Annotated in this window: 51 protein-coding genes and 2 pseudogenes (1 of these 53 running past the window's edge); 13 read left to right on the forward strand and 40 right to left on the reverse strand. The window is 72.0% G+C overall.

Features of this window, described 5'->3' with window-relative positions:
• From Asi03nite_RS04805 to pyrR, 13 genes and pseudogenes are all read right to left on the reverse strand, one after another.
• The coding region (locus Asi03nite_RS04805) for an S-adenosylmethionine synthetase N-terminal domain-containing protein (protein WP_275409323.1) at window positions 1-377 on the reverse strand (377 nt) is incomplete at its 3' end.
• 42 nt (window positions 378-419) lie between these two features.
• Window positions 420-1,640, reverse strand: coding sequence for a bifunctional phosphopantothenoylcysteine decarboxylase/phosphopantothenate--cysteine ligase CoaBC (gene coaBC, locus Asi03nite_RS04810; protein ID WP_203677183.1), 1,221 nt, complete (start codon window positions 1,638-1,640; stop codon window positions 420-422).
• 116 nt (window positions 1,641-1,756) lie between these two features.
• Window positions 1,757-2,020: a DNA-directed RNA polymerase subunit omega gene (rpoZ, locus tag Asi03nite_RS04815; protein ID WP_067705078.1), complete on the reverse strand. Its 264-nt coding sequence runs from the start codon at window positions 2,018-2,020 to the stop codon at window positions 1,757-1,759.
• A 1-nt stretch (window position 2,021) separates the two neighbouring features.
• Window positions 2,022-2,621, reverse strand: coding sequence for a guanylate kinase (gene gmk, locus Asi03nite_RS04820; RefSeq protein ID WP_203677184.1), 600 nt, complete (start codon window positions 2,619-2,621; stop codon window positions 2,022-2,024).
• A 32-nt stretch (window positions 2,622-2,653) separates the two neighbouring features.
• On the reverse strand, window positions 2,654-2,971 hold the full coding sequence (gene mihF / locus Asi03nite_RS04825) for an integration host factor, actinobacterial type (protein WP_014693418.1): 318 nt from the start codon (window positions 2,969-2,971) through the stop codon (window positions 2,654-2,656).
• 174 nt (window positions 2,972-3,145) lie between these two features.
• On the reverse strand, window positions 3,146-3,976 hold the full coding sequence (gene pyrF / locus Asi03nite_RS04830; RefSeq protein ID WP_203677185.1) for an orotidine-5'-phosphate decarboxylase: 831 nt from the start codon (window positions 3,974-3,976) through the stop codon (window positions 3,146-3,148).
• 21 nt (window positions 3,977-3,997) lie between these two features.
• A pseudogene (locus Asi03nite_RS37665) lies at window positions 3,998-4,300 on the reverse strand (adenosylmethionine--8-amino-7-oxononanoate aminotransferase BioA); the annotation flags it as partial.
• Between the two features lie 163 nt (window positions 4,301-4,463).
• Entirely contained in the window at window positions 4,464-5,492 is a 1,029-nt protein-coding gene (locus tag Asi03nite_RS04835) for a quinone-dependent dihydroorotate dehydrogenase (RefSeq protein WP_203677186.1), read from the reverse strand.
• Window positions 5,492-8,806 (reverse strand): carbamoyl-phosphate synthase large subunit, encoded by a 3,315-nt coding sequence (gene carB / locus Asi03nite_RS04840; RefSeq protein ID WP_203677187.1) that lies wholly within the window; start codon window positions 8,804-8,806, stop codon window positions 5,492-5,494. The genes Asi03nite_RS04835 and carB overlap by 1 nt, the downstream gene beginning before the upstream one ends.
• A 6-nt stretch (window positions 8,807-8,812) precedes the next feature.
• Window positions 8,813-9,937: a glutamine-hydrolyzing carbamoyl-phosphate synthase small subunit gene (gene carA / locus Asi03nite_RS04845; RefSeq protein WP_239102388.1), complete on the reverse strand. Its 1,125-nt coding sequence runs from the start codon at window positions 9,935-9,937 to the stop codon at window positions 8,813-8,815.
• Window positions 9,938-9,960: 23 nt separating this feature from the next.
• Complete coding sequence (locus tag Asi03nite_RS04850; RefSeq protein ID WP_203677189.1) at window positions 9,961-11,229, reverse strand: dihydroorotase; 1,269 nt, start codon at window positions 11,227-11,229, stop codon at window positions 9,961-9,963.
• Window positions 11,226-12,134: an aspartate carbamoyltransferase catalytic subunit gene (locus Asi03nite_RS04855; protein WP_203677190.1), complete on the reverse strand. Its 909-nt coding sequence runs from the start codon at window positions 12,132-12,134 to the stop codon at window positions 11,226-11,228. Before Asi03nite_RS04855 ends, Asi03nite_RS04850 begins: the two co-directional genes overlap by 4 nt.
• Complete coding sequence (pyrR, locus tag Asi03nite_RS04860) at window positions 12,131-12,691, reverse strand: bifunctional pyr operon transcriptional regulator/uracil phosphoribosyltransferase PyrR (RefSeq protein ID WP_203677191.1); 561 nt, start codon at window positions 12,689-12,691, stop codon at window positions 12,131-12,133. Before pyrR ends, Asi03nite_RS04855 begins: the two co-directional genes overlap by 4 nt.
• A gap of 313 nt (window positions 12,692-13,004) precedes the next feature.
• Between pyrR and bldD the strand changes: the two genes are divergently transcribed.
• Entirely contained in the window at window positions 13,005-13,493 is a 489-nt protein-coding gene (gene bldD, locus Asi03nite_RS04865) for a transcriptional regulator BldD (RefSeq protein WP_014446326.1), read from the forward strand.
• A gap of 127 nt (window positions 13,494-13,620) precedes the next feature.
• On the opposite strand, the gene nusB is transcribed toward bldD, so the two are convergent.
• The 18 genes from nusB to Asi03nite_RS04955 form a co-directional block, all read right to left on the reverse strand.
• Window positions 13,621-14,055 carry a transcription antitermination factor NusB gene (gene nusB, locus Asi03nite_RS04870; protein ID WP_203677192.1) on the reverse strand — a complete coding sequence of 145 codons (435 nt, stop codon included), beginning with the start codon at window positions 14,053-14,055 and terminating at the stop codon, window positions 13,621-13,623.
• The gene (gene efp, locus Asi03nite_RS04875) at window positions 14,055-14,612 is read right to left on the reverse strand and encodes an elongation factor P (RefSeq protein WP_203677193.1); all 558 of its coding nucleotides are present in this window, start codon (window positions 14,610-14,612) and stop codon (window positions 14,055-14,057) included. Before efp ends, nusB begins: the two co-directional genes overlap by 1 nt.
• A gap of 86 nt (window positions 14,613-14,698) precedes the next feature.
• Window positions 14,699-15,118, reverse strand: coding sequence for a type II 3-dehydroquinate dehydratase (gene aroQ / locus Asi03nite_RS04880; protein WP_203677194.1), 420 nt, complete (start codon window positions 15,116-15,118; stop codon window positions 14,699-14,701).
• A complete protein-coding gene (gene aroB / locus Asi03nite_RS04885) occupies window positions 15,115-16,179 on the reverse strand; it encodes a 3-dehydroquinate synthase (RefSeq protein WP_373872088.1) in 1,065 nt (354 codons plus the stop codon). Before aroB ends, aroQ begins: the two co-directional genes overlap by 4 nt.
• Before the next feature lie 181 nt (window positions 16,180-16,360).
• Complete coding sequence (locus Asi03nite_RS04890) at window positions 16,361-16,864, reverse strand: shikimate kinase (RefSeq protein ID WP_203677196.1); 504 nt, start codon at window positions 16,862-16,864, stop codon at window positions 16,361-16,363.
• On the reverse strand, window positions 16,864-18,042 hold the full coding sequence (aroC, locus tag Asi03nite_RS04895; protein ID WP_203677197.1) for a chorismate synthase: 1,179 nt from the start codon (window positions 18,040-18,042) through the stop codon (window positions 16,864-16,866). Before aroC ends, Asi03nite_RS04890 begins: the two co-directional genes overlap by 1 nt.
• Before the next feature lie 144 nt (window positions 18,043-18,186).
• Complete coding sequence (locus Asi03nite_RS04900) at window positions 18,187-19,056, reverse strand: shikimate dehydrogenase (protein WP_203677198.1); 870 nt, start codon at window positions 19,054-19,056, stop codon at window positions 18,187-18,189.
• A gap of 24 nt (window positions 19,057-19,080) precedes the next feature.
• Window positions 19,081-20,265: an endolytic transglycosylase MltG gene (mltG, locus tag Asi03nite_RS04905; protein ID WP_203677199.1), complete on the reverse strand. Its 1,185-nt coding sequence runs from the start codon at window positions 20,263-20,265 to the stop codon at window positions 19,081-19,083.
• Window positions 20,266-20,410: 145 nt separating this feature from the next.
• The gene (gene mltG / locus Asi03nite_RS04910) at window positions 20,411-21,496 is read right to left on the reverse strand and encodes an endolytic transglycosylase MltG (protein WP_239102389.1); all 1,086 of its coding nucleotides are present in this window, start codon (window positions 21,494-21,496) and stop codon (window positions 20,411-20,413) included.
• Between the two features lie 96 nt (window positions 21,497-21,592).
• Window positions 21,593-22,054, reverse strand: coding sequence for a Holliday junction resolvase RuvX (ruvX, locus tag Asi03nite_RS04915; RefSeq protein WP_239102390.1), 462 nt, complete (start codon window positions 22,052-22,054; stop codon window positions 21,593-21,595).
• 225 nt (window positions 22,055-22,279) lie between these two features.
• Window positions 22,280-24,961: an alanine--tRNA ligase gene (gene alaS / locus Asi03nite_RS04920; RefSeq protein WP_203677202.1), complete on the reverse strand. Its 2,682-nt coding sequence runs from the start codon at window positions 24,959-24,961 to the stop codon at window positions 22,280-22,282.
• Complete coding sequence (locus Asi03nite_RS04925) at window positions 24,958-25,248, reverse strand: hypothetical protein (protein WP_203677203.1); 291 nt, start codon at window positions 25,246-25,248, stop codon at window positions 24,958-24,960. The genes alaS and Asi03nite_RS04925 overlap by 4 nt, the downstream gene beginning before the upstream one ends.
• A gap of 27 nt (window positions 25,249-25,275) precedes the next feature.
• Window positions 25,276-25,725 carry a DUF948 domain-containing protein gene (locus tag Asi03nite_RS04930; RefSeq protein ID WP_203677204.1) on the reverse strand — a complete coding sequence of 150 codons (450 nt, stop codon included), beginning with the start codon at window positions 25,723-25,725 and terminating at the stop codon, window positions 25,276-25,278.
• A gap of 81 nt (window positions 25,726-25,806) precedes the next feature.
• The gene (locus Asi03nite_RS38425) at window positions 25,807-26,784 is read right to left on the reverse strand and encodes a hypothetical protein (protein ID WP_275409324.1); all 978 of its coding nucleotides are present in this window, start codon (window positions 26,782-26,784) and stop codon (window positions 25,807-25,809) included.
• A gap of 3,221 nt (window positions 26,785-30,005) precedes the next feature.
• On the reverse strand, window positions 30,006-31,790 hold the full coding sequence (locus tag Asi03nite_RS04940) for a replication-associated recombination protein A (protein ID WP_203677205.1): 1,785 nt from the start codon (window positions 31,788-31,790) through the stop codon (window positions 30,006-30,008).
• A 128-nt stretch (window positions 31,791-31,918) separates the two neighbouring features.
• On the reverse strand, window positions 31,919-32,134 hold the full coding sequence (locus Asi03nite_RS04945; protein WP_203677206.1) for a hypothetical protein: 216 nt from the start codon (window positions 32,132-32,134) through the stop codon (window positions 31,919-31,921).
• Window positions 32,134-33,408 (reverse strand): MFS transporter, encoded by a 1,275-nt coding sequence (locus Asi03nite_RS04950; protein ID WP_203677417.1) that lies wholly within the window; start codon window positions 33,406-33,408, stop codon window positions 32,134-32,136. Before Asi03nite_RS04950 ends, Asi03nite_RS04945 begins: the two co-directional genes overlap by 1 nt.
• Window positions 33,409-33,413: 5 nt before the next feature.
• Window positions 33,414-34,013 (reverse strand): winged helix-turn-helix domain-containing protein, encoded by a 600-nt coding sequence (locus tag Asi03nite_RS04955; protein ID WP_203677207.1) that lies wholly within the window; start codon window positions 34,011-34,013, stop codon window positions 33,414-33,416.
• A gap of 125 nt (window positions 34,014-34,138) precedes the next feature.
• Here Asi03nite_RS04955 and Asi03nite_RS04960 point away from each other — a divergent pair.
• Window positions 34,139-35,011, forward strand: a pseudogene (locus Asi03nite_RS04960) (questin oxidase family protein); the annotation flags it as partial.
• 491 nt (window positions 35,012-35,502) lie between these two features.
• Here Asi03nite_RS04960 and Asi03nite_RS04965 read toward each other — a convergent pair.
• The 6 genes from Asi03nite_RS04965 to Asi03nite_RS04990 form a co-directional block, all read right to left on the reverse strand.
• Window positions 35,503-35,991, reverse strand: a complete 489-nt coding sequence (locus Asi03nite_RS04965; protein ID WP_239102393.1) for a GyrI-like domain-containing protein — start codon at window positions 35,989-35,991, stop codon at window positions 35,503-35,505.
• Window positions 35,992-36,123: 132 nt separating this feature from the next.
• On the reverse strand, window positions 36,124-37,926 hold the full coding sequence (aspS, locus tag Asi03nite_RS04970; protein ID WP_203677210.1) for an aspartate--tRNA ligase: 1,803 nt from the start codon (window positions 37,924-37,926) through the stop codon (window positions 36,124-36,126).
• Window positions 37,927-38,237: 311 nt separating this feature from the next.
• The gene (locus Asi03nite_RS04975) at window positions 38,238-38,894 is read right to left on the reverse strand and encodes a hypothetical protein (protein WP_203677211.1); all 657 of its coding nucleotides are present in this window, start codon (window positions 38,892-38,894) and stop codon (window positions 38,238-38,240) included.
• 880 nt (window positions 38,895-39,774) lie between these two features.
• Window positions 39,775-40,119: a hypothetical protein gene (locus Asi03nite_RS04980; RefSeq protein WP_203677212.1), complete on the reverse strand. Its 345-nt coding sequence runs from the start codon at window positions 40,117-40,119 to the stop codon at window positions 39,775-39,777.
• Between the two features lie 303 nt (window positions 40,120-40,422).
• A complete protein-coding gene (locus tag Asi03nite_RS04985; protein WP_203677213.1) occupies window positions 40,423-41,613 on the reverse strand; it encodes an alanine racemase in 1,191 nt (396 codons plus the stop codon).
• A gap of 373 nt (window positions 41,614-41,986) precedes the next feature.
• Window positions 41,987-43,615 carry a beta-N-acetylhexosaminidase gene (locus Asi03nite_RS04990; RefSeq protein WP_203677214.1) on the reverse strand — a complete coding sequence of 543 codons (1,629 nt, stop codon included), beginning with the start codon at window positions 43,613-43,615 and terminating at the stop codon, window positions 41,987-41,989.
• A 74-nt stretch (window positions 43,616-43,689) separates the two neighbouring features.
• Between Asi03nite_RS04990 and Asi03nite_RS37675 the strand changes: the two genes are divergently transcribed.
• The 11 genes from Asi03nite_RS37675 (at window position 43,690) to Asi03nite_RS05045 (ending at window position 55,488) form a co-directional block, all read left to right on the forward strand.
• Entirely contained in the window at window positions 43,690-45,354 is a 1,665-nt protein-coding gene (locus Asi03nite_RS37675; protein WP_239102394.1) for a winged helix-turn-helix domain-containing protein, read from the forward strand.
• Window positions 45,351-46,604: an amidohydrolase family protein gene (locus Asi03nite_RS05000; protein WP_203677215.1), complete on the forward strand. Its 1,254-nt coding sequence runs from the start codon at window positions 45,351-45,353 to the stop codon at window positions 46,602-46,604. Before Asi03nite_RS37675 ends, Asi03nite_RS05000 begins: the two co-directional genes overlap by 4 nt.
• Window positions 46,604-46,984 (forward strand): RidA family protein, encoded by a 381-nt coding sequence (locus tag Asi03nite_RS05005; RefSeq protein ID WP_203677216.1) that lies wholly within the window; start codon window positions 46,604-46,606, stop codon window positions 46,982-46,984. The genes Asi03nite_RS05000 and Asi03nite_RS05005 overlap by 1 nt, the downstream gene beginning before the upstream one ends.
• Before the next feature lie 361 nt (window positions 46,985-47,345).
• Window positions 47,346-49,367, forward strand: a complete 2,022-nt coding sequence (locus Asi03nite_RS38430; RefSeq protein WP_275409325.1) for a serine/threonine-protein kinase — start codon at window positions 47,346-47,348, stop codon at window positions 49,365-49,367.
• Between the two features lie 79 nt (window positions 49,368-49,446).
• A complete protein-coding gene (locus tag Asi03nite_RS05015) occupies window positions 49,447-50,748 on the forward strand; it encodes a serine/threonine-protein kinase (RefSeq protein WP_203677217.1) in 1,302 nt (433 codons plus the stop codon).
• A 161-nt stretch (window positions 50,749-50,909) separates the two neighbouring features.
• Window positions 50,910-51,212, forward strand: a complete 303-nt coding sequence (locus Asi03nite_RS05020; RefSeq protein WP_203677218.1) for an urease subunit gamma — start codon at window positions 50,910-50,912, stop codon at window positions 51,210-51,212.
• On the forward strand, window positions 51,209-51,616 hold the full coding sequence (locus tag Asi03nite_RS05025) for an urease subunit beta (protein ID WP_203677219.1): 408 nt from the start codon (window positions 51,209-51,211) through the stop codon (window positions 51,614-51,616). Before Asi03nite_RS05020 ends, Asi03nite_RS05025 begins: the two co-directional genes overlap by 4 nt.
• Window positions 51,613-53,331 (forward strand): urease subunit alpha, encoded by a 1,719-nt coding sequence (locus tag Asi03nite_RS05030; protein WP_203677220.1) that lies wholly within the window; start codon window positions 51,613-51,615, stop codon window positions 53,329-53,331. The genes Asi03nite_RS05025 and Asi03nite_RS05030 overlap by 4 nt, the downstream gene beginning before the upstream one ends.
• Window positions 53,331-53,975, forward strand: coding sequence for an urease accessory protein UreF (locus Asi03nite_RS05035; RefSeq protein ID WP_203677221.1), 645 nt, complete (start codon window positions 53,331-53,333; stop codon window positions 53,973-53,975). The genes Asi03nite_RS05030 and Asi03nite_RS05035 overlap by 1 nt, the downstream gene beginning before the upstream one ends.
• A 43-nt stretch (window positions 53,976-54,018) precedes the next feature.
• On the forward strand, window positions 54,019-54,660 hold the full coding sequence (gene ureG, locus Asi03nite_RS05040) for an urease accessory protein UreG (protein WP_203677222.1): 642 nt from the start codon (window positions 54,019-54,021) through the stop codon (window positions 54,658-54,660).
• Window positions 54,661-54,678: 18 nt separating this feature from the next.
• Window positions 54,679-55,488, forward strand: a complete 810-nt coding sequence (locus Asi03nite_RS05045) for an urease accessory protein UreD (RefSeq protein ID WP_203677223.1) — start codon at window positions 54,679-54,681, stop codon at window positions 55,486-55,488.
• On the opposite strand, the gene Asi03nite_RS05050 is transcribed toward Asi03nite_RS05045, so the two are convergent.
• The 3 genes from Asi03nite_RS05050 to Asi03nite_RS05060 form a co-directional block, all read right to left on the reverse strand.
• The gene (locus tag Asi03nite_RS05050) at window positions 55,448-56,350 is read right to left on the reverse strand and encodes a sigma-70 family RNA polymerase sigma factor (RefSeq protein WP_203677224.1); all 903 of its coding nucleotides are present in this window, start codon (window positions 56,348-56,350) and stop codon (window positions 55,448-55,450) included. The genes Asi03nite_RS05045 and Asi03nite_RS05050 overlap by 41 nt on opposite strands.
• A 210-nt stretch (window positions 56,351-56,560) precedes the next feature.
• A complete protein-coding gene (locus tag Asi03nite_RS05055; RefSeq protein ID WP_203677225.1) occupies window positions 56,561-56,812 on the reverse strand; it encodes a hypothetical protein in 252 nt (83 codons plus the stop codon).
• 316 nt (window positions 56,813-57,128) lie between these two features.
• Window positions 57,129-57,671 carry the end of a serine/threonine-protein kinase gene (locus Asi03nite_RS05060; protein WP_203677226.1) on the reverse strand. The gene runs 1,377 nt beyond the window's last position, so the window shows 543 of its 1,920 coding nt (coding positions 1,378-1,920); its start codon lies beyond the right edge, outside the window; its stop codon occupies window positions 57,129-57,131.

Raw genomic sequence — 57,671 nt, forward strand, 5'->3', positions numbered from 1 at the left:
CCCTGCTGGTCCAGGATGTGCTCGGAGTCACCCTCACGCAGCTCGATCGCGCTGTCCACACCCTGCGCGATGTCCGGCGACTGCGACCCGATGGAGACGCTCACGCCGCAGGACGCGCCGTCGAAGCCCTTCTTCGACGAGTCGTAACCGATCCGCAGGATGGTGTCGCGCACGATGCTGGGGATGTCGGCGTAGGCCTGGGTGGTGACCTCACCGGCTACGTGCACCTGGCCGGTGGTGATCAGGGTCTCGACCGCGACACGGCTGCGCGGGTCCTGCGCGAGCAGGGCGTCGAGAATCCCGTCGCTGATCTGGTCAGCGATCTTGTCCGGGTGGCCTTCCGTGACCGACTCGGAAGTGAACAGGCGGCGTGCCACGGTGCTCCTCAGTTGTCGAATACAGGTAACGCGGAAGTCTAATCAGAGCGGCCGACCGCCGCCGACCTGCCCATCGAGCCGGTCCACGACGTGGTCGAAGATCCTACCGGCCACATCGTCTTTGGAGAGTTCGTCGAGCGCGTCGGTGAGACCATCCACGCCCAGCACAGTAACGGTGTTTCGATCCTCACCGAAAACCCTGTCGACCCCTACTTCGTTGACGATGATCAGATCCGCCCGTTTTTTCACCATTTTGACCCGGGCGTGTTCCAACGCGTCGTGCGTCTCGGCGGCGAACGCCACCAGCACCTGGCCGGGCCGCTTGGCGGCGCCCAGTTCGGCGGCGATGTCCGGGTTCGTGACGAGGGCGATCGGGGCGGGGAGCCCGTCGTCGGTCTTCTTGATCTTCTGCTCGGCGACGGTCGCGGGCCGGAAGTCGGCGGGCGCGGCGGCCATCACCGCGACGTCCGCCGACGCGAACGCCTCGACCGTGGCCTTGCGCAGTTCCTCCGTGGTGCCCACCCGGATCAGATCGGCGCCGGCCGGATCGGGCAGAGCGACGTTCGCTGCGATCAGCGTCACCCGGGCGCCCCGGGCCAGCGCGGCGCGGGCCAGCGCGTAACCCTGCTTGCCGGAGGACCGGTTGCCGAGGAAGCGCACCGGGTCGAGCGGCTCGCGGGTCCCACCGGCGGTCACCACCACGTGCCGGCCTTGAAGATCATTTTTAGGACCACGACTGCGGAGTACGCCCATGGCGTACTCGAAAATCGCCGCGGGCTCCGGAAGCCGGCCCTTGCCGGTGTCCTTGCCGGTGAGACGGCCGACGGCCGGCTCGATGACGAGCGCGCCCCGCGAGCGCAGCGTCGCCACGTTGGCCCGGGTCGCCGGGTTCTCCCACATCTCGGTGTGCATGGCCGGCGCGTAGACCACCGGGCAGGTGGCCGTCAGCAGGGTGTTGGTGAGCAGGTCGTCGGCGATCCCGTGGGCGGCCCTGGCCAGGATGTCGGCGGTGGCCGGCGCGACCACGACCAGCTCGGCGGCCCGGCCGATCCGCACGTGCGGCACCTCGTGGGCGTCGTCCCAGACCCGCGTGCCGACCGGGCGGCCGGAGAGCGCGGCCCAGGTCGGCTCGCCGACGAACTTCAGCGCCGAGGCGGTTGGCACCACCCGCACCCCGTGCCCGGACTCGGTGAACAGCCGCAGCAGCTCACACGCCTTGTACGCGGCGATCCCGCCGCACACGCCCAGGACCACCTCGACCACGTCACGACTCCGGGTTCATTCGCGGGGTGTCCGGGGCTCGTCCCCCGGACCGGATATGCCGAGTGCCCCCGGCTCGCGCTTTCCGCGAACAGAGGGCACTGGTAGGACACTCGGCCTTACGGGTGGTCGGTCGGCTCAGCGGTCAGGAGGCCGGCGTTGATCTCGCGCATCGCGATCGACAGCGGCTTCTCCTGCGGCGTGGTCTCGACCAGGGGCCCCACATACTCCAGGAGACCCTCGCCGAGCTGGCTGTAGTAGGCGTTGACCTGGCGGGCGCGCTTGGCCGCGAAGATCACCAGCGAGTACTTCGACGAGGTCTTGTCCAGCAGTTCGTCGATCGGGGGGTTGGTGATGCCCTCGGGGTTGGCGACAGTTCCCACTTCAGAATTCCTTAATGCTAGCTGGCGCTAAGAATGACGAACCGAGCAATCTTACCAGCTCGTCCGCGGCCCGCTCGACGAAGTCGTTGACCACGGTGACGTCGAACTCGGACTCGGCGGCCAGCTCCTCGTCCGCGTGGGCCAGGCGGCGGCGGATGGTCTCCTCGTCGTCGGTCCCCCGGCCGATGAGCCGCCGCTGCAGCTCCTCCTTGCTGGGCGGGGCGAGGAACACCAGCTGGGCGTCCGCCATGGCGGCCCGCACCTGGCGGGCGCCCTGCAGATCGATCTTCAACAAAACGGGCCGGCCCTGCTGGAGCCAGCCCTCGACCTGCGCTCGGGGCGTCCCGTAGAGGTTGCCCGCGAACTCCGCCCACTCCAGCAGCTGTCCGCCATCGATCAGCCGCTGGAACTCCGGGCGGGTCACGAAGTGATAGTGCTCGCCATCGGTCTCGTAGTCACGTTTCTTGCGTGTCGTGACCGACACCGACAACTTGATCCAAGGCGAGCGCGCCCGGATCAGCTCGATCACGCTGTCCTTGCCGACCCCGGAGGGGCCGGACAGGACGGTGAGGCGGGCTGCCGGGCGCGCGTCGTCATCCATGCTCACGGCTCATTCCTACACGAGCCGATGAGTCAGTTCGCAGCGAACTCCCCCAGGAGGGCCTTGCGCTGCTGGTCGCCGAGACCCCGGAGCCGGCGGCTCTCGGCGATCTTCAGCTTCTCCATGATCTGGGTCGCGCGGATCTTGCCGATGCCCGGCAGCGCCTGCAGCACGGCCGAGACCTTCAGCTTGCCGACGACCTCGTCGGCCTCCGCGCGGTCCAGCACGGCGGCGAGGGTGGTCTTGCCGGACTTGAGCTGTTCCTTCAGCTCGGCCCGAGCCTTGCGAACTTCGGCGGCCTTCTCCAGCGCGGCAGCGCGCTGCTCGGGGCTCAGTGACGGGAGCGGCACCAGTTCTCCTCAGGTCCCTATCGCGGCGGTAGTCCAATACCGGCGCTTCTGTGAAACGTGGTGTGCCAGGGAACCAAAGGGGCATGTGGTTCCCGGCGCCGGGAAAACTAGCGGTCAACGGCGCATTCGGCAACGTGGGGGTACCCCGGCACGCGGGCCGTTACGCAGCGGGTTTCACCCGAGCGCGGTCCGACAGTCTGTCAGAACGCGGTCCACGGCGGCCCGCAGACCGGCGATCCCGGGGCCCGCCGAGAGAACTTCCCGTGAATACGACGGCAACACGTTGTGCAGGCTTTCGCCGAAGACGGCACGCAGGTCATCGGGCGTCGCGCCCTGCGCTCCGAGCCCCGGCGCGAGCAGCGGGCCGTTGACCTTCGACAGGTCGTGGCCGGTCCTCCCGATCGTCGCGCCGACCACCAGACCGAAACTTCCGAGCGGGCTCGCACCAGCGTTGAGCTGGGAAATCTCGTCGATCACGGTTTGCGCGACGGTCGCCCCACCAGGCGCGACGGCATGCTGGACGGAAGCGCCCTCGGGGTTCGAGGTCAGCGCGAGAACGAAAATTCCGGCGCCGCTCGTGGCCGCGAGATCGAACGCCGGCCGCAACGAGCCGACCCCGAGGTAGGGACTCACAGTAATCGCGTCGGAGCGTAGAGTGCTGGCTGGATCGAGATACGCGGAGGCGTACGCGGCCATCGTCGAGCCGATGTCGCCGCGCTTCACGTCGAGCAGGACGAGCGCGCCAGCCTCTCTGGACTGTCGGATAGTTGACTCAAGAATAGCGATGCCACGTGACCCAAATCTCTCAAAAAACGCGGACTGGGGCTTCAGGACAGCCACCCGATCGGCCAGCGCCTCGACCACCGTACGGGCGAAGCGCTCCAGGCCGGCGACATCGTCGGGGAGCCCCCACCGGGCGAGCAGAGCGGCGTGCGGATCGATGCCGACGCACAGCGGGCCCCTTTGCCCGATAGCCGCGTGCAGCCGTTCGCCGAACGATTCCATGGCGTATCTACCTCTTCCGTGTCAGCTGGCCGCCACCGCGGCGGCGATCCCCTCGGCAATGCGGGCCACGTCTGTCGCCTCGTCACATACGGCGGCCCGGTGTCGCTCAGATCGCGGAACGGGCGCGGCCAGGCCCCCTCGGCGATCGCCGCCGGCACGTCCACCGGCCGGTCCGGCTGGACGGCGCCGATCGCGCCCAGGACGCGGAGGTCGGCGGCGCCGGGGCCGCGCAGCGGCTCCAGACTGCTCCTCCAGACCGTTTTCGATCATCCGTACGCGATCCCCCCACCCCCCGTCGCGCAACAGCTCCAGCGAGGCCTTGGCGGGCGGGCGGATTGCCGGGCACTTGATGTCCGGGCTCACCCCGGCGTGCTCGACCGCGAAGAACCGCCCGGTCCGGCCGAACCCGCGAGGTGTCCCGTAATCGGGCCGTCCGGCTGCCGGACGCGCGCCCGGTCGAGCGCAAGCGGATCGCGCCCGGCCGGGGTCATCGCGCCGCGTGCGCCCGGGCCGGCCGGGCGCCCTGCGCCACCGCCCGCACCAGGTCCGGGCCCTTGTAGATGAACCCGGAGTAGAGCTGCACCAGCGTGGCGCCGGCGTCCAGGAGCCGGGCCGCGTCGTCGGCCGACATGATCCCGCCCACCCCGACGATCGGCAGCCGGCCGCCGGTCTCCCGGTGCACGAACTCCACCACCGCGCGGGACCGCTCGGTGAGCGGCCGCCCGGAGAGTCCGCCGGCCTCGGTGGCCAGGTGCTGGTCACCCGGAGCCAGACCGTCCCGGGCCAGCGTGGTGTTGGTGGCGATCAGGCCGGCCGCGCCGTGCTCCAGGCAGACCTCCAGCAGCTCGGCGACGGCCGGCTCGGTCAGGTCCGGGGCGATCTTCACGAGCACCGGGACGTCGCCGCCGAGCTCGCGCAGCAGGGTGGTCAGGAAGTCGCGGTCCTGGAGGGTACGCAGGCCCGGTGTGTTCGGCGAGGAGACGTTCACCGCGATGTAGTCCGCGTACGGGTGCAGCAGCCGGTACGACTGCAGGTAGTCCCCGACCGCCTCGTCCAGCGGGGTGACCTTGGACTTGCCCAGCGAGACGCCGAGCGGCACGCCGATCGGTCCCAGCTCCCGCAGGCGCTCGGCCAGGGCGGCCGCGCCGGCGTTGTTGAAGCCCATCCGGTTGATGATCGCCTCGCTGTCCCGGAGCCGGAACAGCCGTGGCCGGTCGTTGCCCGGCTGCGCCTTGGCGGTGACCGTGCCCACCTCCACGAAGCCGAACCCGAGAGCCGGCCAGGCGGGCAGCGCCACGCCGTTCTTGTCCATCCCGGCGGCCAGGCCGACCCGGTTGGGGAAGCGCACCCCGAACGCCTCCACCGGGGCGGAGAAGGCGTACCGGCGACGCATCACCTCACGGGCGGCCGGCGGCATCGAGGCGAGCCGGTGCAGCGTCCACTCGTGCGCGGTCTCGGCGTCGCCGCCGCCCAGCCGGAACAGGACCGGCCGGACGGCGTTGCGGAACAGGTTCATCAGCTGTCGCCCCGGAGGGCCTTGTGCAGCTCCTGCAGCGGCCGCACGGCCATGTCCCCGCGCATCAGGGCCTCGATGCCCATCACCGCGGCGGCCGCGCCGGGCACCGTGGTGATGCACGGGATGTCGGCGGTGACCGCGGCGCTGCGGATCTCGTACCCGTCCTGGCGGGCGCTGGCGCCGGAGCCCTGCGGGGTGTTGATGATCAGGGCGATCTCGCCGGCCAGGATCAGCTCGACGGCGTTCTTGGCGGGGCTCTCGTAGTGCTTCGGCACGACCTCGCACTCGATGCCGTACCGGGACAGCACGTCGCCGGTGCCGGCCGTGGTGACGATGGTGAAGCCCAGGTCGGCGAGCCGCTTGACCGGGAAGATCATCGACCGCTTGTCCCGGTTGGCCACCGAGACGAAGACCTTGCCACTGGTGGGGAGCGAGCCGTACGCCGCGGCCTGGGACTTGGCGAACGCCTGGCCGAAGCCGGTGTCGATGCCCATCACCTCGCCCGTCGACTTCATCTCCGGGCTGAGCAGGTTGTCCACGCTCTTGCCGGCCGGCGTGCGGAACCGTTTGAACGGCAGCACCGCCTCCTTGATCGCGATCGGCGCGTGCGGCGGGAAGGAGCCGCCGTCCCGGTCGGCGATCAGCACGCCCTCGGCGCGCAGCTCGGCGATGGTGGCGCCGAGCATGATCCGGGCGGCCGCCTTGGCCAGCTGCACGCCTGTCGCCTTGGACACGAACGGCACGGTCCGCGACGCCCGCGGGTTGGCCTCCAGCACGTAGAGGACCTCGTCCTTGAGCGCGTACTGGACGTTCATCAGGCCGCGCACCCCGATGCCCCGCGCCAGGGCCTCGGTGTAGCGGCGCACCTGCGCCAGGTGCGAGGCGGCGAGCGTGATCGGCGGCAGCGAGCAGGCCGAGTCGCCGGAGTGGATGCCGGCCTCCTCGATGTGCTCCATCACGCCGCCCAGGTAGACCTCGCCGGTGGCGTCGCAGAGCGCGTCCACGTCGATCTCGATGGCGTCGTCCAGGAACCGGTCGACAAGCACCGGGTGGTCCGGGGAGATCTCGGTGGCCCGCTCGATGTAGCCCTTCAGGGTGGGCTCGTCGTAGACGATCTCCATGCCCCGGCCGCCCAGCACGTAGGACGGGCGGACCAGCACCGGGTAGCCGATCGAGTCGGCGATCGCCTTGGCCTCGTCGAACGAGGTGGCGGTGCCGTGGTCCGGCGAGCGCAGCCCGTTCTCGGCCAGCAGCGTCCCGAACAGGCCGCGGTCCTCGGCCAGGTCGATCGACTCGGGCGTGGTGCCCACGATCGGGACGCCCGCCGCCTTGAGCCGGTTCGCCAGCCCGAGCGGGGTCTGCCCGCCGAGCTGCACGATCACGCCGATCACGCCGGGGCCGCCGGCCGCTTTGCCGGAGCTGTCCTCGGCGTGGAACACCTCGAGGACGTCCTCGAACGTGAGCGGCTCGAAGTAGAGCCGGTCGGCGGTGTCGTAGTCGGTGGAGACGGTCTCCGGGTTGCAGTTGATCATCACAGTTTCCAGATCAACACCACGGAGCGCCTGTACGGCGTGGACACACGAGTAGTCGAACTCGATGCCCTGGCCGATCCGGTTCGGGCCGGAGCCGAGGATCAGCACCTTGGGCCGGTCGCTCGGCGCCACCTCGGTCTCCTCGTCGTAGGACGAGTAGTGGTACGGGGTGTTCGCCGCGAACTCGGCGGCGCAGGTGTCCACGGTCTTGTAGACCGGGCGCACCCCCATCCGGTGCCGCAGCGCGCGGACCCCGTCCTCGCCGGCCAGCTCCGGGCGCAGCGCGGCCAGCTGCTTGTCGGAGAGCCCGGACCGCTTCGCCCGGCGCAGCAGCTCCTCGTCGAGCGCCGGCGCGGCCAGGATCTCGGCGCGCAGGTCGACCAGCGCCTTGATCTCGTCCAGGAACCACGGGTCGATCCGGCCGCTGGCCGCGTGCACCTGCTCGACGGTGGCGCCCAGCCGCAGCGCCCGCTCCACGGTGTAGAGGCGGCCGTCGTGCGGCGTCCGCAGCGCCTCGAGGACCTCCTGCAGGTCGTCGGTCTCGTCGGCGTGGGTCCAGAAACCGGCGTACGACGTCTCCATCGAGCGCAGCGCCTTGTTCAACGCCTCGGCGAAGTTGCGGCCCAGGCTCATCGCCTCGCCGACCGACTTCATCGTGGTGGTGAGCTCCTTGTCCGCGCCCGGGAACTTCTCGAACGCGAACCGCGGGATCTTCACGACCACGTAGTCCAGGGCGGGCTCGAACGCGGCAGGCGTCTTGAGCGTGATGTCGTTCGGGATCTCGTCGAGCGTGTAGCCGATGGCCAGCTTGGCCGCGATCTTGGCGATCGGGAAGCCGGTGGCCTTGGACGCGAGCGCCGAGGACCGGGAGACCCGCGGGTTCATCTCGATCACGATCATCCGGCCGTCGTCCGGGTTGATCGCGAACTGGATGTTGCAGCCGCCGGTGTCCACACCGACCTCGCGGAGCACCGCGATGCCCAGGTCGCGCAGCTTCTGGTACTCCCGGTCGGTGAGCGTCATGGCCGGGGCCACGGTGACGCTGTCGCCGGTGTGCACGCCCATCGGGTCGACGTTCTCGATCGAGCAGACGACCACGACGTTGTCGTGCTTGTCGCGCATCAGCTCGAGCTCGTACTCCTTCCAGCCGAGCACGCTCTCCTCGATGAGCACCTCGTGCACCGGGGAGGCGGCCAGGCCGGCGCCGGCGATGCGGTCCAGGTCCTCGTCGGTGTGCGCCATGCCGGAGCCGAGGCCGCCCATGGTGAACGACGGGCGGATGACGACCGGCAGGCCGATCTCGGCGACCGTCTCGCGGACCTCGTCCATCGAGTGGCAGACCCGCGAGCGCGGGGTCTCGCCGCCGGCCTTGGCGACGATGTCCTTGAACAGCTGGCGGTCCTCGCCCTTGCGGATGGCGTCGACGTTGGCGCCGATCAGCTCGACGCCGTACTTCTCCAGCACGCCGCTCTCGTGCAGCGCGATCGCGGTGTTCAGCGCGGTCTGGCCGCCCAGGGTGGGCAGGATCGCGTCCGGGCGCTCCTTGGCGATGACCAGCTCGACGAACTCCGGGGTGATCGGCTCGACGTAGGTGGCGTCGGCGTACTCCGGGTCGGTCATGATCGTGGCCGGGTTCGAGTTGACCAGCGAGACGCGCAGCCCCTCGGCGCGCAGCACCCGGCACGCCTGGGTGCCGGAGTAGTCGAACTCGCAGGCCTGACCGATGACGATCGGGCCGGACCCGATCACCATCACATGCTTGAGATCCTCACGCTTCGGCACGTGAACTCAGCCCTTCTTCTCGACGAGTTCGACGAAGCGGTCGAACAGGTAGTCCGCGTCGTGCGGGCCGGCAGCGGCCTCGGGGTGGTACTGGACGGTGAAGGCGGGCACCTCGATGCCACGCAGCCCTTCGACCACGTCGTCGTTGAGGCAGACGTGCGAGACCTCGACGCCGCCGAAATCGGTGTCGATCACCTGGTTCAGCGGGGCGTCCACCGCGAACCCGTGGTTGTGGCTGGTCACCTCGACCTTGCCGGTGGTCTTGTCGAGCACCGGCTGGTTGATGCCGCGGTGGCCGTAGCCGAGCTTGTACGTCCCGAAGCCGAGCGCGCGGCCCAGGATCTGGCTGCCGAAGCAGATGCCGAACAGCGGCACCTGGCGGCGCATCACCTCCCGCGCCAACGCGACCGGGCCGTCGGCGGTGGCCGGGTCACCCGGGCCGGGCGAGAGGAACACCGCGTCCGGGCTGACCGCGAGCAGGTCCTCGATGCTCGACGAGGCCGGGAAGATGTGCGTGGTCACGCCGCGGGCGGCGAGCCGGCGGGCGACGTTGCGCTTGATGCCCAGGTCCAGCGCGGCGACCGTGTACCGGTGCTCGCCCTGCGCCGTGACGGTGTACCGGGCGCCGGTGCTGACCTGCGCGGACAGGTCGGCGCCGAGCATCTGCGGCTGGGCCAGGACCCGCTCGCGCAGCTTGCCGGCATCGAGGTCGAGGGAGGAGATGCCGACCCGCATCGCGCCGCGCTCGCGCAGGTGCCGGGTCAGGGCGCGGGTGTCGACGCCGCTGATCCCGACCACGCCCTCGGCGGCCAGCCGGTCGCCCAGGTCGCCCTTCGCGCGCCAGTTCGACGGGCGGCGGGCCGGGTCGCGGACCACGTAGCCGGAGACCCAGATCCGGTCCGACTCGTCGTCCTCGTCGTTGACGCCGGTGTTGCCGATCTGCGGCGCGGTCTGCACCACGACCTGCTTGTGGAAGGAGGGGTCGGTCAGCACTTCCTGGTAACCGGTCATGCCGGTGGTGAAGACCGCCTCGCCGAACGTCTCCCCCACCGCGCCGTACGCGGTGCCGGAGAACGTCCGCCCGTCCTCCAGAACGAGAATCGCAGGGCTGCCAAGGCGGCTTCGCCGCAATCCCGAAAAATCGTCAGCGAGAGTCACTTAACTACCTTCCCGTCCAGAACCGTCGCTTCCCCCCGCAGGAAGGTCGCCACGATGCGACCGGGCAGGGTCATACCCGCGTACGGCGTGTTCCTGCTGCGGCTCGCCAGCTGGCCCGGGTCCACGACCCAGCGCGCCGACGGGTCCACCAGCGTGAGGTTGGCCGGCGTGCCGGCCCGCGTCAGGTCGCCGCCGTGCCCGGCCAGCCCGGCGATGCGGGCCGGCGCGACGGACATCCGGTCGGCGATCAGGTCCCATTTCTCGCCGAAGACGCTCAGCAGGATCGGCAGGGCCGTCTCCAGGCCGAGCATGCCGGGGCGGGCGTACGCCCACTCGCACTCCTTGTCCTGCACGGCGTGCGGGGCGTGGTCGGTGGCGACCACGTCGATCACCCCGTCCAGCAGCGCCTGACGCAGGGCGGCGACGTCCTCCGCCGTACGCAGCGGCGGGTTGACCTTGAAGACCGGGTCGTAACCGCTCGCCTTCTCGTCGGTCAGCAGCAGGTGGTGCGGGGTGACCTCGGCGGTCACCCGGACGCCGCGGGCCTTGGCCTGGCGCAGCACCTCGACCGAGCCGGCCGTGGAGACGTGGCAGACGTGCAGGCGGCTGCCGACGTGCTCGGCCAGCAGCACGTCCCGGGCGATGATCGCCTCCTCGGCGACCGCGGGCCAGCCGGTCAGGCCCAGCCGGGTGCTGACCTCGCCCTCGTGCATCTGCGCGCCCTCGGTGAGCCGGTGCTCCTCGGCGTGCTGGGCGATCACGCCGTCGAACGCCTTCACGTACTCCAGGGCCCGGCGCATCATCTTCGGGTCGGCGACGCAGAAACCGTCGTCGGAGAAGATCCGTACGCGGGCGGCGGAGGTGGCCATCGCGCCCAGCTCGGCCATCTGCTTGCCGGCCAGGCCGACCGTGACCGCGCCGATCGGCTGCACGTCGACCAGCCCGGCCTCCCGGCCCAGGCGCCAGACCTGCTCGACCACGCCGGCGGTGTCGGCGACCGGCGAGGTGTTCGCCATCGCGCAGACCGCGGTGTAGCCGCCCAGGGCCGCGGCGCGGGAGCCGGTCTGGACGGTCTCGGCGTCCTCGCGTCCCGGCTCGCGCAGGTGGGTGTGCACGTCGACGAGGCCGGGCAGCGCCACGAGCCCGTGCGCGTCGATCACTTCGGCATTGCCGTCTGTTTTGTCGGAGATGACGCCATCGTGAATGAGCAGATCGGTCGGCGAGCCGCCGAGGATCGAGACGCCCTTGAGCAGGTACGCCATCACTTGCCTCCCAGGAGCAGGTAGAGGACGGCCATCCGGACGCTGACGCCGTTGGCGACCTGTTCGACGATCGTGGAGCGGGGCGAGTCGGCCACCTCGGGCGCGATCTCCATCCCGCGGTTCATCGGGCCGGGGTGCATGACGATCGCGTGCTCCGGCAGCTTCGTGAGCCGCGGCACGTCGAGCCCGTAGCGGCGGCTGTACTCGCGCGCGGACGGGAAGTACGAGTCCTGCATCCGCTCGGTCTGCACGCGGAGCATCATCACCACGTCGCTGTCCGGCAGGACGCTGTCGAGGTCGTAGGAGACCTGCAGCTTCTCCGGCAGGTCCACAGGGATCAGGGTGGGCGGGCCGACCAGGGTGACCTGCGCGCCGAGCGTGCTCAGCAGCAGCACGTTGGAGCGGGCCACCCGGCTGTGCAGCACGTCGCCGACGATCGCCACCCGCAGGCCCTCCAGGCGGCCCAGGCGGGAGCGCATCGTGTACGCGTCCAGCAGGGCCTGGGTGGGGTGCTCGTGGGTGCCGTCGCCGGCGTTCACCACCGAGCCGTCCACCCACTCGGCCAGCCGGTGCGGCGCCCCGCTGGCCGAGTGCCGGATCACCACGGCGTCGGCGCCCATCGCCTGCAGGGTCAGCGCGGTGTCCTTGAGGCTCTCGCCCTTGGAGACGCTGGAGCCCTTGGCGGAAAAGTTGATCACGTCGGCGGAGAGCCGCTTGGCGGCCGCCTCGAAGGAGATCCGGGTGCGGGTGGAGTCCTCGTAGAACAGGTTCACCACGGTGCGGCCGCGCAGCGCCGGCAGCTTCTTCACCTCGCGACCGGCGAGCGCGGCCATCTCGGCGGCGGTGTCCAGGATCAGCGTGGCGGTGGCGGCGTCCAGGTCCGCGGCGGAGCGCAGGTGTTTGATCACTGGAGTCCTCCGATCAGCCGGACCTCGTCGGCGCCGTCCACCTCGGTGACCGCGACCCGGACGCTCTCGCTGAGCGCGGTCGGGATGTTCTTGCCGACGTAGTCGGCGCGGATCGGCAATTGCCGGTGGCCGCGGTCGACAAGCACCGCCAGCTGCACCGAGCTGGGCCGGCCGAGGTCCTTGAGCGCGTCCAGCGCGGCGCGCACCGAGCGGCCGGAGAAGAGCACGTCGTCGACCAGGATCACCCGCAGGCCGTCGATGCCGCCGGGCGGCAGCTCGGTCCGGCCGAGCGCGCGGGTGGCCTGCAGCCGCAGGTCGTCGCGGTAGAGCGTGATGTCCAGGGAGCCGACCGGCACCTCGACGCCCTCGAACGCCTGGATCCGGGCGGCGAGCCGGTGCGCGAGCGGGACGCCGCGGGTGGGAATGCCGAGCAGCGCGGTGCCGGTGGCCCCGGAGGTCTTCTCCAGGATCTGGTGGGCGATCCGGTCCACTACCCGGGACAGGTCGGCCCCTTCAAGAATGATCTTGCTGGGCGCGTCTGCGCGTGGCTGCGCCACGGCGGACCTCCTTCCCCGCCTCACGGGACGGGTCGTTAAAGGACGTCTGAACGGGCGGCCTCCGCAGGTGACCGGCCCGATGGCTGACGCTACGTTACCAGCGCACACGGTGTTGACCAGGGTGACCTGTCCAACCCAAGGACATTTCCGACAAACCGAGCAAGTAGGGATACAGCCGGTAACTTTGGTGCTCGCCGCACGACTCATCGGTAACCAACACTTGACCGGCGGTCGCAAACTCCGTACCGTCACGCAGCGTAGCGATCCGTGAGGAAGAACCCTCCGGGCCGAGCACAGTACTGGGAGTGTCCGAATGCCGTCTGAGTACGCGAAGTCGCTGGGCGCTCGCCTGCGCTCCATTCGCCAGCAGCAGGGCCTGTCCCTGCAGGGCGTCGAAGAGAAGTCGAACGGCCGCTGGAAGGCCGTCGTGGTCGGCTCCTACGAGCGCGGCGACCGTGCGGTCACCGTGTCCCGTCTGGCCGAACTGGCCGACTTCTACCGTGTTCCCGTCTCCGAGCTGCTGCCCGACGGCAGCGGCATCCGTCTCGAGGCGACCAACAAGATCGTGCTGGACCTCGAGAAGCTCTACGACACCACCGGTGAGGACCTCGCCTACGTGGCGCGGTACGCCCGGGCCATCCAGCAGCAGCGTGGTGACTACAACGGCCGGGTCCTCTCGATCCGCGCCGACGACCTGCGCGCCCTCGCGATCGTCTACGACATCTCGCCCTCGGGCCTGATCGAGCGACTGACCGAGCAGGGCGTCCTGGTGGCCGACCCCCGGGCCTTCTTCGCCAGCTGAACCAGTTCAGTCAAGAAAGCCCGCGTCGGCCCCCCAGATCGACGCGGGCTTACTTTGTTCCAAAAGAAAACGGCCCGGACCGAGCGGTCCAGGCCGTTTTGCGTATCTGACGGACTTCTATCGCTTTCTATCGCGTGGCAAACGCCGCGATCCGGTCCAGCAGGCCGTTGAGGAAGCGCGGGCTGTCGTCCGTCGACATCTCCTTGGCCAGCTCCACCGCCTCGGTGATCGCCACCGGGTCGTCCACCTCGGGCTCGTGGAGCAACTCGTAGACGGCGATCCGGGCCAGGTTGCGGTCGACCACCGGCATGCGGTCGATCGTCCAGCCCTCCGCGTAGCTGGCGATCAGCTCGTCGATCCGATCCAGGTGCTTGGCGACGCCCTCGATCAGGGTGATCGCGTAGGCCAGGTGCTCCGGGTGCGGTTTCGCGATCCGGTCGAGATAGGTGAGCAACACCTGGCCCGGCGGCAGATCACGCAGGTCGGCCTCGAAAAGGACGTCCAGCGCCCGCTTGCGCGCCTTGCGGCGCGCCAGCCGTTCCTTCTTGGGACCTTCCGCCATCAGCTGCGGCCGAGGTAGCGGCCGTCGCGGGTGTCGACCTTGATCTTCTCACCGGTGGTGATGAACAGCGGAACCTGGACCGTGGCGCCGGTCTCGATCGTCGCCGGCTTGGTGCCACCGGTCGAGCGGTCGCCCTGCAGACCCGGCTCGGTGTAGGTGACCTCGACGAAGACGCTGGTCGGCAGCTCGACGTAGAGCGGGACGCCCTCGTGCAGAGCGACCGTGACCTCGGCCTCGGGCAGCAGGTAGTTGGCGTTGTCACCGACGGTGGCGCCGGAGACGTGGATCTGCTCGTAGGTGTCCAGGTCCATGAAGACATAGTCCTCGCCGTCCTGGTACAGATACTGCATCGTGCGCTTGTCGACGGTCGCGGTCTCGACCTTCGTCCCCGCGTTGAAGGTCTTGTCGACGACCTTGCCGGAAAGCACGTGCTTCAGCGTGGTCCGCACGAACGCGGGGCCCTTACCCGGCTTGACGTGCTGGAACTCAACGACGGACCACAGCTCCTTGTCGAGGTTGAGAACCAGGCCGTTCTTCAGGTCGTTGGTGGAAGCCATGTCCTGCCTTGATCTTGACGCGAATCGTTGACCGAACCACTTTACCGGCGATGTGCTGGTGAGAGCGAATCGGGTATCCGTGCTCTTTAGCGTGCAATGTGTTCGAGGGCCAGCCGGTACCCGTCGAACCCGAGACCGACTATCACACCGGTCGCCACGCCCGAGATCACCGAATGGTGCCGGAACGTCTCACGGGTGTGGATGTTGGAGATGTGCACCTCCACCAGCTTGCCGCGGAGCATCGCGCAGGCGTCCCGGAGCGCGATGTTGTAGTGCGTCCAGGCGCCGGCGTTGAGCACCACGTCGGCGCCCTCGTCGGCGGCCTCGTGCAGCCACTCGATCATCTCGTGCTCGGCGTTGGTCTGCAGGATCCGGACCCGCACGCCCAGGTCGTCGGCCACCGTCCGGCACAGGTCGACCAGGTCCTGGTACGTCGCGCTGCCGTAGACGTCCGGCTCGCGGGTGCCCAGCCGGTTCAGGTTCGGCCCGTTCAGCACGTAGATCACCGCGCCACCTCCGCGTAGGCCCGCCGCAGCAGCTCGTCGTCCGGCCCGGCCAGGATGCCCGGCTTCGCCAGGCCGTCCAGGACGACGAACCGCAAGGTGGCGGCCCTCGTCTTCTTGTCCACGCGCATGCCGGCGAGCAGGTCGGTCCAGGCGTCCCGGGCGTACGTCGTGGGCAGGCCCAGGAGCTCCAGGATCCGCCGGTGGCGGGCCGCTGTCGCGCCGTCCAGCCGCCCGGAGAGCCGCCCCAGCTCAGCCGCGAAGATCATGCCGACCGCCACCGCGTGCCCGTGCTTCCAGGAGTACCTCTCGCGGCGCTCGATCGCGTGGCCGAGGGTGTGCCCGTAGTTCAGGATCTCCCGCGGCCCGGACTCCTCGAGGTCCACCCCTACCACGTCGGCCTTCACCCGGATCTTGCGCTCGATCAGCTCGCGCAGCACGTCGCCGTGCGGGTCGAGGGCCCCCTCCGGACTCTCCTCGACCAGCTCCAGGATCCGCGGATCGGCGATGAACCCGCCCTTGACCACCTCGGCCAGCCCGGCGGCGATGTCCTCGCGCGGCAGGGTGTCCAGCGCGTCCAGGTCGCACAGCACCCCGGCGGGCGGGTGGAACGCGCCTACCAGGTTCTTGCCGGCGGCGATGTTCACAGCGGTCTTGCCCCCGACCGCGGCGTCCACCATGCCGGCCACCGAGGTGGACACCGGCACCCAGCGGACCCCGCGCAGCCAGGCGGCGGCGACGTACCCGGCCAGGTCGGTGGTGGCCCCGCCGCCGACCCCGACCACCACATCGGTCCGGGTGAAGCCGGCCGCGCCCAGCTCGTCCCAGCACCGGGCGGCGACCTCCACGGTCTTGCCCCGCTCGGCGTCCGGCACCTCGATCGGCACCACGGTGCCCGCGCCGGCCGCCTTCGCCACCGCCTCGGCCCGCTCCCGCAGCGTGGGCGGGTGGATCACGGCCACCCGCGCCGCGCCGTCCACCAGGGCGGGCAGTTCGTCGTGCAGACCACGTCCGACGATCACGTCGTACGGGCGGTCGCCGTTCACCGGAATTCGCGTCACCACGGCCGTCACCCTATCCGGGCCCCGCTGACCGGGTGGTGACGCTCGCCGGAGTTCCGCCACGTGGGCAGTCGCGCGCGGCGCGCACCCCACCCCGCAAACCACCACCCCCGGCCGAGCCACCCGAGCCGGGCCGCGCCGTGGTCATTCCAGCCCGGGCCGGGTTGGTGGTCGTCATTCGGGGTCAGGGGCGGAGCCGGGCGACGACCTCGCGGGCGATCTCCTCGGGCTCCCGCCCGTCCGTCACGACGGTGTGGGTGGCGACCTCCAGGTACAGCGGCCGCCGCTGTTCCAGCAGAAACTTCAGGGTCGCTCGCGGGTTCATCGCCAGCAGCGGCCGCCCGGCGCCCAGCCCCACGCGCTTCAGCGAGTCGGCGAGCTCCACCGAAAGGTAGACCACGGTGTGCCCGGCGAGCAGCTCACGGGTCCCGTCGTCGAGGATCGCGCCGCCGCCCAGGGCCAGCACCCCGTCGAAGCCGGACAACGCCGACGCGACGACCGCACGCTCCATGGCGCGGAACGCCGCCTCCCCCTCGTCCACGAAGATGTCCGGGATGGGTTTGCCGGCCCGCTCCTCGATGATCGTGTCGGTGTCGGCGAAGGCCAGGCCGAGCGACTCGGCGACCGCCGCGCCGACGGTGGTCTTGCCGGCGCCCATCACGCCGACCAGGACGGCGACCGGCGCCATCAGCGGATCACCAGGTTTTCCAGGTACGAATCGAGGTTGCGGCGGATCTCGGCGACCGAGTCGCCGCCGAACTTCTCGGTCGCGGCCTCGGCCAGGACCAGGGCGACCATGGCCTCGGCGACGACCGCGCCGGCCGGGACCGCGCAGACGTCCGAGCGCTGGTTGATCGCCGTGGCCGGCTCGCCGGTGGTGACGTCGACGGTCTGCAGCGCCCGGTTCAGCGAGGAGATCGGCTTGAGCGCGGCGCGCACGCGCAACGGCTCGCCGTTGGTGATGCCGCCCTCCAGGCCGCCGGCGCGGCCGGTGACCCGCCTGACCCCGTCCGGGGTGGGGACGATCTCGTCGTGGGCGACCGAGCCGCGGGACCGGGCCTGGGTGAAGCCGTCACCGATCTCGACGCCCTTGACCGACTGGATGGACATCAACGCGGTGGCCAGGCGGGCGTCCAGCTTGCGGTCCCACTGCACGTGCGAGCCGAGGCCGGGCGGGAGGTGGTAGGCCAGCACCTCGACGATGCCGCCGAGCGTGTCGGCGTCCTTCTTCGCGGCGTCGACCTCGGCCACCATCCGGGCGCTGGCCTCCGGGTCGAGGCAGCGCAGCGGGTCCGCGTCGATGCGGTCGAAGTCGTCCGGGGTGGGGATCAGGCCGGGCTTGGCGGCGACCGAGCCCAGCTCGGTCACGTGCGAGACGATCTCGACACCGAGCGCCTGCTTGATCAGCTGCTTGGCGACCACGCCGACGGCGACCCGGGCGGCGGTCTCCCGGGCGCTGGCGCGCTCCAGGATCGGGCGGGCGTCGGTGTGCCCGTACTTCTGCATGCCGGCCAGGTCGGCGTGGCCGGGGCGCGGGCGGGTGAGCGGGGCGTTGCGGGACTGCTCGGCCAGCACCTGCGGGTCGACCGGGTCGGCCGACATCACCGTCTCCCACTTGGGCCACTCGGTGTTGCCCACCCGGATGGCGACCGGGCTGCCCAGGGTGCGGCCGTGCCGGACGCCCCCGATGAACTCGACCTCGTCCTGCTCGAACTTCATCCGGGCGCCCCGCCCGTAGCCCAGGCGGCGGCGCACGAGGTCACGGGTGATGTCCGCGCTCGTCACCTCCACCCCGGCGGGAACACCCTCCAGCAGCGCGACGAGAGCCGGGCCGTGCGATTCACCTGCGGTAAGCCAGCGCAACACGGTTGACAGTCTGGCACGACAGGCCTGCGGTCCGGCCGGTGGTACGCCGCGTCCCGCGTTCCGGACAACCACGGCAGGGCTTCCGCGGGGTCGGGGGCCCGGCTACGGGCGTACCACCAATCGATCTCGATGGTGATCCAGCGTCTAGGCGCGGTCGCGGACCGCTTCGCCAAGAGCGGCCCGCATGGCCTCCTCGGGCGCCTCGGTCACCCCGGTGAACTGCTCGAACTGGCTGAGCGCCTGGGCCAGCAACAGATCCAGCCCGGAGACCACAGGCGCGCCGGCGGCGGCCGCCGCGGCCGCGATCGGCGTCGGCCACGGGTCGTAGATCGCGTCGAACAGCACCGTCGCGGGGCGCCAGGCGACCTCGGCGGCCAGGTGGTCGGCCGCGCCCCGGGGAACCGTGGAGATCACCGCGTCGGCGTCGAAGGCGGCCGGCGCGTCCGCCCACGCGACGCCCTCCATCTTCAGGCCGAGCGTTCCGGCGACCGGTTCCAGCTCGGCCAGCGCCTCCGGGCGGCGGGCCACCACGGTGATCGCCTCGGCGCCCAGCTCGGCCGCCGCGGCCAGGGCGGCCCGGGCGGTGCCGCCGCCGCCGAGCACGGTGATCCGCGGCGGCGCCTCCTTGGCGGCGTGCCGGCCGGTGCCGGCGCCGAGGCCGGCCTCGCGCAGCACCCGGATCATGCCGCCGATGTCGCTGTTGTCGGCGTGCCAGCCGCCGTCCGCCTGGCGGACCAAGGTGTTCGCCACGCCGGCGGCGATCGCGACCGGGCTGGCCGAGGTCGCCAGCCTGAGCGCGGCCTCCTTGAGCGGCATGGTGACCGACAGGCCGGCCCATTCCGGGCCGAGGCCGGCCAGCAGGGCCGGCAGCTCGGCCTCGGCGCACTCGATCGCGTCGTAGGTCCAGCCGGTCAGCCCGGCGGCGGCGAAGCCGGCCCGGTGGATCACCGGGGAGAGCGAGTGGGCGATCGGCTTGCCGAGCACGGCCGCCCGTCGAGGGGTGGTGGTCTGCACGCGCCGTATTCTACGAACCCGGCCTCAGCACAGCGGGATGCCGTTCTGACAGGCGAGCTGCCGGTTCTTCTCGTGGTCGGCCCCGGTCCTGCCGTAGGCCATGGTCCCCTTCGTGTCGACGCTGATGAAGAAGTAGTAGGGGAAGTTGTTGGTCGGGCTCATCGCGCCCTTGAGCGCCGCCTTGCCCGGGTTCCCGATCGGCCCCGGCGGCAGCCCCGGCTTGTCGTGCGTGTTGTAGGGGTTCTTCGGGTCGTGCAGTTCCGCGTTGGTCAGGTGCTCCGACGCCTTGGTCCCCTTGCCGGTGATCCGCAGCCAGTAGTTGACAGTGCTGTCCAGCCCCAGGCAGTGGCAGTCGAAGTCGCCGTACGCCCGGTTGTAGACCACCCGCGACACCTTGGGCATGTCCTCCTCCAGGAGCGCCTCGGCCTGGGCGATGGACGCCACGATCAGCGCCTGGTACGGAGAGATGCCGCCGCGGGTCTTCTCCACCGTCGGGATGAACTCCAGCTGCTCCATCTCGGCGTTGAAGTTCGCGACGATCGTCTTGAGCACCTCGGCGGCGTCCGCCTTCGGCGACAGCTCGTAGGTCGCCGGGTACAGGAAGCCCTCGATGTCGCTCTTGTCGGCCTTCTTGCCGTCGCCGCGCCGGAACCAGGACTCGTCCACCCCGAGCGCGACCGGGTTCTTCGCCGCCTTCGCGAAGTCCGCCACCGGGATCTTGGTGGCTTCCGACAGCTTCTGGAACGTCTGCTGGTACGACAGCCCCTCGGGCAGGGTGACCTTGGTGACCCAGCGCGCGTTCGGGTCGAGCAGCCGGCCGAGCGCGTCGCCGGCCTTCATCCCGACCTGGAGCTTGTACCACCCGGCCTGGATGTTCTTGCTGCGGTTGTTGTCCTTGGCGGCGTCGACGAACGCGTCCACCGAGGCGACCACCTTCTGGTGGTACAGCGTGGTGCCGATGTCGGTGGCCGACTGACCGGTCTTCACCTCGACGATCGCCTCGGCGCCACCCGGTCCGGAGTAGTCGTCGGCGACGAAGACGCCTTTCACCTTGCTGTACGCGAACCAGCCCCCGCCCGCCAGCAGGCCGAGCAGAACCAGGCTGAGGAAGAAGGCGACGGCCGACCGCCCGGCGCGGCTCCGGCGCCGCGAGGTGTCCGATTTCGCCTGCTCTTCTTCCTCCAGTACCGCATCCAGATCGTCGAGCATTACCGCCTCCGCTGCGCGTCCAGCATGTCAAGCCCCCGGCTGGAACTACGTCGCGAAGGGTGTCACGGATCGATCTGCGGCGCTACCTCACAGCGACGGCCGACCCGGAACAACCAGGTCGGCCGTCGATGTCACGCTGGTGCGGTCAGCAGATCGGAATGCCGTTCCTGCAGGCCTTCTGAATGTTCGCCTGGTGCTCCTCGAAGGTCTTGCCGTACCCCATCGCGCCCTTCTGGTCGACCGTCACGAAGAAGAAGTAATCGCTCTTCGGGGGCTCGACGGCACCCTTCAGGGCGACCTCGCCGGGACTGCTGATCGGCCCGACGGCCATGCCCTTGACGTCGTAGTTGTACGGGTTCTTCGGGTCGTGCAGCTCCTGGGCGAGCAGCTTCTCCGACGACTTCGCGTCCTTGCCGCTGATCCGCAGCCAGTAGTTGACGGTGCTGTCCAGCTGCAGGCAGCTGCACGGGAACTTGCCGGTGTACGCCCGGTTGTAGAGCACCCGCGCGACCGGCCCCATGTCCTCCGGCAGCAGCGCCTCGACCTGCGCGATCGACGCGGCCACCAGCGCCTCGTACGGCGAGATGTTCAGCTTGGTCGCCTTGTTCGCGAAGTCCAGCTTCGTCATCTCGTCGTTGAAGTGCTCGATGATGATCTTCAGGACGCCTGTGGCGTCGGTGTCCTTCGGGAACTCGTAGGTGGCCGGGTACAGGAAGCCCTCGATGTCCGCCGCGTTGACCTTCTTCCCGTCGCGGCGCTTGAACCACAGCGACGGCACGCCCAGCTTCTGCGGGCTCTTCGCGGCCTTCTTGAAGTCGTCGACGGGGATGCCGGTCGCCTTCGACAGCCGGTCGAAGATCTGCAGCGAGATCACACCCTCGGGGATGGTGACCTTGTTGACGTTCTTGTTCTTCAGGTCGAGCAGCATCGTCAGCGCGTCGCTGGCCTTCATCTCCTTCCTCAGGAGATACGATCCCACCTGAATGTCCTTGCTCTTCGGATTGTCCTTGGCCGCGTCGACGAACGCCGCGGCGCTCTTCACCACACCCGCCTTGTACAGGGTGTCGGCGATGTCGGTAGCGGTGTTGCCGGACTTCACCTCGATGACCGCCTCACCGGTGCCCGGCCCGGCGAAGTCCTCGGCGCTGAAGAAGCCCTTCACCTTGCCGTAGCCGACGTAGGCGACACCGCCGAGCGCCCCGAAAAGCAGCAGAACCAGGGCGAAGGCCATGACTGTACGGCCCGGTCCACCCTTTTTCCTGCGATGTTTCCAGCGGCCTCGATCCTCTGCGCCCTCGAACGCCAAATCCAGGTCGTCGTCGCTCAATTAAGTCTGCCTCCGCTGTGCGTCCAGCCAGCCCTGCAGGATCTCCACGGCGGCCGCCTGGTCCACGACCGCTCGCTGCCGACGCCCTCGAACGCCCCGCTCGCTCAGCCTACGGCTGGCGACGACTGTCGACATCCGCTCGTCGGAGAGCACAACCGGCCGGGGCGCGAGAATCACTCCCAGCCGCTGCACGTACGCCCGGACGTGGCCGGCCGCCACGCCCTCCCGCCCGTTCAGCGCGACCGGGAGGCCCACGACGACCTCGACGGCCTCGTGCTCCTCCGCCAGCCGGGCCAGCTCGGCCATGTCGGCGGGAACCTCGTCCGCGCCGGCCAGCTGATCCCGCGCCACGGTCGCGACCGGGCTGGCCAGGATCCCGTCCGGATCGCACTTGGCGACCCCGACGCGCACCTGTCCGACGTCCACCCCGAGGCGCACCCCCCGGGTGAAGCCGTGCGTCACGCTCTCTCCCTGCACACCAGCAAACCGCATCTCCGTTGTCCCCGAACGAGCCTTCCGCACGATCGACACCATTATCGACGTACGCCGATAACGGGCTCCTGATCGCGCGCAAAGCTTAACCGCTGCGCGTCCTGATACAACGGCCCCCTGTGCCGAGGCCAGGAATTCTCAAGGAAAAGGAAAGGATCCGTCGCACTGGGCGACGGATCCATTACCTGTCAATTGTCAGCTCGCGCCGGCGAGCGCCTTCTCGATCGACGCCAGCAGGTTCGGCGCCTCGGACGCCGGCACGCCGCCGCCCTGCGCCAGGTCGGCGTTGCCGCCACCCCGGCCGGACAGCGCGCCCTTGACCAGATCACCCGCGGACAGCCCCCGGCTCTTGGCGGCCGCGTTGATCGCCACGATCAGCGTCGCCTTGCCACCCGAACGGGCGGTCACCGCGACCACCGCCGGACGCGCCGGGTCGAACTTGCCGCGGATCTCCTGCGCCAGCGTGCGCACGTCGGTGCCGGCCGCGCCCTCCGGCGCCTCGGTCCCGACGAACGCCACCCCGCGCAGGTCCTTCGCCTGGTCGACCAGCGCGCCCGCGCCGGCCAGCACCATCTGCGCCCGCAGCTTCTCCAGCTCCTTCTCCGCGTCGCGCAGCGCCGTGACGGTCTGCTCGACCCGGTCGGCGACCTGGTCGCCGGGCACCCGGAACAGGTCGGCCAGGCGCGACACCAGCAGGTGCTCCTTGGCCAGGAAGCCGAACGCGTCGATGCCGACCAGCGCCTCGACCCGCCGCACGCCGGAGCCGATCGACGACTCGGTCAGGATCTTCACCAGGCCGAGCTGGCCGGAGCGGGCCACGTGGGTGCCACCGCACAGCTCCCGCGCGTAGTCGCCGACCTCGACGACCCGCACCTCGTCACCGTACTTCTCGCCGAACAGCGCCATCGCGCCGAGCCGGCGCGCCTCCTCCTGGGAGGTGACGAACGCGTTCACCTCGAGGTCGCGCAGCAGCACCTCGTTGATCTGCTGCTCGACGTCGAAGAGCACCGACGGGTTCACCGCGCCCGGGGTGTGGAAGTCGAACCGCAGCCGGCCCGGCGCGTTCAGCGAACCCGCCTGGGTCGCCGACTCGCCGAGGAAGTTGCGCATGGTCTGGTGCACCAGGTGGGTCGCGGTGTGCGACCGGGAGATCGCCTTGCGGCGGGTCACGTCGATCTCCGCCAGGCCGCTCTCGCCGGCCCGCACCTCGCCCTGCACCACCCGCGCCTTGTGCACGATCAGGCCGGGAATCGGCTGCTGCACGTCGAACACCTCGAGGTGGCCGCCGCCGACCTTGATCAGGCCGGTGTCCGCCTGCTGGCCACCGCCCTCGGCGTAGAACGGGGTGGTGTCCAGCACCAGCTCGACGGTCTCGCCCTCGCCGGCCACCTCGACCCGGCCGGAGTCGCCGATCAGCGCCCGGACCCGGGACTCGCGGGAGACCTCCTGGTACCCGGTGAACTGCACCGCGCCGCCGGCGTCGAGCGCCGACCGGTACGACGACAGGTCCGCGTGGCCGGTCTTGCGCGCCGCCGCGTCCGCCTTCGCCGCCGCCTTCTGCTCGGCCATCAGCCGGCGGAAGCCGTCCTGGTCGACCTGCAGCCCCTGCTCCTGCGCGATCTCCAGGGTCAGGTCGATCGGGAAGCCGTACGTGTCGTGCAGCTTGAACGCCTGCGAGCCGGAGAGCAGCTTGGCGCCGGACTGCTTGGTCTCGCTGATCGCGGTGTCCAGGATCGTGGTGCCCGCCTTGAGCGTGGAGAGGAACGCGTCCTCCTCCGCGTACGCGTACGTGGAGATCCGCCCGAACTCCTCGGCCAGCTCCGGGTACGACGGGGACATGCAGTCCCGCGCGATCGGCAGCAGGATCGGCAGCGCCGGCTCCTGCCAGCCGAGCAGGCGGATCGCCCGGATCGCGCGGCGCATGATCCGGCGCAGCACGTAGCCGCGGCCCTCGTTCGACGGGACGATGCCGTCGCCGATCAGCATCAGCGCGGTGCGCACGTGGTCGGCGATCACCCGCAGCCGGACGTCGTCGGGGTGGCTCTGGTTCGCCGCGTGGCCGGAGTGCGCACCGTACGTCCTGCCGGTCATCTCCGCCGCCCGGGCCAGGATCGGGCGGACCTCGTCGATCTCGTACAGGTTGTCGACGCCCTGCAGGATCGACGCGATGCGCTCCAGGCCCATGCCGGTGTCGATGTTCTGCTTCGGGAGCGCGCCGACGATCGTGAAGTCCTCCTTCGACTTCACGTCGGTGATCTCGTTCTGCATGAAGACCAGGTTCCAGAACTCCAGGTACCGGTCCTCGTCGACCTCCGGGCCGCCCTCCCTGCCGTAGGCGGGGCCGCGGTCGTAGTACAGCTCCGAGCACGGGCCGGCCGGGCCGGGGATGCCCATCGACCAGTAGTTGTCCTTCTTGCCGCGGCGCACGATCCGCTCCGCGGGCAGGCCGGTCCGCTTCCAGATCTCGATCGCCTCGTCGTCGTCGAGATACACCGTCGCCCAGATCTTCTCCGGGTCCAGACCGAAACCGCCCTGCTCGACCGGCTTCGTGGACAGCTCCCACGCCAGCGGGATCGCGCCCGCCTTGAAGTAGTCGCCGAACGAGAAGTTACCGTTCATCTGGAAGAACGTGCCGTGCCGGCTGGTCTTGCCGACCTCGTCGATGTCCGGCGTCCGGATGCACTTCTGCACACTCGCCGCCCGCTGGTACGGCGGGGTGCGCTGACCCAGGAAGAACGGCACGAACTGCACCATGCCGGCGTTGATGAACAGCAGGTTCGGGTCGTCGATGGCCGGCAGCGGGGCACTCGGGACGACCGTGTGCCCGTTGGCCTCGAAATGCGCCAGAAAGCGCCGCTTGACTTCCGCCGTCTTCATCGATTTCCCTCCTGCGAACCGGGCTGCGAGTCGTCGCGCAGCTCGGCGAATTTGTCCTCGTACAGAACCCCCTCGGCGAACGCCTCGTGGATCTGTTCCTCCCGCTCGGCCATACCGTCGCGGACGTCTTCCACGAAGCTACGCATCGACTCGACGAGCCCGCCAGCGGATTGCGAGAGCGAGGTGGCGATCCCGGTGGGGGTGAACTCCTCGGCCTTCTGCGTGAGCTTGCGCACCACGAGGGCGCCGACGGCCAGACCGACACCCAGCCAGAGCAGGCGTTTCATAGCAACGTTCCCCTCTTCGCGGCTATTTCAGCGATTGGCCCGGCGACGGCGCTTGATCTCGGTGCGGACCTCACGGTCCTCCTCGGCGTGCCGTCGCGCGGCGGCCGCCTTACGCAGCCCGTACCCGAACGAGGCGACCTTGACCAGCGGGTTCGCCGCGGCGGCGGAGACCACGGTGACCAGGTTGGCGACGTTGGCGGTGACGTTCTGCGCGTGCTCGGTCATCGTGTCGACCTTGGCCAGCTGCAGGTTCACACCGTCCAAAGAGACCTGGACCTGACCGAGAGCGGTGTTCACGTTCTCCACCGTGGTGTTCACGTTGCCGAGCAGCGGGCCGGTGCGATCGGTCACCTCGTTGATCGCCCGGGTCGCGGCGTCCACGGTGCGGCCCAGCTTCAGAATCGGCACGGCGAGCACGAGAACGAGCATCAGGAAGGCGCCCGCCGCGATCAGACCAGCGATTTCTCCGGCGTTCATTTAAGCGCGTCTCCTCTTCGGGTGGTCACGGTAACGGCGGGGACAACGTGCAGACCCTACCGTCCGTGACCACCACGCGCGTCACGACGCCTCTGGTGTCGGCGCCAAGAGGGGATCGTTCTCGTTCAGGACCGGATCCGGAGTCTCGCCCACCGGCCCCGGGCGGGTGTCGGGTTTGCCGCGCTCGTCGGCGATCTCGTTGCGCACCTTGATGCTGACCGTCGATCCCTCGCACTTGCCGGCCCCGGCCTCACCGGCCTCGGCCTCCTCGGTCCCGGCCGCCGGCAGCGCGTCCTGCGCCACCTGGTCGACCGCGCACCCGGGCAGCCCCACCGCGAGATCCAGAGTGAACTCGTCCCGCCGCCAGCAGGTGTAGGTGCCCTCCTCGGGCCGGACCGGCGTCTCCGGGCACTCGGCCACCTTCCACTGGGTCCAGCCGGCCTTGCTGAGCGCCTTCGTGTACGCCTCGGTGGTCTCCTGGAACTGCCGCTCCGACTGGACCACCCGCTCGCGGAACCGGCAGTCCAGGAAGCACCAGCGGCTCCCGCTGCCCTTGTCGTCGGCCTGCTTGTCGGCCCAGGCCGGCACGTCGAGCGCGTTGAGCGAGGCGAACACCGGGTCGTTGCCGACCGCGCGCAGCCCGAAGAAGGCCGGCAGCACCAGCAGCACGACGATCGCCAGCGTGGAGAGCGTGATCAGCCGCAGCCGCCGCTGCGTGCGGAGCTTCTGGCGAAGCTCGGCGAGACCACCCTCCGCGCCGGTCCCGGTCTCCTCGTCGCCGTCGGGCAGCGACGGGCCGCTCTTCCGATTCGGGGGTACGGCAGCGGCCCCGCCCCGCCCGGCGCGGGCCCCCGCGATCGTCCCGGTCCCGTTCCCGGGCCCGTTGCCGAAGCCGTCGGCCGTCCCCGGTCCGGCGCCGAATCCGTCACCGGCGGCGTTTCCCGGCCGCGACCGCGGTCCCTGGCCGTTTCCGGGCCCATCGGGCCGTCCGGGCGCCGAAGCCGCGCCAGTCCCCCGGCCGCTCCCCGGCACAGCGGCGGCGCCGGCATTCCCCGGCACAGACGCCGCACCAGTCCCCCGGCCGCTCCCCGGCACAGACGCCGCACCGGTTCCCCGGCCGTTTCCGGGCACGGCAGCAGCGCCGGCCCGATTGTTCCCGGGCACGGCGACGGACGCCGCGCCACGCGGGGCGCCGCCCGGACCGCCGGCCTCAGGGCCGGTCCCAGTAACCTGGGCGGCTCCGCGACGTGGCGAGCCACCGGCCGCCGGACCGCCGCCGGGCACCTGGGCGGCTCCGCGACGGGACGGGCCGCTCGCCTCGGGGTCACCCGGCGCGCCCTGCCCGGGAACCGCGGCAGACGCCGCGCCGCGCCCTGGAACAGCGTTCCCCGGAACGCTCGCCGCGCCGTTCCCGGGAACCCGCGCGGAGCCATTCCCGGGAACACTCGCCGGACCGTTTCCGGGAACGCTCCCGGGGCCATTTCCAGGAACACTCGCCGAACCGCTGCCCGGCGCCCGAGCCGCACCGGTCCCCGGACCACCCGGACCGGGCACCGCCGCGGCCCCCGCGGCGCCGACCCGCGCGGCACCGGCCACCGGCGCGCCGCCGCGCACCGGTCCAGCGCCGCGTGCCGGCCCGCCGCGCGGCCCAGGCGCCGGTGAGACCGGCCGGCCACGCATCCCACCTGCTCCAGCCGGGAAGCCCTGACTCTGCTCCGGCGAACCCATGCCCGCGGGGAAGCCCTGACTCCGCTGCGGATCCCCCGCGCCGGCCGGGAAGCCCTGGCTCCGCTCCGGGTGTCCGAGGCCGGCCCGGAACCCCTGGCTCCGCTCGGGATGCCCCTGGCCCGCAGGGAAGCCCTGGCTGTGTTCCGGACCACCCGTGCCGGCCGGGAAACCCTGACTCTGCTCCGGCGAACCCATGCCCGCCGGAAAGCCCTGACTCTGCTCCGGACGCCCCATACCAGCCGGAAAGCCCTGACTCTGCTCCGGACGCCCCATACCGGCCGGGAAGCCCTGACTCTGCTCCGGGCCGCCCATGCCGGCCCGGCCCGGCGCCTCGCCACGGGTGCCCTGGGGCTCACCGCGGCCGCGACGTCCCGGACCCGGCTGACCGGGCACCGAAACTCCACCAGCCTGGCCCGGAGCCACCGCACCGGTCTGCCCGCCGTCGGCGGCACGCCGATCCGCGGTGAAACCGTCCTCGTCCGGCTGCAACTGTCCGCCACGAGCCGGGGGACGCTGAATGACCCCGGAGGTACTCTCCGCCATCGCTCCGGCACGCCCGGGCACCGCCGGGGAACGTTTGCCCTGGCGCCCCGGAACCACCGGAGGCGCTACGGCCGCGGCCGCCCGGACCGGCCGCCCGTCACCGGGCCCGATCCGGCGCGGGCCGGGAACCCCAGGCGCCCCTTGCCCAGGAATGCCGGTTCCGCCCTGCCCGGGAACGCCCTGCCCGGGAACGCCCTGCATGCCCCCTTGCCCGGGAACAGCCTGCCCAGGAATGCCCTGCCTGCCGTGGCCGGGAGCGCCCTGCCTGCCGTGCCCGGGAACAGCTTGCCCAGGAACAGCTTGCCCAGGAACGGTCTGCCTGCCCTGCCCCGGAACACCTGCGGAACCAGCGGCATCGGGGGCCTCGTGCCGCCCGGCACCCTGTTCCCGCTGACCAGGTGCCCCCCGGCGGCCGGCGGCACCCTCAGCACCCCCGGCCGGCAGCCCGAACCGGCCCTCCGGAACGGCATGCGCCCCCTGAGCGTGCGCCCCGGACGTCGGCCGCGCGGAACCACCGCGCATGCCGTCCGGAGCGGCATGCGAACCGGGCGCCGAGTGCGCCGGCCCCCCGGACGCCGCATGCGAGGCGGGCGCCCCGGAGACCGGCCGCGGCCCCCGGCCACCGTAGACGCCGGCGGCCGCCGCGGCATGGGACCCGGGTCCACCGCCGTAGGCGCCATCCGGCGCGGAGTGCGAGCCCGCGGCCGTGCCACCGTGGGCGCCCGCCGGGCCGCTCTCCCCTTCGGCACGAGCGCGGCGGCCACGGCTGGTCCGATCCTCGGACTCGGCCGGGAAACCACCCCGCGAACGGCGTCCACCGTCCTCGTCCCCGCCCGGGACCGGCCCGGTCTGGTACACGCTTGGCGGCACGGCGTCACCCGGGAAGCCGGCGCCGCCAGGCGGAACCGGCCCGGTCTGATAGACCGCGGGCGGAATCGGCCCGGACGGCTCCGCGTCCACCCGCGCCGACGCGGCGTCGGCCCGGAAGCGATCACGGGCCGGCGCGGCCGGAGAAGTCGGGCGCACTCCGGGCGAGACCGGGCGCACCCCGGAAGCCACACCCCGGGGATCGGGACCCCCGGGTCGCCCGCCGGGAGTCTCGGGAGCGTTGCCGGACCGCGGCACAACCGGCGGCGTCTGCGGCCCGGACCCACCCGGACCACCGGCGCCCGGGCCGCCCGGACCACGCCGGTCAGGAGCAACCACACCCGGCGGAACGTGACCTGGAGGAACCGCGCCCGGCGGAATCTGGCCGGGGGCAACCGCGCCCGGCGGAACCTGGCCGGGACGGCCGGGCTGCCCACCCGGCGGCATCTGCGGCCGGCCGCCAGGCGCACCGCGCTTCCCAGGCGGAACAGCCCCCGGCGGCACCTGCCCCTGCGGCCCCGGTCGGCCACCCGGCGAAGCCTGACCCGGCATCGGCCCTGGCGGAATCTGTCCGGCGGGCCCGCCGCGCTGGCCGGGACCGACCGGCCCCGGCCGCTGCCCGGGCGGAACCGGTCCGGCCCCGGGATCGACCGGCACAGCCGCGGCGCCAGCCGGTCCACCGGGCCGCTGCCCGGGAGCCGGCGCCACGCCCGGACGCTGTCCAGGAGCCGCAGCCGAGCCGGGCCGCTGCCCCGGACCCGCAGCCGCGCCACCGGGCCGCCCGGCCGCATACTCCCCGGAGGCCGCCTGCCATCCGGGCGCCGGGCCACCGGCCGGACCGTCCCCGGCGGGCTCGTCGAAGCCACCGCCGAAGACCGGCCCGTCGTCGTCGACCGGCTCGTCCGGGCCGGGCGCCAGCCGGCCGGACTTGCTGGTCCGCGCCTCGCCGGGAACCGTGCCGGGGCCGATCGCGCCGCCCCGCTGCTTGGCGGTCTTCAGGTCGTCGAGCCAGCCGGTCTCCTCGCGCGGGATCTCGACCGGCTCGGCCGGCTGCGGCTCGGCGCGGCCACGCCCGAAGCGGCGGCCTTTCTTGCCGCCGCCCTGCCCGGCGTCGTCGTCGGGCCGTTCGGCACCGCGCGGTGTCACGGCTGTTCCTTCCCGGCGGCGTCGCCGCTCACGTCTGACCGTTTCTCGTCACTGCCGGCATCCGGCCCGGCCGCTGCCGGACCCGACCCCGTCTCCGTCCCCAACGGGTCCGCCGCCCCGCCCGGTTCGGCCACCTCGACAACGCCACCCGCCGGACCGGACGCCGCCGGCACCTCCGCACCGACGGAACCGGAAGTCGCGGACACATCCGCGCCCGCCCGGCCGGAGCCCGCCGGCACCTCGGCACCGACCGGCCCGGAGTCGGCCGGCAGCTCCGCACCGGCTGCCGCAGCGGCCACCGGCGAACCCGCGGCCGCCGAAACGGAAGCCGCCGAAGACTGTGACGCATCCGGAGCCGGAGCACCACCCGCCGCGCGGCCGGCGCTTCCCGCCGAAGCGCCACGGGCCCCGAGCCCCCGCACGATTCGGCGCAGGCGCGGCACCCGCTCGCCGACGGCGCGCTCGGCCCCGTGTTCGGTCGGCCGATAGTAGTCGGTGCCGACCAGATCATCCGGAACGTACTGCTGCCGCACGACACCCCGCGAGTCGTCGTGGGGGTACCGGTAACCGCGACCGTGGCCGAGACCACGCGCGCCGGAGTAGTGCGCGTCGCGTAGGTGCACCGGCACCGCCCCACCCCGGCCGGCCCGCACGTCGGCAAGCGCCGCGCCGATCGCCGTGGTGACGCTGTTCGACTTGGGCGCGGTGGCCATGTGCACGACCGCCTGGGCCAGGTTGAGCTGCGCCTCGGGCAGGCCGATCAGTTGTACGGCCTGGGCCGCCGCCGTCGCCACCAGCAGCGCCTGCGGGTCGGCCATCCCGACGTCCTCGCTCGCGAAGATCACGATCCGCCGGGCGATGAACCGCGGGTCCTCGCCGGCCACCAGCATCCGGGCCAGCCAGTGCAGCGCCGCGTCCGGGTCGCTGCCGCGCATGCTCTTGATGAACGCGCTGATCACGTCGTAGTGGGCGTCGCCGTCCCGGTCGTACCGCACGGCCGCGACGTCGACCGCGCGCTCGGCGGTGGCCAGGTCGATCTCCGTGGCGCCCTGCGCCGTCGCGGAACTCGCCGCCGCCTCCAGGGCGGTCAGCGCCTTCCGCACGTCGCCGGACGCCAGCCGTACCAAATGGTCCTCGGCCGCATCGGACAGCGTGACCGCGCCGCCCAGCCCGCGCTGATCGGTGATCGCGCGCCGGATCAACCGGCGCACGTCCTCCTCGCCGAGGGCCTGCAGGGTGAGCAGCACACAGCGGGAGAGCAGGGGCGAGATCACCGAGAAGTACGGGTTCTCCGTGGTCGCCGCGAGCAGCGTGACCGTCCGGTCCTCGACCGCGGCGAGCAGCGAGTCCTGCTGGGTCTTGCTGAAGCGGTGCACCTCGTCGATGAACAGGACGGTCGGCGGCCCACCGGCGCGGCGCTCCCGGCGCGCCGTGTCGATCACCGCGCGCACGTCCTTCACCCCGGCGGTGAGCGCGGACATCGCCACGAACTTGCGGTCGGTGGCGTGCGCGACCAGGTGCGCGATGGTCGTCTTGCCGGTGCCGGGCGGCCCCCAGAGGATCACCGACATCGGGCTGGAACCGGTCACCAACTGCCGTAACGGCGCGCCCGGGGCGAGCAGATGCTCCTGGCCGACCAACTCGTCGATGCCGGCCGGGCGCATCCGCACGGGCAGCGGCGCGTCGGCCGCGGGGGCGCCGAAGCCGGCGGCCGGGACCGGCGCCGGACCCGGCGGCGACAGGTCCGGCTGCGCGAGGGAGAAGAGCCCGTCCGTTTCCATCGCAACCGACAGTACCGGCCTGGCGGGGCCGATCCGAAATGCGATCGGAGCACCTGTGGACACGCTCCCGGCCCGCGAACGCACAGCTACTGAGCGTGCGTACGCGGGCCGGGGAAGAGCGCGGAAACTCAGCCGCGGCCCGGACGGCGGCCGTAGAAGCGGCGGCCACTTCCCGTCCCGGTGGCGGGGCCGCGGCCGACACCCGCCAGGTACAGCGCGATCAACAGCAGGCCGAGCGAGGCCATGGTCTCGAAGTTGATCAGATCGGGCGCTCCGAAGTCGCTGTTCAGCAGGTCGGAGAGCAGGTAGATACCGAAAACGACAGCCGCTGCGATAGCGAGCATCAGGATCCTCCGGGGGTGAGAGCCGATGCCGGGCTGATACCCGTGTCGATGGGTTCCCGAAACTCGGGCTTCACCAGATAGAGCGGCGCCGCTACCGCCAGTACCACCGCACCGACCACGATCGCCGAACTGACGCTCACGCTCTGTGCGAGCGTGGTCAACAGGACCGCGCCGATCGCGAACCCGGGTTGCCCCACCATCGAGTTGAGCGAGAGCAGACTCGTCCGGTACTCCCCCTCCGCCTGCCGGTGCAGCAGTCCCATGTGCACCGGGCTGGACGCGCCGTGCACCGCGTAGGTGAGCAGGAACCCGGTGATCACCCCGGCCGGGCCGGCCAGCAGTCCCATCCCGACGATCGTCAGGCCCAGCAGGATCCGCAGCACGAACCCGGTCCACGGCGCGCCGATCCGCCGGACGAGCACCGGGATCAGGGCGGCGCCGGCCGCCGAGGCGGCCCATCCCGCCGAGCTGACCGGGCCCATCAGGGCGGCGGCCCCCTCCTTGTCGGCGAGGACCTCGCTGAGCCGGACCGGCATCAGCTTCTCGAACGTCACCATGCCGAAGCTCCACAACACCTCCACCATGATCAGCGCGAAGACCACCCGGGACCGCCGGGCCAGCCGCAACGCGGAGCCGATCGCCACCGGCACGCCCCGGACCGAGGCGGCCCAGGCCGTCATTCCACGAGCTGGGCGCTCCTCGGTCATCAGCAGCGCCACGGCCACCGTGCTGAGCAGGCTCAGAGCAAGAGCGACGATCAGCGGTACGGTCAGCGCGCTCAGCGGCCCGATCGGCCCGAGCCAGATCAGGCCGCCGCTGAGCAGGGCGCCGATGGCGATGGCGAGGCTGAGCGCGACCGAGCTGTGGCTCAGGCCGGTCTCGATGTCCGCCTCCTTGTCGGCGGCCAGCGCCTCGTCGACGAACCAGGAGTCGAGCGGCCCGCTGTCCAACGCGCGGAAGATCCCCTGCAGGAACCAGGCCACGGCGAACAGGGTGACCGAATCGGCGAGGCTCATCACGGTGAGCGAGACCAGGTTGACCGCGCCGGCGATCAGCAGCACCGGCCGGCGGCCGAGCGCGTCGGCGAGACCGCCGGTGGGCAGCTCCAGGACCAGGACGGTGACGCCCTGGACCGCGGCGACCAGACCGGCTTGGGCGATGGTGAGCCCCCGGTCCAGCGGGAGCAGGGTGGTCAGCGGGATGGTGAGGCCGACCGGGAGCCAGCGAAGAGAGATCAGGAGAAGATAGCGATGCCGGATCCGGCGTACGGTCATGGCGGTCACCGGTCCTCTCCTTTCTCCGGGACGCCGTCGATGCGCGGCAGGGCGGACACGTACACGGCGACGGACCGCGTGTCGGGCCGGGGATCGTCCAGGCCGGCCCGCCGGTACCGCTCGATCACCTCCTCGATCTCGCGCATCATGGCCTGCGTCTGCTCCGAGCCGAGCCGGAGCATGTAGTCGGAGATCTCCGTGGTGTCCTGCCAGGCCGCCGATTCCCCGGGCAGCGCGCGGCGCCAGTTCTCCGCGAGCTCGGCGAAACGGCTGACCTGCTGGGCCTGCAGCCACTCGGCGGCCGCGGTGGCCTCCGGGTCGCCCTCGTAGTAACTGCGCCGGAAGCTGGACATGTCGTGCGCCGCCCGCCACCAGCGCTGCCGCCCCGAGCCGGCCCGCTGTTGTTCGACGACCAGTCCCGCCTCGGCGAGCTGCCGCAGGTGATAGCTGGTCGCGCCGGTGTTGGTGCCCAGGTCGGCGGCGAGCCTGGTGGCCGTGGCCGGACCGCTGAGACGCAGCTGGCCGAGCAGCCGCAGCCGCAATGGCTGGGCGAGCGCGCGGATCTGCGCGTTGTTGAGGTGTACCTGCCTGAGATCGTCCGCCATGCATACACAGTATCCGTGCACAGAAATTGTGCAAAGATATTGTGCATGGTCGGCACGGATCCCCACCGACCTGGACTTCACCGGGGGTTGAAATAAACAAAGGTTGAGGTTGCAGGCTTGTGAACATGGGAAACGACACGCTTGACGAAGCACTCCTCCGCCTTCACCGAACCGGTCCGGAGTTCGACGGCTGGCTCTCCAACCACGGGCCGATGGCCACCGAGGCACTGGTCCGCAACGGGCACGCGGACGACGTGCCCCGGTGGGTCGACGGTTACCTGGACCGCCTCGAAGAAGTGCCGCGCGGCATCGCGCCGATCGCCGCCGACCAGTGGCGCGAATCGCTCGGGGACGCCCGGCGCACCGGGGACTGGCTGGTCTTCTTCGACCGGGAGACGCGGTCGGCGCCGTGGCGGGAGGTGCTCGCGCGGTGGTGGCCGCGGCTGCTGCCGGGAATCGCCGCCGGGGCGACGCACGGGGTGATCCGGGTCGGTCATGCGGTGCGGGTGCTGCTGGAGGAGGAGACCCCGGCACGGGTGGCCGAGCTGGGGCAGGGACTCGCGTACTGGGCGGCACGCTGGCAGCCGATCGCGCCGGCCGGGCGCGGGCCGTACCCCAGCGCCGACCCGCGGCACGCCCTGGACGCCGTCCCACGCGTGCCGGATCAGCGGGCGGGCGTCCGCGACCGGCTCGCTCAACTCGCCGACCTGTCCGCCTGGCCGCAAGCGGCCGGCGCGGTGCCCGCCGAGAATCTCCCAGCGGCCGACCAGCTCCGCGCGATTGTCGCGGCCGCTGCTCGGAGACACCTCGATTACGGGTACGGCAGCCCGGTCATGCTGGTCCACGCCACCACCGCACCCGCGGCGGTCCTACGCGCCCTCCCCGCGCTGCCGCCCGCACTGGCGGCCCCGAGCGTCGCCGCCGCGTGGGCCGCGACCGCCGCCATCACCGCGGCCTACTCCCCGGCCACCCCGGACCCGGCCCACTCCCCGGACGCCGGCCCCCGGCAGGCGCCGACCAGGTCCGGCTCATCCAACGTCGGCCCCGGGCAAGCGCCGATTAAGCCCGGCTCACCCGGCCCCGGCCTCCGGCAAGCGCCGACCAAGCCCGGCTCACCCGGCCCCTGGGAGGCGCGGAACGCGCCCGGCCGGCCCGCCGGCCCCTCGTCATCCTCCGACCCCGACAGGGACTCCGCCCCGGCGCTCGACCCCGGCGAGGTCTTCGAGCGCGCCGTGTTCTCGGGCGACGAGCACGCCATCAAGTTCGCGGACGCCGCCGTCGAGTCGTGGCGCCTCAACGGCGATCCCGTCCTGTTGCGGGCGGCCGTGCACGCGACGGACCTGATCGGGCCCGTCTGATCTCCCGGACCGCCCACCACGGCCGGCGGTCGCCGGGCGGCCTCGCGCCGGGACCACGGCGCGAGACCGCCACGGGACGGGACTGCTGCGCCTGTCGAGTTTCTCAGCTCGGACGAAATCAGGCTTTTGGATCAGTCGGCCAGCTTGAAGAGCAGCACCGTCTCCCATTTGTGCATGTCTGGTTGTTCGGCGGGGTTGGTCATCAGGATCTCCAGGCGGGCAGTCCACCTCTCACCGGTCGGTGTCGGCGTCATGTCCCAGGTGAGGCCCTTGCGCTGGGCCCAGTCGAGCAGCCGCGCGGTGATCACCATCAACTGGTCGGGGTGACCGACGTGGCTGACCGTGGCATACCGGCCGGCGGGCAGCGTGTCCATGAAGTCCGGTGGCTCGACCGCGACCCGGCCGGAGACCGGGATGCCTGCCTCGACGACCATCTCCGCCGCCATGTCGATCATGCGGTAGCGGAAGAACGGCGCCCCGGTCACCTGGATCCCCCGCTGCGCGAGGCCGGAGAACATGGTGGGCAGGTGGTCGGCGACGCGCGCGAACTCGGTCATGGTGATCGATTCGCGACGGCCGACGTACAGCTGCTCGGCGCATTGGACGATGGTCGGCTCCACGCGGACCAGTCTCACAGGATCGGCGCGTCCCCGCACGCCCGCCTCACCGCACCTGTGGACAACCGCCGCCTGTGGACAACGAACGGCCCCGGCCCGGGATCGTGGGATCCTGGACCGGGGCCGCTTCGGACGTCAGTTCGAGCGCTCGACCGGGAGCGCCTGCCCGTCGGTGCCAGGCGTGCCGGTCGTCGCCTTCGGCTTGGCGTCGACGCCGGCCTCCAGTCGCTGCTGCGCGGTGATCGGCGTGGGCGCGCCGGTCAGCGGGTCGAAGCCACCACGGCTCTTGGGGAAGGAGATGACCTCACGGATGGAGTCGAAACCACCGAGCAGCATGCACGTCCGGTCCCAGCCGAGCGCGATGCCGGCGTGCGGCGGCGGGCCGTACTTGAAGGCCTCGAGCAGGAAGCCGAACTTGTCCTGTGCCTCCTCCGGGGTGATGCCGAGCAGGTCGAAGACCCGGCTCTGCACGTCACCGCGGTGGATACGGACGCTGCCTCCGCCGATCTCGTTGCCGTTGCACACGATGTCGTACGCGTATGCGAGGGCCTGGTCGGGCGCCTCCTCGAAGCGGTCCAGCCACTCGTCGTTCGGCGAGGTGAAGGGGTGGTGCACCGCGGTCCAGCCGCCCTCGTCGGTCTTCTCGAACATCGGCGCGTCCACCACCCAGCAGAACGCCCAGGCATCCTCGTCGATCAGCTTCGCTCGCTTGGCGATCTCGATCCGGGCCGCGCCGAGCAACTCCTGCGCCTCCCGCCGGTCGGTGCCGGCGGCGAAGAAGATCGCGTCGCCGGGCTTGGCGCCGACCGCGTCGGCCAGGCCCGACATGTGCGCGGCCGACAGGTTCTTCGCGACCGGGCCACGAGGCTCGCCGGTCTCCGCGTCCAGGACGACGTAGGCCAGGCCGCGGGCGCCCCGGGCCTTCGCCCAGTCCTGCCAGCCGTCCAGCTCCTTGCGGGTCTGCGCGGCGCCGCCCGGCATGACCACCGCGCCGACGTAGCCACCGGCGTCGATCGCTGCGGCGAACACCCGGAACTCGGTGCCGCGCAGGTAGTCGGTCAGCTCGACCAGCTCGACGCCGTACCGCAGGTCGGGCTTGTCGGAGCCGTAGCGGTTCATCGCGTCGGTCCAGGTGATCCGCGGGATCGGCAGCGGGACCTGGTAGCCGGCCAGCTCGCTCCAGAGCTTGGAGACGATCTCCTCGCCCAGCTCGATGACGTCGTCCTGCGTCACGAACGACATCTCGATGTCGAGCTGGGTGAACTCGGGCTGCCGGTCGGCGCGGAAGTCCTCGTCGCGGTAGCAGCGGGCGATCTGGTAGTAGCGCTCCATGCCGGCCACCATCAGCAGCTGCTTGAACAGCTGCGGCGACTGGGGCAGCGCATACCAGGTGCCGGGCTGCAGGCGGACCGGGACCAGGAAGTCACGGGCGCCCTCGGGCGTCGACCGGGTCAGGGTCGGCGTCTCGATCTCGTTGAAGTCGCGGGCGTGCAGCACCTCGCGGGCGATCTGGTTGGCGCGGCTGCGCAGGCGCAGCGCCTTCGCCGGGCCGGAGCGGCGCAGGTCGAGGTAGCGGTACTTCAGGCGGATGTCGTCGGACGCGGTGATCGTGTCGTCGATCGGCAGCGGCAGTGGGGCGGCCTCGGACAGCACGGTCAGCTCGCTGGCGACGACCTCGATCGCGCCGGTGGCGAGCTCCGGGTTCTCGTTGCCCTCGGGGCGGGCGTTGACCTGACCGACGACCTTCACGCAGAACTCGTTGCGCAGCGCGTGCGCGTCCTCCTCGCGGAAGACCACCTGCACCACGCCGGAGCCGTCCCGCAGGTCGACGAAGATGACACCGCCGTGGTCACGCCGGCGGGCCACCCAACCGGCGAGAGTCACCGTCGTGCCGGCATCCGTCGCACGCAGGCTGCCGGCCTCATGGGTCCTGATCACGGAAACGTCTCCTTATCGAGTTTCGCGGGGCGCACCCGACATTCTGTCAGGAGCGCCCCGCGCCGCGTGTCACGGGCCGGTTCACCGCCTCTTTCACCGGCTCGTGTTCCCGGTCGCCGGGCGGCTCCCGATCAGGTCCCGGCCGTTCTCCGGCGGATCACAGCTGATCGCCGGGCGGCTTGCGCTCTCACTTCGGCGGCCTTGCGGTCATCGTGGGCCGGTTCGCTCGCGGCCGAACCGCTCACCGGACAGCCGTTCCTCAAGGACCCCCGGCCGAATCGCTCACCCGCCGGCACATCCCCTGACCGCTTCTACTCGGCGAACAACCAGGAAGTCGCGCGCAGGCCGGCGGTGCCGGTCACTCCGACGTCGGTGATCTCCACGAGAACCAGCTTGGCCGGCTCGGCCGCGGTCAGCACACACAGCGCGGCGCCCTTCTTGACCGCCACCTCGGCCCCCGGGCCGAGCGGTCCGGTGCGGATCGCCCGCAGGCAGCCCTCGGCGTCCAGGTTCGCGTTGGGCGCGCTGCTGCCGGCGGTGGCGCCGGCCGCGAGGGAGAGCCGGGCCGGCACGGCGCCGCACTTGCTGTCGTACCGCAGGTCGGCGACCTGCCCGGAAACCCCGGCGCGAGGTTCGTCGAGGTCGAGGTAGACCAGCGCGGAGCAGCCGATGCGGATGTCCAGGGCTTCTTTGGCGTACGTCACGGGCCGCCCCGCGTCCGCCTCGGCGGGCCGCGATGGCGGAGTGCTCCGGAGCCGGTAGAGCAGGAAGCCGGCGACCCCTGACGCGCCGAGCGCCAACAGACTGATGACCAGCGCCGTCAGGGCAAGCTTGCGCCCATGCGGCTTGCGGGCCCGGGCACTGTCACGCTCCCGCCGGTCCGGTTCCCGGGAGAAGGCGCCCGTCGGGGCATCCGCCGGTGCGTCGCTCACCGAAGCGGGCAGGTCGACGGGCGACGAGGCAGTCACGGACGCCGGAGCACCCGTCGAAGGTGAGGCCACGGACGCCGGTGTGCCGGTAGCCGGCACACCCGCAGGCGCGGGCACACCCGCAGCCGTGCTCTCCGGCGGCACATCTGCGGCTGAAGGTGTCCGTACAGAGGGCCCACCCGCGGCCGCAGGCGTCTGCGCCGGCCGCATACCCGCGGCCGCGGGCGTGCCCACTGGTCGTGGCACGCTGCCCGGCGGCGGCACGGCCGACGGCGGCACTTCCACGGAAGGCGGCGGGTTCACGGGCACGGGCACGCTCGCCCCCGGCTGGTCCACGACCGGCCGGGGCTCACCCGGTTCATCGCCAACCCGCTGCGGCACCGGAACCTGATGCCGCACAAGCCGCGGCACCGGCGGCCGACCCGCCGCCGGTTGACCCGCCCGATCCCGCGGGGGCTGCTCACCCCGCGCCGCCGCAGCCTGCCCCGCCGGATGCCGTCCGGCCTGTTCCGGCCGATCCGGCCTCTGCGAGCCCGCATGAACCCCGAGCACCGCCTCGACGTCCGGAGAACTCCGCGCCCCCGCGGCAACCGGCGCCTTCCCAGCGAACCGGTCCCCCACGCCAACCCGTCGCTGCGAGATGAACCGTGTCCCCGGAGTTGTCCGCCCCTCCGGCCCAGCCGACGCCTCCGGAACCACCGGAGGATCCTCAGCCCGCCCCGCCCCGCCCCGCGAATCCACGGACCCAGCCCGGCCGGCTTGATCACCCTGTCCGCGGCGACTGGCATGAGCGTCGTAGCTGGCTGCACGAAATACCGGCATACAGGGCTCCGATGGCGAAGTAGGTAGAAACCTCCTCTGAAACCTAAAGACCCATGATCGCCAAGCAACATCCCCCGGCAAGGCGATTCACCCTCACTCATCGAAACTCGCGAACCACCTCGATCAGCCCGACGATGTGGTCGTTGAACTCCTCCAACTCCTCAGCCGGCACCCACAGCTCGAGAATCGTGTCCCCGCCCGCCTGCCGCACCGGGTACCGGGCCGCGAACGCCGCGTCCACCTCGAACCGCGTCACGAACCCGGCCCCCGAGGCGGGCACGTTCCAGTCCCGAGCGATCCGCACCGCGTAGTCCTCGTTCAGCACCGGATAGAAGATCGGCTGATCCGGCAGCCTCGGCGGCCACCGCCGCCACCCCGACGCCCGCACCAGGTCGAGCTCCGTCGGCCCGGTAGGCCGCCAGAGTGTCATCGTCTCCGTCATGCCGCGGAGTCTTCCAACATCAACTCGTCCCGTCGTCCTGTTTTCATCCCGTCCCGCTCCCCGGTCAAACGAACGTCCCGCCCCGCTCCAGATCCGGGAGCGGAGGCGGTCTCCGTGGCGGTCGGCGCTCTCGCCAGGCTCCTGCCCCGATATCAGCGCGCCGTGGCGGATCACGCCCGCCTGCTCATCGAACCGGACTCCCACCGAACCGGAACCGGCCTCGCCCCCTCCGGAGTCAGCAGGTCGAACCGCCAGTCGTTGCAGCGGATCGAACCTCCCCGCGGAAACTCGAGATCTACCGGATCAGAAGTACGTGTGCAGCACGTCCACCACGCGCCGCTCCTCGTCCACCACCGGGATGTCGCGCCATTTGTCGAACGCGGTACACGGGTGCGAGATCCCGAACCGGATCAGATCCCCGGGTACGACCGCGACCCCGTCGGCCACCTCCAGATACGTGTGGTGGTCGTTGAGCCGGGTCACCCGCAGCCCTTCGGCCACCGAGCCGGCCCCGTCGGCCCGCCGCACCTCCAGCGGCACCGGCAGCCCCTCGTCGAACGGCGCGTCCCGCTTGCCCATCCCGGCCAGTGCCAGCCCCGGCTCCGGGACGGACAGCACCTGCGCCCAGATCTCCAGAGCCGCCGCCAGCGGTCCCTCCCCGGGCACCCGCACGAACGGCGTCCGCTCCCGGTAGAACCCGTCGTCGTGGGTGACCGAGGCCCCGCTGCGCAGGATCAACCCGGCCCGCGTGCTCAGCCCGGCGAGGCGATCCGCGACCCGGTCGAACCAGGCACTGCCGCCGGCCGAGACCAGTGGCCGTTCCGGCAGCAGCCCGGCGCTCCGGAGCCTCTCGAAGCCCTCGACCAGCCGGTCCAGATACGCGTCGACCTCGGGCTGATCACCGAGCTGTCCCTCGTATCCGGTGACGCCGGCAAGCTCGGCCCCTGGCGCGTCGGCGACCGCACGGGCGAGCTCTTCCAGTTCGTCGAGCGTGCGCACCCCGGTGCGCCCGCCGGGATGCCCCAGCTCGACGAAGACCCGGGCGCGTCCGGCCCCGGACGCCGCCCGCACCCCGGCCGCCGAGTCGACCTGGAAGTAGACCTCCCACCCGGCGGCGCTCTCGGCGGCCAGCCAGCGCAGCGCGGTGGGATCCAGCACCTGGTTCGCGATCAGGACCCGCGGCACGCCGAGTCGCCGCAGCACCAGGGCCTGGTTGGCGGTCGCGACGGTCAGCCCCCAGGCGCCGGCCCGCAACTGCGCCTCGATGAGGCCGGGCGCCATGGTCGTCTTGGCGTGCGGGGCGAAGTCGAACCCGTGCCGCCGGCAGTAGGCCGCCATGGTCGCGATGTTCGCCTCGACCGCCGGGCGGCGCACCACCAGCAGCGGCCAGGTGAAGCCGCCGCCGAAGATGCTGGGCCGTTCCGCCGCGAGGTGCTCCGGCGTCCGGTGGCCCTCAGGAATCCAGAATCCCTTGCTCCGCCAGTCGATCGTCATCTCGGGTGTCCCTCGCTTCCGGTCTGGTCGCCGACTGCCCGACCGCACGCGCGGTGCGGATCGCTGTCGCGGACGAGGTCGCTCGCCAGCCCTGCCACGCGGACCGGCGCGCCGCGATGCCGCCGCCGCGCGAAGTGCTTCCCCAGCTGCCGCGCGACCCGCTCGCCGCAGTCGCCACATCGCACGAACTGCTTCCCTCGCTGCCCCACGACCCGCTCGCCGCAGTCGCCAGGACGCGCGAACTGCTCAGCCTCATGCGGCGCGACCGGAATGCTCCCCGTGACGCCGGTCGTGGCACGCTGCCGCTGGAGCAACCCCCGCCGGGTCTGCGGGCACACCGTCTCACGGCGTCCGCTGTCGCGGCCGAGGGTGATCATGCCGATGCCCGACCCAGGTCGGCGGTCATCTCACGCAGTTCCGCGAGACGATCATCGGTGGTACGAGGATGGCCGGGCGCGTCCGGCCGCCCGTCCCACGGTCGCGGCCCGGTCGGCGGGCGGTAGTTCACGCCGAGCGCGTCCAGCCTCTCCAGATGGGCCGGCAACCGCGTCGAGAACTCGGCGAAGTCGCGCCCGGCCGGGCCCCAGACCGTCTCGGCGAACGCACAGAGCCGGGGAAACGCCTGGTAGTCGACGCGGCGCGCGGACTCCATGTGCTCGGTCCAGAGGTTCGCCTGCCCGCCCAGGACCAGATCTGCCTCGTCCGTGGTGAGGCCGGGCGGGACCGGATCGAACGCATACACCTCGGCGAGGGTGAGCAGAGTGCCCACCGGGGTCGGCTCGGCCGGATCGTCGGACTGGCGATAGTCCAGGTAGACCGAGGTGTCGGGGCAGGACACGACCTCGTGCGCGGCACGGGCGGCACGGGCGGCGGGGCCGGCGCCCCGCCAGGCGGCGATCACCGCCCCGGGTGGCGCGCCGCCGACCAGGATTTCGTCCCAGCCGAACACCCGCCGGCCGCGGCCGGCGAGATGCTCGGCCATCCGCGCGGTGAACCAGGGCTGCAGCCGCTCCTGGCCGGCCAGGCCCTCCGCCCGGATGCGGGCCTGCGCGACCGGGCTGTCACACCACTCGCCGGGCGGGCACTCGTCGCCGCCGATCCCGATCAGCTCCCCCGGGAACAGGTCGCAGAGATGGTCCAGCACAGCGCGGCAGAAGTCGAGCGCCTGCGGACCCAGGTTGAGCACGTGCGGGGAGACGCCCCAGCCGGCGCGGACCGGACCGGCGTAGCCGTTGCCGAGCTCCGGATAGGCGGCCACGGCGGCCTGCATGTGCCCGGGCATGTCCACCTCGGGAACCACGGTGACGTGCCGCTCGGCGGCGTAGGCGACGATCTCCCGCAGGTCGTCGTCGGAGTAGTAGCCGCCGTGCGGGCGCTGGTCGTAACGCTCGTGTTGCCGGGCGCCGAGCATGGTGGCCGGCCGCCAGGCGCCGACCGAGGTGAGCCGCGGCCAGCCGGGCACCTCGATGCGCCAGCCCTGATCGTCGGTGAGATGCAGATGCAGCACGTTGAGCTTGTGGAAGGCGAGCAGGTCGATCAGGCGCAGCACGTCGGAGACCGGCATGAAGTGCCGCGCCACGTCGAGCAGCACACCTCGCCAACGGAAGCGCGGCGCGTCCCGGATCCGCCCGGCGGGCACCGCCCACGGCCCGCCGGCCAGGCGTGCGCGGCGTAGCGTGACCGGAGGCAGCAGCTGCCGCAGGGTCTGCGCGCCGTAGAAGACGCCGGCCTCGGCGCCACCTCGGATGTCGAGGCCGGCGGGACCGATGACCAGCTCGTATTCCTCAGCGGACAGCTGCGGGTCGAGGCGCAGGCGGATGCCGCCGGGACCGGGCGACAGATGACAGCTGGTGGCCGGGCCCAGCGCGCCGCGCAGCCAGGTGGCCACGCCGGCCAGGCCGGCAGCCGCGTCCAGCGGCGTCGCCGGGCCCAGCTCGAAGGCGCCTTCACCCGAAGCGGCCAGGCCAGGCCTCGGCACAAGGTTCGTAAGTCGCTCGCTCATCCTCACTCCTTGACCTGCCCGGCGTTTTCCCGCACGCTACTACGAGCCACATACGAACCACCAGAGGAGACGCGATGAACATCGGGGTCGTGGTCCACTCCGGTCAGCGTGCCCGTTTCGCCGAGGCGACCCGCACGCTGACCGGCGTCTCCTTCGCCTGGGCGGAATACGAGCGGGAGTCGGAGATCCGCGATCAGGTCGCCGACCTGCTGGCCAGCGGCTCGCTCGACGGCCTGCTCCTCGGCCTGGTCCCGCACGCCCGGGCGAGCGACCTGCTGCCGTCCGGCCTCCCCACGGTGGTCACCCGGTCCGCCGCGCTCGATCTGGCTCTGGCCTGGGCACGAGCCCGGGGCAACGGCTGGCCGGCCACCCCGGTCAGCATCGACACCTTCCCCGACGAGACGGTCGGCGAGGTGGCGGCGGCGCTCGGCCTCGACCGGCCGGCGATCGCCACTCTCCCGTTCCGCCCGGAGCAACCGGTCGCCGAAGTGGTCGCGTTCCACCGGGAGCATCTGGAGCGCACCGGGGCGCCCTATGTGATCTCCGCGCGCACCGGGGTGGCCGCCGCGCTCGACGGGCGGACCGCCGTGCTGCAGGCGCTGGCCACGCCCGGCACGATCCGCGCCGACCTGCACGATCTGGTCTCCCGGGTGCGCGGCCGGCAGGCCGACGAGCAGCGTTTCGCCGCCGCGGTCTTCCGCGCTCCGGAGTCCGGCGCCCGGGCGGCGTTGCAGCGGACCTTGTCCGAGTTGCCCGAGCTGGCCGGCGCCTGGATCGACGAGCACGGTGCCCGTGACGTGATCGCCTTCGCACCGGCCGTTGTCTTCCAGACCATGACCCGGCACTGGGTCAGCCTCCCGCTCGGCGAGGCCGCCGGTTTCCACGGCGCCGGTTCCCCTGCCGACCCCCTCGTGAGCAACGCGGCAACCGGCGAAGCACCGGAACCGCCAGCCGACACCGCAGCCTCGGGCACGCCACCGCGCAGCGGCGCCACTTCGGACCCGACGTCCGGCGGCGGGTCCGCCTCCGACACGACGACCGGCGGCGGGTCCGCCTCCGACACGACGACCGGCCGCACGGCCTCCGCCGACACGCCGCCCGGCCGCACCACCTCCGCCGACACTCCGACGGGGCCCACCACCTCCGCCGACAACGGGCCGGGCTCGACGAACGACACAGCGGCCGCGGACAGAGCGCCGAGCCCGTTCGACGACGGCGCCGCCCTGGGTGATGTGCCGGTAGCGGATGCTGCGCCACGCCCCCTGCCGGGTCCCGGCGCGGCGGTCGGCTTCGGCATCGGCGCGTCGGCCCGCAGCAGTGTGGCGCTGGCCGAGCAGGCGGCTGATCGCGCCGAGCGGGACGGTTACACCACCGGCTACCTGATCACCGAGGACGGCGTGATGATCGGCCCGATCGGCGCGGCCGGCCCACCCCTGGCCTATACCTACCGGGCGCACGGCGGCCTGGAGGAACTGGCCGCCCGATCGGGGTTGAGCGCCGCCACGATGTCCCGGCTCGCGGCGTTGGAGAACTCGCTGGCCGGACGCCCGATCACACCCGGTGAGCTGGCCCGGGCGCTGGGGATCACCGATCCGAGCGGGCGGCGGCTGATCCGCAAACTCAGTGAGGCCGGCCTCGTCGCGGGCGAGGGCAGTGCTCAGCCGCATCACAAGGGCCGCCCCACCCGGCTCTACCGGCTGGCGATCCGGGCCGCCCTGGCTCCTGGCGGTGCCCGGTGACCTTCGACCTGCTCCTGGCCGGTGGCACCGTGCTGACCGGCGACGAGACGACACCTCCGGCCGGGACACCGGCGGACGTCGGGGTCCGCGACGGGCGGATCGCCGCGGTGGGGGCGGGTCTGCCCCGCGACGCGCGCGACGTCGTGGACGTCACCGGCCGGCTGGTCACGCCGGGGTTGATCGACCTGCACACGCACGTCGGGCCGGGCTACTGGGGCATCGACCCCGACCCGATAGCCTGGCATTCCGGGGTGACCACGTGGGTGGACGCCGGCTCGGCCGGGGCGTTCACGCTGGACGGCCTGCGCCGGGTCGCGGCCACCGCCACCGTGCGGGTGCCCGCCCTGCTGAACATTTCGGCGATCGGCCTGGCCGGCCGCACCGGGGAGAACCGGGACCTGGCGAACTGTGACGTAGCTCTGGCGATCGACACCATCCAGGCGAACCGGGAGCTGATCCGGGGCGTCAAGGTGCGTATCGACCGGGAGTCCGTCGGCGACAACGGCGTCGAGCCGTTACGCCGTGGCCTGGCGGCCGCGGAAGCCTGCGGAGTGCCGGTGATGGTCCATATCGGGCTCGCCCCACCCGAACTCGGCGAGGTGCTGGGCCTGCTGCGGCCAGGTGACGTCGTGACGCACTGCGCGAGCGGGATCGCCGTCCCGCTCGGCCCGGACGTACATGCGGCGGCCGCGCGCGGGGTGCTGCTCGACCTGGGGCACGGCTCGGGCGGCTTCGCTTTCGACGTGCTGGAGGCCCAGCTGGCGGCCAGCCTGCGGCCCTACACGATCTCCACCGACCTGCACGCCCGGTCTCTCCACGGGCCGGTCTTCGACCTGCCCACCACGATGGCCAAGCTGCTGGCGGCCGGCGTTCCGCTGGCCGAGGTGGTCGCCGCGGTCACCATCCATCCGGCCCGCGCGTTGGGCCTGCCGGGCGGGACACTCACGGCCGGCGCTCCGGCCGACATCGCGATTTTCGAGGTACGGGCGGAGGAGTTCCCCGTCGCCGACGCTCACCGGCAGGTCCGCACGTCACCGATCCGCCTGGTCAACGAGGCGACGTATGTGGCCGGGCGCCTGCTCCCCCCGCGACTGCCGTCCCCGCCTGCGCCGTGGATCCCGCTCACCGACGCACAGCACGCGGCCCTGGCGGCCCGTGCGCGCCACCTCCGTGACCTGCTCACCACTCCCCTGGTGGGAGTGGACGGGCTGGCCGAACAGTTCCCGAGAAACCAACAGAGGAGTTCCTGATGCCGAAACGCGCTGTGATCACCGACAAGGCCGCGCCCGCCGGTGGGCCGTATTCGCACGCGGTCGTGGCCGGCGACACGATCTACCTGGCCGGCGCCGTCCCCGCTCTGCCCGACGGCACCCGGGTCACCGGCAGTTTCGCCGAGCAGGCGCACGCCGCCTTCCGGAACCTCGCCGCGGTGGCCGAGGCCGCCGGCGCCAGCTTGGACGACGCCGTCCGGGTCGGCGTCTACCTGCGTGACTTCGGGGACTTCGCCGAGCTGAACGAGATCTATCCGCAGTACATCAAGGGCGATCACCTGCCGGTCCGGACCACCCTGCCGGTCCCGCTGGTCGGCTTCGACATCGAGATCGACGCCATCCTCTACGTAGGCGAATAGCGCTACTGGGGCGATACGCCCGCAAGAACCACTACACCGGCGTAATGCACCACACCGGCAAGGGCAGCGCTCGCCCGCGCTCAGGGATCGAGGAACAGGCGACGGCAGCCGAGACGCATGCGTGCCAAGTGGACGGAGACGCGTGCGACTCGGCAGCCCAAACCACGAGCTGGCCGCTCGGCTCGCCCAGGCAGTCGCCGTCCAGCTGCCGCAATCGCTGGTCGTCGTACTCCGCGCTCCCCGGCGGTCGGGCCTGGAATGGGCACCTGGGAGCGCGTCGAGAATGGGATCGGTCGACGGAACGATCGCGGTTGCGGGAGGAGGGGGATAGCCGGGGACCGTCTTGGGTAGAAGAGCATCCATGCCTAAACCCGGAGAGTTGCTCGGTGGACGGTATCGGCTGGACGATCGGATCGCGGCCGGCGGCATGGGTGAGGTCTGGGCTGCGACAGACACCGTGCTGAGCCGCCCGGTCGCGGTGAAGACGCTGCTGGGCGGGCGCGGGACCGATCCCGGGTTCCTGCGGCGGTTCCGGCACGAGGCGCGGGCCATGGCCGCGTTGCGGCATCCGGGCGTGGTGGCGGTGTACGACTTCGGGGACACCGAGGACGGCGCCTACCTGGTCATGGCACGGGTGGACGGGCAGCCGCTGAACCGGGTGCTCGCCGACCGCGGGCAGCTCTCGGTGGCCGAGACGATGTCGGTGGTGGCGCAGGCCGGACGGGCACTGCAGGCCGCACATGACGCGGGGATCGTGCACCGGGACGTCAAGCCCGGGAACCTGATCATCGAGCCGGACGGGACGGTGGTGCTGGTCGACTTCGGGGTGGCCCGGTCGGCGAACTCGGTCACGCTGACCGGGGCGCGCGAGGTGGTGGGTACGGCGCTCTACATCGCGCCGGAGCAGGTGTCCAAGCGGACCACCGGGCCGGCGGCGGACATCTACGCGCTGGGCGGGGTGGCTTATCACTGCCTGACCGGACGGCCGCCGTTCCTCGGGGACAACCCGCTGGCGGTCGCCCTGCAGCACGTCACGGACGAGCCGCCGCCGCTGTCCCGGGACGTGCCCCGGCCGGTTCGTGACCTGATCGGCATCGCGCTGGCCAAGGAGCCGGCCGAGCGTTTCCCGTCCGCCGCCGCGATGGCCGCGGCCGCGGAGGCCGCCGCCACGGAGACCGCCGCCACGAAGGCCGCCGCCACGAAGACCGCCGCCACGAAGGCCGCCGCCACGGAGACCGCCGCCACGGGAACAGGAGCGCGCGGAGCGGCCGCCGCAAAGGCAGGGACGTTCGGCACGACCGCCGCGGGCACGGGCGTCTCCACTATCAACGGCGATCGGGCGACCACTGGCGGCGTCGCGGTGGACGGCACCATGGACGGCATCGCCGCGCAGGCTGAAGGCACGAACGGCGAGGCACGGTCCGCGGATGCGAATGCGGCGACTCAGGCTGTGGCGGCCGGCGCCGGGACGGGATTCGCCGCGCGAGCCATGGTGGGAGCACCGCTGCTTGCCGACGTTCGGCCGGCGGGACCGGCTCGCGACGGACAGACCATGGCGGACGGAACCCTTGCGGCGGTCCCGGCGGCGTCAGTGGCCGGCCTTGCCCCTGGGCTGCCCCCTGCTCCGGAGCAGCGAAGCGGGAGTCCGGCTTCGCCGGCGAAGGACGGTGGCGCCGCGGCTGGGGAAAGCACCGGGACCGCGGCCCCTGCCGATGGCGCGCCGGTCACGCCCGGGATCGGCGCGGCTGACCCTGGAGTCGGCGCGGCCGGCCCGGCGGTTGGCCCGGGAGCCGGCCCGGCGGTTGGCCCGGATCGGCGCAGACGCGCCTGGGCTCTGGCTGCTGGAGCCCTGCTCGTCCTGCTCGGACTCGGCGCGGTGATGGCGCTGGCGGACCCGCTCGGTCTTTCCGGCGACGAGCCGTCCGGGAACACGCCGCCCGCGGGAAAGCCTTCAGCTGTCGCCCCGGCCAGTCGCACACCGGAGAAGAAGAGCGATGCGGGTGGCGGGGAACGCACCAGCGCACCGCGCGGGGGCGGGCCGGCGAGCGAGCCGGCGCGAGACGAACAGACAGCTACCGGCACCGCGCGACCCACCGCGACCGGGAACCGAGGCGGCGAGCCGACCGCTCCGGCGCAGAAGCCGACCACGGCCGCGCCGACGCAGACCTCCGGTGACGACGACAACGACGGCGACGAGGACGCCGACGGCGGAACCGGCGACAGCGGCACGACCGGCGGCGACAGCGGCAACAGCGGACCTGGGAACAACGGCACCGGCGGCGGGAACAGCGGCGCCGGCGGCGGTGGCACCGGAGGCGGAAACAGCGGCGCCGGCGGCGGCGCCGGCGGCGGGAACAGCGGACAGGGCAGCGACGTGGGCTGAGCGGAGGCGGCGCGGCGACGATGCGCCACACCCGGTCAATCGATCGATCATCGCTGATCGACTGGGTACGCTGAGAGCTATGCCCACGGCCGGTGAGTCGCTCAACGGTCGATACCGGCTGGACGAACGCATCGCCGCCGGCGGCATGGGGGAGGTCTGGCAGGCGACAGACACCCTCCTCGGCCGCCCCGTCGCCGTGAAGATGCTGCTCGTGGAGCGGTCCGGCGACCCCGGCTTCCGGCAGCGGTTCGAGCACGAGGCCCGGGCCATGGCGGCGGTGCGGCATCCGGGCGTGGCCGCGGTCCACGACTTCGGCACCACCGGCCACGGCGCCTACCTGGTGATGGCCCGGATCGACGGGCAGCCGCTGGACCGGTTGATCGCCCGCCGGGGCCGGCTCTCCGCCGAGGAGACGACGGCGCTGGTCGCCCAGGTCGCCGGCGCGCTGCAGAGCGTGCACCGGGCCGGGATCGTGCACCGGGACGTCACGCCCGGAAATCTGATCGTCGAACCGGACGGGAACGTGGTCCTCGTCGACTTCGGGGTGGCCCGGTCGGCGCTCTCGGTGACGCTGACCGGGGCCCGGAATGTGATCGGCACCGCCGGCTACATGGCTCCCGAGCAGGTGGCCAAGAAGACCGTGGGCCCGGCCGCGGACCTGTACGCCCTGGGCGCGGTCGCCTACCACTGTCTGGCCGGGCGGCCGCCGTTCCAGGGTGGCGACGCGGTCTCGATCGCCGTCCGGCACGTCACCGACGACCCGCCACCGCTGCCCGCCGACGTGCCGGAACGGGTCCGGGCGCTGGTCACCCGGGCGCTGGAGAAGGATCCGGCGCGGCGGCACCCGTCGGCCGCCGCGATGGCCGGCGCCGCCCGGGCCGCGACCGGCGGCGCCCCGGCGCGGCTGCTGGCCACCGAATCGGACACGATCGCCCTGTCACCGGCTTTGACGGGCGGGACGGCCACGGCGGAGGACGGGAGGAGGACCGCGGACGCCGGGCGGGCCCGACCGAAACCCTGGTTGCCGCCCATTCTGGCGGTCCTGCTGGCCGCCCTGTCCGGCGCCGCCGCGGTGGTTCTGGTCAGCGACCCGTTCGGCTGGCGCACCGGTCCCGCGGCCACCACTCCGTCGCCCGCTCCCCCGATCGGATCCGGCCCGCCGTCGCCGGTTCCACCATTGAGGACCACGATTTCCGGTACGACACCGGGACGGAACCCGCCGCCCGGGAATACCCGGACCACGCGTCCACCGAGTCCGTCCCGGCTCCCGGTGAGCGCGAGCGCCCCGTCGTCGAGCAGCCCGGAGCAGAGCGAGCCTCCCGGCGGCGGGTCGCAGCCGCCCGGCGACGGGTCCGCCGCCCCGGGAGAGGCCGGACGGTGAGGCGCCCCGCGGCCACGGGCCCGCCGCCCGGGAGGAGCCGGACGGTGAGACGCCGCCCGGCGGCGTACGACGTCATCGTGGTTTTCGATCTTCAGAACGGGACGGACACACGCCGGAAACGTCCGGCTGCCAGTATCTCGGGGCGTACCCAGGAGGTTCCTTTGTTCCTCAGCCAGCACGAACGGGATCGTCTGCTCATCCACGTGGCCGCCGACGTCGCGCGGAAGCGGCGCGAGCGCGGGCTCCGGCTGAACCATCCCGAGGCCACCGCCGTCATCACGGCGTTTCTGCTGGAGGGCGCACGCGACGGCCGGACCGTCGTGGAGCTGATGGACGCCGGGCGCCGGGTGCTCACCCGCGACGACGTCCTGGAGGGTGTGCCCGAGATGCTGACCGAGGTGCAGGTCGAGGCCACCTTCCCGGACGGCACCAAGCTGGTCACCGTGCACGGGCCGATCTCATGATCCCCGGCGAGATTCTCCACGGCGACGGCGCCATCACGATCAACCCTGGCCGGCCGCGGCGGGAGGTCACCGTGCGCAACACCGGCGACCGGCCGATCCAGGTCGGATCGCACTTCCACTTCGCCGAGTCGAACGCCGCCCTGGAGTTCGACCGCGCCGCTGCCTGGGGGCACCGGCTCGCCATTCCGGCCGGCACGTCCGTCCGGTTCGAACCGGGCCTGCCCCGCGACGTCGTGCTGGTGCCGCTGGCCGGTGACCGCATCGTGCCGGGTCTGCGCGGGCTGGCCGGCGGACCGCTGGACACCCCGCCGCCCCCGGCCGGGCCCGACCCGGCCGACATCGAGCCGGCCGGATCTCTGGACGAAGACACCGGCGAGGCCCAGCCGAACGGGCGCGCTCGATGAGCACCCTGGATCGCGGGCGGTACGCGGCGCTGTACGGGCCGACCACCGGGGACCGGATCCGGCTGGCCGACACCAACCTGCTGATCGAGATCGAGGAGGATCGCAGCGCCGGCCCGCACCCGGGCGACGAGGTGGTCTTCGGCGGCGGCAAGGTGATCCGCGAGTCGATGGGCCAGTCCCGGGCGACGCGCGCCGCGGGCGCGCCGGACACCGTGATCACCGGCGCCGTCGTGCTCGATCACTGGGGCATCGTCAAGGCCGACGTCGGCATCCGGGACGGCCGGATCGTCGCGATCGGCAAGGCCGGCAACCCGGACACCATGGACGGCGTGCATCCCGGCCTGGTGATCGGCGCGAGCACCGAGATCATCGCGGGCAACGGGAAGATCCTGACGGCCGGGGCGATCGACAGCCACGTGCACCTGATCAGCCCGACCGTCCTGGACACCGCGGTGGCGTCCGGCGTCACCACGATCGTCGGCGGCGGCACCGGGCCGGCCGAGGGCACCAAGGCCACCACTGTCACGCCGAACTCCTGGCACCTGGCCCGGATGCTGGAGGCGATCGACACGTTCCCGGTGAACGTGCTGCTGCTCGGCAAGGGCAACACCACGTCCGAGGAGTCGATGTGGGAGCAGCTGCGCGGCGGCGCGGGCGGCTTCAAGCTGCACGAGGACTGGGGCACCACGCCGGCCGCGATCGACGCGTGCCTGCGGGTGTGCGACGCGTCCGGCGTGCAGGCCGCGATCCACACGGACACGCTGAACGAGGCCGGCTTCGTCGAGGAGACGATCCGGGCGATCGGCGGGCGGTCCATCCACGCCTATCACACCGAGGGCGCCGGCGGCGGGCACGCGCCGGACATCATCACCGTCGCCGCGCACCCCAACGTGCTGCCCTCGTCGACGAACCCGACCCGGCCGTACACCCGCAACACCCTGGCCGAGCACTTCGACATGCTGATGGTCTGCCACCACCTGAACTCGGCGGTGCCGGAGGACCTGGCGTTCGCGGAGAGCCGGATCCGGCCGTCGACGATGGCCGCCGAGGACCTGCTGCACGATCTCGGCGCGATCTCGATGATCGGTTCCGACTCGCAGGCGATGGGCCGGGCCGGCGAGGTGATCATGCGGACCTGGCAGACCGCCCACGTCATGAAGGCGCGCCGCGGTCCGCTCGCCGGTGACGGGCCGGCGGACAACAACCGCGCCAGGAGGTACGTCGCCAAGTACACGATCTGCCCGGCCGTCGCGCACGGCCTGGCCGGTCAGGTCGGCTCGATCGAGACCGGCAAGCTCGCCGACCTGGTGCTGTGGGATCCGGCCTTCTTCGGCGTCCGGCCGGCGCTCGTGCTCAAGGGCGGGATGATCGCGTACGCCCAGATGGGTGACGCGAACGCGTCCATCCCCACGCCGCAGCCGGTGCTGCCGCGGCCGATGTTCGGCTCCTACGGTACGGTCCCGGCGCACACCTCGCTCGCCTTCGTGGCGCCGGCCGCCGTCGACGCCCTTCTCGGTGATCGGATCGGGGTGCGGCGCACGCTGGTCCCGGTCGCGGACACCCGGGCGATCGGCAAGGCGGACCTGCCGCGCAACGACGCGATGCCGCGGATCGAGGTGGACGCGGACACCTTCGAGGTACGCGTCGACGGCGAGGTCGTGGAGCCGGATCCGGTCACCGAGCTGCCGATGGCGCAGCGGTACTTCCTGTTCTGATGAGTCTCGCCACGCTGCTGCTGCTCGCGGACGGCCGCCTGCCGTCCGGCGGGCACGCCCACTCGGCCGGGTTGGAGGCGCAGGTCACGGCCGGCCGGGTGCGCTCGGTCGCGGATCTGGACGGTTTCCTCCGCGGGAAGCTGGCCACCGGCGGGCTGGTGTCGGCGGCGTTCGCGGCGGCGGCCTGCGCGGATGCGACCCGCTGGGCCGACCTGGACGCGGGGCTCGACGCGCGTACCCCGTCCCCGGCCCTGCGCCGGGCCTCGCGGGCGCAGGGCCGTGCGCTGCTGCGCGCCGGGCGGGCCATGTGGCCGGTGGCCGGCGTCGGCCGGGAGCCGCACCAGCCGGTGGCGCTCGGCGCGCTGGCCGCGGCCGCCGGGCTGTCCCCGGGGCAGGCCGCGGTGGCCGCGGCACACGGTGCGATCACCGGTCCGGCCAGTGCGGCGGTCCGGCTGCTGGGGCTGGATCCGTACCGGGTGCACGCGCTCCTGGCCCGGCTGGCCCCGGAGTGTGACCGGATCGCGGAGGTCGCCGCCTCCCGATCCGGCGACGCCGTCGACCGGTTGCCGGCCTCGGGCGCTCCCCTGCTCGACATCGGCGCCGAATATCACGCCACCTGGGAGGTGCGTCTCTTTGCATCCTGAACCGCGGGCACATCATGTCCCTCACACCCACCCGGAACCGGAGGTGGACCCGCACGCGCCGCTGACGGGCGGGTCCAGGGCGCTGCGCGTCGGGATCGGCGGGCCGGTCGGATCCGGCAAGACCGCGCTGGTGGCGGCGCTGTGCCGGGCGCTCGGCGCCCAGCTGCGGCTGGCCGTGGTGACGAACGACATCTACACCACCGAGGACGCGGACTTCCTGCTCCGCAACGGGGTGCTGCCGGCGGAACGGATCCGCGCGGTGGAGACCGGGTGCTGCCCGCACACCGCGATCCGGGACGACATCTCGGCGAACCTGGACGCGGTCGAGGATCTGGAGTCCTCGCTCGGGCCGCTCGACCTGGTCCTGCTGGAGAGCGGCGGGGACAACCTGACCGCCACGTTCAGCAAGGGGCTGATCGACCAGCAGATCTTCGTGGTGGACGTGTCCGGCGGGGACAAGGTCCCGCGCAAGGGGGGCCCGGGCGTCACGACCGCGGACCTGCTGGTGATCAACAAGACGGATCTGGCGCCTCTGGTGGGCGCCGACCTGTCGGTGATGGACCGGGACGCCCGGGCCCGGCGCGGCGACCTGCCGACGGTGTTCCTGTCGCTGGCCGAGGATCGGGGCGCCACGCCTGTCGCGGACTGGATCCGCGGCCTCGTGGCGGCGCGCGCCGCCGGCTGATCCCCCCGGGGAGGGACGATGAAGGCGAAGGCCCGCGTGGTCGCCGAGGTGGACGGGCACGGCCGTACCCGGCTGGCGGTGCTGCGCGGGGAGTCGCCGCTGCTGCTCCGGCGGACCGGGCGGCACACCGCGGAGGGGGTCACCGTGCACCTCGTCGGCGGGGCGGCCGGCCCGCTGCGCGGCGACGAGCTGCGGCTGGACGTCGAGGTGGGGCCGGGGGCGCGGCTGGAGGTGCTCAGCGTCGCGGCGCAGCTCGCGCTCCCCGGCCGGCCGGCGCCGGCGTCCCGGTTGACGGTCACCGCCGACGTCGCGGCCGGTGGCGCGTTGCGGTGGATCCCGGAGCCGCTGATCGCCGCCGCCGGCTGTGATCACGTCGTGGTCACCCGGGTCGCGGTCGAGGCGGGTGGGTCGCTGTTGTGGCGCGACGACCTGGTCTGCGGGCGGCACGGCGAGGTCTGCGGCGACGTCCTCGCCGACACCCTCGTCCGGTACGGCGGAACCACCCTCCACCGGCACGAACTGGCCGTCGGTCCCCGTGCCCCGGGCTGGGACGGCCCGGCGGTGCTCGGCGCCGGCCGCGCCATCGGCACGCTGCTCACCGCCGGCCCGGACGCGGTCACGCCCGGGTCGGCCGGCCCGGCCGTGGCGCTCATGCCCCTGGCCGGCCCCGGCATGCTGGCCACCGCCGTCGGCGCTGACATCCGGGAGGTCCGGGCGGCCCTCGATCCGCTCTGCGCCGCCGGACACGTGGAGGGCGGCCGAAGCCGCCCTCCACGGGAGATCACCGTCAGGCCGCCACGGCTATCGGCACGCCGTGGCTGTCGGTGAGAGCCAGCCGGGTGTGCAGATTGCCCTGTTGCTGCACCTTCGCGAAATACTCGCTGCGGCGCCGCTGCAGACATCCCTTCCGGGTACGCGGACCACCGGCCGCCACGGTCAGCAGTTCCGGCGCGAGCGAGCTGTTCAGCCCCTCCCGCAGCAGCCGCAGCGCCTCGGTGCGCAGCTGGGAGATCCGGGACTCGGTCACGCCGAGTCGTGCCGCCACCTCGCTGAGCGGCTGTTCCTGCAGGAACGATTCCTCCACGACCTGGCGCAGCCGCTCGGGCAGCGCCTGGATGGCCTGGTGCAGATAACCCAGGCGTTCCCGCTTGAGCAGCAGATCCTCGGGCCCCTCGGACAGCTCCGGCACCATCTCCTCGGCCGCCCCGGTCGGGAAGCCCTGCAGGCTCAGCAGCGACGCCTTCTGCACGTCGTCCTCGACGCTGGCCAGCTCGGACACCCCGATGCCGAGCATTTCGGCGACCTCGGCATCGCTCGGGGTGCGTCCCAGCGCGGCGGTCAGTTCCTGGCGGGCGGAAGCGGCACGCCGTGCCCGGGCCCGCACCGACCGGCTGGCCCAGTCCTGTCCCCTCAGCTCGTCCAGCAGCGCGCCGCGGATCCGCACCGCGGCGAAGCGATGAAAGGGGATCCCGCGGGTCACGTCGAAGGAGCGCGCCGCTCCGAGCAATGCCGCGAAGCCGGCGGAGGAGAGGTCATCCGAGTGAACGTGGCCAGGCACCCGGTTGAGCAGTTCCCGCACCAGGTGGCCGACCATCGGCATGTGCTCGCGGATCAGGTCCTCGATGTCACGCGCGGAGGGCGCGTCGTGCATGGTGCCGAAGGTGGCGGGGAGTTCGGTCGTGGCGGTCACGTAGTCCTCCTCACTCATACGAACCGGCTGGTTAAGCCGGCTGATGAGATGAAGAGTGATGGCCGTCGGGTGCAGCGGAGCCCGAACTCGGTTGCTTTTGTGGAGTTTTTTCACGTAAAGCCTCAGGTCGGCGAACGACCGAGGTCCGGAAACGTGACGATCCGCCTGACCGGACACCCGGTCACGCGGATCGTCTCCTTGCAGGGGATATCAGTGCAACACCGGGGCGCGCATCGTCATCATCTCCGCCAGTTCCGCCCGCACCCAGCGCATCCGGCGGACCGCGACGTCCGGGTGGTCACCGAACTCGGCGGCCACGCCGGCTGCGCATCCGTCGCTGCCGTGCCGGAGGATCATACGAGTTATCTCCTCCTCCACGGCGGCGCGACTCGGGTATTCGGACGGCTGCAGACACGAGACGAACAGCGCCTCGGCGGCCAAATCCTTAACACTGCTGATCATTTGTCGAACTCCCCGTTGCGACGACCTGCTTGTTGGGTCCGGCGCCGGAACTCGCGTGGATGCAGATTCCATCATCCTCGGGAGAGCACTGCCGGTCGGCAGCCACGCCGCGCGAAATCACCGCAATCCCGGCCAGACTTCCCGGGGCGGGTGGAAGGCAGAGTACCTGTCGTTTTCGCCTTCACCGTAACGCGGTATGTGCCGAATGACTTCTGCTTTTCGGGCCCGGCGAGGTTGTACCCAGGGGTCGGACCAGGCAATCACCGACGGCCGGTGCAGTCGGATTTTTCCTGACGATCCGGTCACGACCCCGCCCTCAGCAGTCGACACCCTCTTCGCAGCCGTCCACCGAGGTGCCCGGCGCCGGCGGCGCGTCCGTGGTCGGACCGTCCACGCCGTCCGGCGCCTGGCTCGCGTTCTGCGACTGATCCGGTTCCGGCTGCACCGTGAAGGTCGACGGGTCGCTGGGCTCGTCGTCCTCGCCGCCGCCGCCGGTGACCGGGGGCGTCGCGGAACTCGTCCCGGGCGCCGGCGTCCTGGTCGCGGTCCGGCTCGGGCCGGCGCTGGTCGGCGTGATGTGCACGATGCCGCCGGTGTCGACGGAGATGCCGGGCACCGGCGTGGAGTCGGTGGCCGGCGCGCCCAGCCGGACCGTGCCGTCGGAGAGCTGCTCGACCGGGCGCGACGGCTCGCCGGGCTCACCCGACACGTACGCCTGGCAGGTCTTGCCGTTGAGCTGGAAGAGCATCGGGGCGGCATTGCTCCGCACGAACCGCCCGGAGATCTCCAGTGTGGTGTTCTCCTGCGGCTCCAGCGCCGCCGCCGACTGGACGGTGACCGCCCGGTTGTCCTGGAGGAG

The organism is Actinoplanes siamensis (assembly GCF_016862395.1).
In the GTDB taxonomy this organism is placed as follows: Bacteria; Actinomycetota; Actinomycetes; order Mycobacteriales; family Micromonosporaceae; genus Actinoplanes; species Actinoplanes siamensis.

Coding starts and splice junctions, on each gene's coding strand:
- alaS (WP_203677202.1), bottom strand. CDS start 24,961: ATGAAGACGGCGGAAGTCAAGCGGCGCTTTCTGGCGCATTTCGAGGCC.
- Asi03nite_RS04985 (WP_203677213.1), bottom strand. CDS start 41,613: ATGACGATCGACTGGCGGAGCAAGGGATTCTGGATTCCTGAGGGCCAC.
- Asi03nite_RS05045 (WP_203677223.1), top strand. CDS start 54,679: ATGAAGGCGAAGGCCCGCGTGGTCGCCGAGGTGGACGGGCACGGCCGT.
- Asi03nite_RS04940 (WP_203677205.1), bottom strand. CDS start 31,790: ATGGAAACGGACGGGCTCTTCTCCCTCGCGCAGCCGGACCTGTCGCCG.
- Asi03nite_RS04930 (WP_203677204.1), bottom strand. CDS start 25,725: ATGAACGCCGGAGAAATCGCTGGTCTGATCGCGGCGGGCGCCTTCCTG.
- Asi03nite_RS05015 (WP_203677217.1), top strand. CDS start 49,447: ATGCCCACGGCCGGTGAGTCGCTCAACGGTCGATACCGGCTGGACGAA.
- Asi03nite_RS38430 (WP_275409325.1), top strand. CDS start 47,346: ATGCCTAAACCCGGAGAGTTGCTCGGTGGACGGTATCGGCTGGACGAT.
- gmk (WP_203677184.1), bottom strand. CDS start 2,621: ATGGATGACGACGCGCGCCCGGCAGCCCGCCTCACCGTCCTGTCCGGC.
- Asi03nite_RS04925 (WP_203677203.1), bottom strand. CDS start 25,248: ATGAAACGCCTGCTCTGGCTGGGTGTCGGTCTGGCCGTCGGCGCCCTC.
- mltG (WP_203677199.1), bottom strand. CDS start 20,265: ATGCTCGACGATCTGGATGCGGTACTGGAGGAAGAAGAGCAGGCGAAA.
- Asi03nite_RS05005 (WP_203677216.1), top strand. CDS start 46,604: ATGCCGAAACGCGCTGTGATCACCGACAAGGCCGCGCCCGCCGGTGGG.
- Asi03nite_RS05055 (WP_203677225.1), bottom strand. CDS start 56,812: ATGATCAGCAGTGTTAAGGATTTGGCCGCCGAGGCGCTGTTCGTCTCG.
- Asi03nite_RS04835 (WP_203677186.1), bottom strand. CDS start 5,492: ATGAACCTGTTCCGCAACGCCGTCCGGCCGGTCCTGTTCCGGCTGGGC.
- Asi03nite_RS04980 (WP_203677212.1), bottom strand. CDS start 40,119: ATGACGGAGACGATGACACTCTGGCGGCCTACCGGGCCGACGGAGCTC.
- Asi03nite_RS05030 (WP_203677220.1), top strand. CDS start 51,613: ATGAGCACCCTGGATCGCGGGCGGTACGCGGCGCTGTACGGGCCGACC.
- mltG (WP_239102389.1), bottom strand. CDS start 21,496: ATGGCCTTCGCCCTGGTTCTGCTGCTTTTCGGGGCGCTCGGCGGTGTC.
- Asi03nite_RS05035 (WP_203677221.1), top strand. CDS start 53,331: ATGAGTCTCGCCACGCTGCTGCTGCTCGCGGACGGCCGCCTGCCGTCC.
- Asi03nite_RS04945 (WP_203677206.1), bottom strand. CDS start 32,134: ATGCTCGCTATCGCAGCGGCTGTCGTTTTCGGTATCTACCTGCTCTCC.
- pyrF (WP_203677185.1), bottom strand. CDS start 3,976: ATGGAATCGTTCGGCGAACGGCTGCACGCGGCTATCGGGCAAAGGGGC.
- Asi03nite_RS04950 (WP_203677417.1), bottom strand. CDS start 33,408: ATGACCGTACGCCGGATCCGGCATCGCTATCTTCTCCTGATCTCTCTT.
- Asi03nite_RS05025 (WP_203677219.1), top strand. CDS start 51,209: ATGATCCCCGGCGAGATTCTCCACGGCGACGGCGCCATCACGATCAAC.
- Asi03nite_RS37675 (WP_239102394.1), top strand. CDS start 43,690: ATGAACATCGGGGTCGTGGTCCACTCCGGTCAGCGTGCCCGTTTCGCC.
- Asi03nite_RS04955 (WP_203677207.1), bottom strand. CDS start 34,013: ATGGCGGACGATCTCAGGCAGGTACACCTCAACAACGCGCAGATCCGC.
- efp (WP_203677193.1), bottom strand. CDS start 14,612: ATGGCTTCCACCAACGACCTGAAGAACGGCCTGGTTCTCAACCTCGAC.
- bldD (WP_014446326.1), top strand. CDS start 13,005: ATGCCGTCTGAGTACGCGAAGTCGCTGGGCGCTCGCCTGCGCTCCATT.
- nusB (WP_203677192.1), bottom strand. CDS start 14,055: ATGGCGGAAGGTCCCAAGAAGGAACGGCTGGCGCGCCGCAAGGCGCGC.
- Asi03nite_RS04890 (WP_203677196.1), bottom strand. CDS start 16,864: ATGGCGCCGGTCGCCGTCCTGGTCGGCGTGATGGGCGCCGGCAAGACC.
- Asi03nite_RS04990 (WP_203677214.1), bottom strand. CDS start 43,615: ATGAGCGAGCGACTTACGAACCTTGTGCCGAGGCCTGGCCTGGCCGCT.